Source organism: Stappia sp. 28M-7, assembly GCF_014252955.1.
In the GTDB taxonomy this organism is placed as follows: domain Bacteria; phylum Pseudomonadota; class Alphaproteobacteria; order Rhizobiales; family Stappiaceae; genus Stappia.
Window position 1 is genome coordinate 1,301,233 of sequence record NZ_JACMIA010000001.1, and the last position, 57,671, is coordinate 1,358,903.

Sequence of the window (57,671 nt, forward strand, 5' to 3'; positions counted from 1 at the left end):
CAGCGCATGCTGATCGAGGATCTCGATCCGGCCGAGGTGGTCAAGGTCATGCAGGAGCGGGCCGAGACCATCAAGAACGGCGGCTGACCGCACTTTCGCAGCCGGCCCCCGCCACGGGGGCCGGCTTGTCTTTTCGTTCCTGCGCCGCGGCACCGCGCCCGCGGCAGGAGGTTGCATGTCCCGAGTCCGGCTCTTCGATCTGGCCAGGCCGAGCCGTCAACATCTGCTGGGCTACATTCTGCTTGCCCCCGCGGTGCTGCTGGTCGGCCTGATCATCGTCTATCCCCTGATCATCTCGATCGACCTGTCGCTGCAGGCGGTCAAGCTGCCGCGAATGGGCGCCCCGCGCGCGCCCTTCACCACGGCGAACTACCAGAAGCTCTTTGCCTCGAGCGAATTCTGGATGGCCTGCTGGGTGACGCTGAAACTCGTTGTCGTCGTGACCGCCGGCAGCCTGATCACCGGCGTCTCGACCGCGCTTCTGGTCAACAACCGCTTCCGAGGGCGCACGCTCGCCCGGCTCGCCATGGCGCTGCCCTGGGCGGTGCCGGAAGTGATCGCGGTGGTGATCTTTGCCTGGATCTTCGACAGCTCCTTCGGGCTGATGAGCTGGCTGCTGGTCACGCTCGGCCTGTCCGACGGCATGATCGCCTGGGTCTCGACACCGGGCGCTGCCTTCTGGGCCGTGGCGATCACCATGATCTGGAAGGGCTTTCCCTTCGTCTCGATCATGACGCTGGCTGGCCTGCAGTCGATCCCGACCGATTTCTACAATGCCGCCAAGGTGGACGGGGCCAACGTCTTCCAGCGCTTCCGATGGATCACGCTGCCGCTCCTGATGCCGGTGCTCGGCGTCACCCTGGTGCTGGTCATCCTGTGGGTGTTCCGCGACTTCTCGATCATCAAGGTGCTGACCGAGGGCGGGCCGCTGAAGTCGACCCAGACCCTGTCGATCATGACTTACGACCAGGCCTTCGGCTTCTTCAACTTCGGCTATGCCTCGGCGGTGGGCGTCGTCACGCTGGTCATCTGCGTCGTCGCGAGCCTGTTGATGCTCGGTCGCCAGACCCGCGCCATGTATTGAGAAAGGGGATCCCATGAACCGCACACCCCTGCAAAGCCTGGCGCTCTACGGCACCGTCATCCTGCTCGCCGCGCTGATCCTGTTCCCCGTCTACTGGCTGCTGGTGACGGCAGTCTCCACCTCGGCGGACCTGTCGCAACTGCCGCCCAGCTTCTGGCCGGACGATGCCCAATGGGGCACCTTCGCCAAGGTCTGGGAGGAGCGGCCGATCCCGCTCTGGCTGACGAACTCGATGCTGGCGGCCATAGGCTCGGTCACCCTGTCGATGGTGGTCTCGGTGCTGGCAGGCTATGCCCTGTCGCGCTTCACGATCCGCGGCGGCCATTCGCTCGGCCTGTTCATCCTTACGGCGAAGATGCTGCCGGCGACGCTGCTGGTGATCCCGCTCTTCTCGATCTTCCGCAACTTCGGGATGATCGGCAGCCTGTGGACGCTGGTGCTGGCGCATTCGACGCTGATCATTCCCTTCACCACCTGGATGCTGAAGGGCTATTTCGACACGATCCCGCGCGAGCTGGAACAGGCGGCGATGGTCGACGGCTGCTCGCCGATGGGCGCGATGGTGCGGGTCGTGTTGCCCGTGGCAACGCCCGGACTGGCGGCGACCTCGCTCTATGCCTTCGTGCTGAGCTGGGCCGACTACGCCTATGCGCGGACCTTCCTCGTCAATGCACCGGACAGCTGGACCGCCAATCTCGGCATCACGACGATGCGCGGCGAATACAGCACCGACTGGAACGAGATCTCGGCCGCGGCCGTCTTCGTCGCCGTTCCGATCATCGTCATCTACCTGTTCCTTGAGCGCTACCTGGTCGGCGGACTGACCGCGGGCGCGGAGAAGTAATCCATGGCAAATATCTCCATTCGAAACGTCCACAAGAGCTACGGCGCGCACGAGGTGCTGAAGCCGTTCTCCCTCGAGATCGCGGACGGGGAGTTCATCGTGCTGGTCGGCCCGTCGGGCTGCGGCAAGTCGACGATGCTCAAGATCCTGGCGGGCCTCGAGCCGGCGACCGGCGGCGACATTTACCTCGGCGAGCGGGAGGTCACCGACCTTGCTCCCGGCGACCGCGACATCGCGATGGTGTTCCAGAACTACGCGCTCTATCCGCACCTGACCGTGCGCGAGAATATCGGCTTCGGGCTGAAGATGCGCGGCACGCCAAAGGCGGAGATCGAGCGCCGGGTGCTGGAGGCCGCGAGCACCCTGGAGGTGGAGAAATATCTCGAACGCCGCCCGAAGGACCTGTCCGGTGGCCAGCGCCAGCGCGTTGCGCTGGGCCGGGCCATCGTGCGCCAGCCCCAGGCCTTCCTGATGGACGAGCCGCTCTCCAATCTCGACGCCAAGCTGCGCGTCCACATGCGGGCCGAGATCGGTGCCCTGCACCAGCGCCTCGGCGTCACCACCGTCTATGTCACGCATGACCAGATCGAGGCGATGACCATGGCCGACCGGGTTGTGATCATGCGCGACGGCGAGATCCAGCAGATCGCCGATCCCGACACGCTGTTCCAGCGGCCCGACAATCTGTTCGTCGCCGGCTTCATCGGCTCGCCCGGCATGAACTTCCTTTCCGCCGATGTGGAGCGGTCGGCCGGCGGGGCGACCATCACCCTGTTCGGCAACCGGATCGCCGTCGACGAGGCGCGGCTTGCCGGCGCCTCGACCGTTATCGCCGGTATCCGGCCGGAGCATTTCCACCTCGGCGAGGGCCCCGCGACCTTCACCGTGCGCCCGAGCCTGGTCGAAAGCCTCGGCTCCGAGAAATACGTCTATTTCGACGGCGGGGCGCACATGGTCTCGGCCGGCGAGAGCGAGGACGACAAGTCCAAGGGCCTGATCGCCCGGCTCGCCCATTCCGGCCCGATGGCGGAAGATCAGGATCTCGTCCTGTCCTTCGATCCGGCCGAACTCCATCTCTTCGATGCAATGAGCGAAAAGGCGCTGCGCTGATGCTGATTCTTGTCACGGGAAGCTCCGGCCGCGTCGGCCGGGCGGCGGTTGCGGCGCTGCGCGCCGCCGGCTACCGGGTGCGCGGGTTCGACCTGCGCGCGTCAGGCGCCGATCTCGACGAGGTGGTCGGCAGTTTCGATGATGCCGAGGCCTGTGCCCGCGCGGTCGCCGGCACCGAGGCGGTGCTGCACCTGGGGGCCTTCATGTCCTGGGTGGCGGCCGAGCGCACGGCGATGTTCCGCGCCAATGTGGAGGGAACGCGGGTGCTGCTCGACGCGGCGGCGCAAGCCGGCGTACGCCGCTTCGTCTTCGCCAGCTCCGGCGAAGTCTATCCGGAGAACGCGCCGCTCTTCCTGCCCGTCACCGAGGAGCATCCGCTGCGGGCGAACAGTCCCTACGGCCTGACCAAGCTGCTCGGCGAGGATTTGGTCTCCTTCCACCAGCGCATCGGCAGTTTCGAGACGGTGATCCTGCGCTTTTCCCATACGCAGGATGCCAGCGAGCTGCTCGACCCCGACAGCTTCTTCTCCGGCCCGCGCTTCTTCCTGCAACCGCGCATCCGCCAGCAGGAGCGCATGGGCAACACCGCCGTCGCCGAACTGCTACGTGCCGCAGATCCCGGACGGCCCGCCCATGTGCTGGCCCGCAATGCCGCCGGCAAACCGTTCCGGATGCACATCACCGACACCAGGGATATGGTGAAGGGCTTGCTCTTGGCGCTGGAATCGGACCGGGCGGCCGGCGGGATCTTCAATCTGGGTGCGACGGACCCCGTCGATTTCGCGCAGGCGCTGCCGGCGATGTCCGAAATCACGGGATTGCCCGTCGTGACCGTTGACCTGCCCGGCGCCGGCGTCGATTACCAGACCTCGAACGCAAGGATACGCGAGACGCTGGGGTTCGAGCCGGAATGGACGATCGATCGGATGTTGCAGGAGGCGGCGCGGACATGGCGGACGCGAGCACAGGCCTGAGCCAGTCCCGCAAGGACGTCCCCTCCGGCACGGCGGCACTCGCCAAGGGCCTGACGCTGCTGGACATGGTGGCCGACGCGGAGACGCCGCTGCGCTTCGCCGACCTGCTGCGCCAGTCCGGCCTGCCCAAGCCCACCTTCGCGCGCATCCTGCGCACGCTGATCGCCTTCGGCCTCGTGCGCCAGAACGAGGAGCGCGGCACCTATGTCATCGGGCCGCGCTTCCTGGAACTGTCGCACCGGGTGTGGGACACGTTCGACCTGCCGACCGCAGCCGCGCCCGAACTGGAGCGCCTGTCGGCCGAGCTCGGCGAGACGGTGGCGTTGTGCCGTCTCGATGGCGATCAGGTGCAGTATCTCGACGAGCGCTCGGGCGACGGGCTCGGCGTCAGGGTCGATACCGGACGGCGCGTGCCGCTGCATTGCACCGCCGCCGGCAAGGTGCTGGTCGCCTTCCAGGAGCCGGGTTTCGCCCGCGCTCTGCTGGAGCGCCTTAGCCTCGACCGCTTCACGCCGCGCACCATCACCACGCTGGAGGCCTTGCAGGCCGATCTGACGCTGACCCGCGCGCGCGGCTATTCCGTGTCGTATGAGGAGCACCTCAACGGCGTGAACTCCGTCGCGGTCGCCATTGCCGGCAAGGACGGCACGCCCATCGGCGCGCTGGTCGCGCTGGGCCCGTCGTCGCGGCTGGATGCCTCCCAGATCCACCCGGTCGGACGCGAGCTGATCGCCGCCGCCCGCAGGATCACGGGCGCGGCCGGCGCCATCGCCATCAGTTCCCGTCCGCGCCCGCGCACCAGCCAGTCGCAGACGCCGGACGATCTCGCCTGCGTGTTGCCCTGGGGCGCGCAGCTCGGCGAGGCGCCGGTCTGGGATCCGGCGGCCCGCAGCCTTTACTGGGTCGATATCCTGCACCCGGCGGTCTACCGCTTCGATCCGGCGACCGGCCTCAACGAGACCTGCGAGACCGGCAAGCTGGTCAGCTCGGTCATGCCCTGCGGCGACGGCTCGCTGGCGGTGGCGACGCAGGACGGCATCGAGTTCCTGGACTTCGCCTCCGGCACCCTGCAGCCGCTGGTCGACCCGGAAGCGGGCATTCCCGAGAACCGTCTCAACGACGCCAAGGTCGGCCCCGGTGGGGCGATCTGGGTCGGCTCCATGCGGCTCGATGCCAGCAAGCCGAGCGGCGCGCTCTACCGGGTCGCCGCCGACGGCACGGTGACGCGCAAGGAAAGCGGCATCTCGGTCAGCAACGGCATGGCCTGGAGCCCGGACAACCGGGTCTTCTACTTCGTCGATACGGTGCCGGGCCTGATCTACGCCTACGATTTCGAGCCCGGAAAGGGCGTCCTCGGCAACCGCCGGGTGCTTGCGCGCATCCCGGAAGGCGAGGGGCGCCCGGACGGCATCGCCGTCGACAGGGAAGGCGGCGTGTGGTGCGCGATCTGGGACGGCTGGCGGGTCAACCGCTACCTGCCCGACGGCCGGCACGAGCGCAGCATCGAACTGCCCGTACCCCGGCCGACCAGCGTCGCCTTCGGCGGCGAGGATCTGACGACGCTCTACATCACCAGTGCCCGCACGCGCCTGCCGGCCTCGACCCTGTCCGAGGCGCCGCTGTCCGGGGGCCTCTTCGCCTGCACGCCGGGCCTCAGCGGCGTGCCGATCACCCTGTTCGACCGCAAGGGGCAAGGCGCTGCATGAGCACGCTCGAGACGATTTTCGGACTTCATGGCCGCGTAGCGCTGGTTACCGGCTCGAGCCGGGGCATTGGCGCTGCTATCGCCGTCGGCCTTGCCGGAGCGGGGGCCACGGTGGTCGTGCACGGCCAGAGCCTGGAAGCGACGGCCGCGACCGTTGCCGCCATCGAGGCGAGCGGCGGCACGGCGGTTGCCTTTGCCGCGGACCTTGCCGAGCGCGGCGCGGGCCGCCGACTGGTGGAGGAGGTGGAGGCCCGGCTCGGGCATCTCGACATCCTCGTCGTCAATGCCTCGGCCCAGGTCAATGCCGAACTCGCCGATCTCACCGAGGCGGATTTCGATCTGCAGGTGGCCGTCAATCTGCGCTCCACGGTGGAGATGCTGCAGGCTTGCCTGCCGCGCATGGCCGTGCGCGGCTGGGGCCGGGTCGTCAGCATCGGCTCGATCAACCAGCTGCGGCCCAAGGCCATCGTCACCGCCTATGCCGCCACCAAGGCCGCCCAGCACAACCTGATCCAGAGCCAGGCGCGCGACTATGCCCGCCACGGGGTGCTGCTCAACACGCTGGCGCCCGGCCTCGTCGACACCGACCGCAATGCGGGGCGCAAGGCGGCGGATCCGCAGGGCTGGGACGACTATGTGCGCACGCTCAACTGGATGGGGCGGGCCGGGCAGGCCGATGAGATGGTCGGCGCGGCGATCTTCCTCGCCTCCGATGCCTGCAGCTTCATGACCGGCGAGAGCATCGTCCTGTCTGGCGGCTATTGAGCTCTCACGGCTTGTAGAAGATCAGCCCGGCACCGGCGACGATCAGCGTGAAGCCGGCCAGATGCGTCCAGCGCAGCGGCTCGCCCAGAAACCAGATCGAGAACACGGCGAAGACGCTGAGCGTGATGACCTCCTGGATGGTCTTCAGCTCTGCGGCGCTGAAATAGCCGTGGCCGATGCGGTTGGCCGGGACCTGCAGCACATATTCGAAGAAGGCGATGCCCCAGCTCGCCAGGATGACGATGAGGAGCGGCGAGCTCTTGAACTTCAGGTGCCCGTACCAGGCGAAGGTCATGAAGATGTTGGAGGCGAGCAGCAGGCCGATCGTGGCGAAGGGCACGTAGGAGAGATTGGCAAACGGCATCGGGGGATCCACCGCCAGCGCAAGGACACGCCTGCCGGACGGCGCGGGCGCCCGGTACGGCATCGACCGGGTGTCCGGCGTCTGTCGCGCGCACGGCGTCTGCGACAGGGAGCGGACCGATTCGACGGCAGGAAGATAGCGCCGTTTGCCGGACGCGGAAGAGGCAAGAGGCGCCTTGCCAAGGGAAATCCTGTGAGCGTGCGTGCAGCAGGCGATATTCTCGACCGACGAGAGAATTGCCGCTAAGAGTGTTGCGGTCTGTTGATCCGTTTCTGCAAGGCAGTTGAAGGAGTTGCGCTTGGGCGCCGACGCAACGTCAAAGCCGCGAACGCCTCGCGGCGTCCAGTCCGTCGAAACCGGCGGCGCCATCCTGATGGCGCTGGCGCAGGCCGGTGGGCCGCTGAAGCTGAAGGACCTTGCCGAGACGCTCGGCATGGCCGCTGCGCAGCTGCATCCCTATCTCGTCAGCTTCCGCAACATCAACATGGTCGAGCAGACCGAGACCGGTCAGTATCAGCTCGGGCCGTTCGCGCTGTGGCTCGGCCTTACGCGGCTGCGCAACCAGAACGCCTATCGCGAGACGCTGCGGCGGGTTCCGGCGCTGGCCGAGGAACTGGGTCTGATGGTGGCGATCAGCGTCTGGGGCCTGCACGGCCCGACCATCGTCTATATCGAGGAGACGGCGGCGCGCATCCACTCCAACGTGGCGGTCGGCGGCACGTTCATGCTGACCATGACGGCGACGGGCAAGATCTTCGCCGCCTTCCTGCCGAGGTCGACGACGGAACCGCTCGCCCGCGCCGAGCTGCAGGGCGTCGAGCCTTCGCTCTATGGCATCCCGATGGTCGACGAGGCGACGTTCCGCAAGGAGGTCGCCTCCGCCTGCACCAAGGGCTACTCGATCACCCGCGACGCGCCGATCCCCGGCGTCAGCGCCATTGCGGCACCGGTCTTCGACCATACCGGGACCATCCAGCTTTCGGTCACGGTGATCGGCCCGACCAACTTCATCGACCTGGCCGAGGACGGGCCCTGCCTGAAACGGCTGATCGAATTCACGAAGGACCTGTCCCGCGACCTCGGGCATATCCCGCCCGCCTGAGCAGCGCGCCGGCAATGTCGAGAGACAGGACAAGGCCGCTCGCGGCTATGACGACGCCGGCCAGTTGCAGGGCGGTGGGCCATTGCCCGGCGATCGGAATGGCGAGCAGCACGGCCAGCGGCGGGATCATCGCCGGGAAGAGGCCGGCAAGCCCCGATCCCAGCCGGCCGATGGCGACCGCATAGAGAATGATCGCAAGGCTGCCGCCGAGCACCCCCTGATAAAAGCCCTGTTCCAGCCACTTGGCAGCCGGCAGCGCCGCCGGTTCGAAGAACAGCAGATAGGCGGGCAGCAGCACGACGGTTGTCGTTGCCGAGGCCGCCCCGATGGCCTCGACCGCCGGAAGGCGCCAGCGGCCGATGAGATAGGTGAACAGCCCCCACAGCGTGCCCGAGCCGACGAAGCACAGGTCGCCGATCAGGGTCGAGGTGTCGGCCGTCTTGGACGGTGCATTGTCGGCGGCGATGGCCACCAGCCCGCCGATCAGCACGGCCATGCCGATCTTGCGGTTGGACGTCATCTTCTGGCCGTCGAGAACGACCGGCAGCAGGTTGGCGACGATGATGGTCATGCCCGGCGAGATCACGACCGCATGCGCCAGCGGTGCGATGCCGAAACCGGTGTTGAACAGGAAGGCGAAGGGCGGGCCGATGGCGATGGTGAGCAGCGCCAGCCGGGGCAGGGTGAGGGCGCGCACGCGGGACGGGCGCATGAACATCAATGGCACCAGCAGCAGCGCTGCCACGCCGTAGCGCAGGATGGCGAGGTCGGCGCTGGTGAAGCCGTCCGACCGGCCGATATCGACGCCGATATTGTAGAAGGCCCAGGCGATGGAGGCCGACAGGCCGAACAGGATGCCCGGCAGCAGACGACCCGGTTGTCCCGGGCCGTCCGTGTCCCTTGAGGTGGGAGGCATGGTCAGGTGTTGGCCCCGGCCATGTGACGCGCGGCGATATAGCCGAAGGTGATTGCCGGGCCGAGGGTGATGCCGCCGCCCGGATAGTTGCCGCCCATGATGCTGAGCGCATCGTTGCCGGCGGCATAAAGGCCGGTAATCGGCCGGCCGGCCTCGTCCAGAACGCGGGCATTCTCGTCGGTCTTGAGACCGGCAAAGGTGCCCAGATCCCCGATCACCAGCTTGACCGCGTAGAACGGACCGTTCTCGACCGGCGCGACGCAGGGGTTGGGCTGGTGCTCCGGATCGCCGAGCGAGCGGTTGTAGGAGGTCGAACCCTTGTGGAACTCCGGGTCCTCGCCCTTGCGCGCATGCTCGTTGAAGGTGGCGACGGTCCGCTCGAGCTGCGCCCCGTCCGCGCCGATCTTCTCGGCGAGCTCGCGCAGGCTCTTGCCCTCGAACAGGTAGCCGGAGCGGATCAGGCCGCGATAGGGCACCGGCGCTGGCTTGACGAAGCCGAGGCCGTATTTGCGCAGCGTCTTGTGGTCGGCGATGAAGTAGGCGCAGATCTCGCCGCCCTCGGCCTCGCAGGCCTTGCGCATCGCCTGGCAGAAGTCGTGGTAGGAATCCGCCTCGTTGACGAAGCGCTTGCCCGACCGGGTCACCGCGATGACGCCGGGCTTGGACCGGTCGACGAAATGCGGGAAGACGCCCAGTGTGCCGTCGCGGCGCGGGGGACGCGAGACCGGCACCCAGGCCGCGTTGTTGGGCAGGTCGTCCTTGATGGCGGCACCCACTGCCGAGCCGAGGCGCAGACCGTCGCCGGTGTTGCCGGGAGGCGCCGGCGAGACGTGCTCGTGGCCGGACGGGGAATGCGGAAACAGCTCCTTGCGGCGTACCGCGTCCTGCGGGAAGCCGCCGGCCGCCAGCACCACGCCCTTGCGCGCGGTGACTTCCACCGGACCTTCCGCCGTGTCGACGATGGCACCGGTGACGGTGCCGTTCTCGTTGCGCAGCAGTTCGCGCACGCCGGCACGGGTCCAGATCGGCACGTTCATGTCGAAGCAGGACTTGGCGAGCCGCGCGACCAGCGCATTGCCGTTGACCAGGCGCATCGGCCGGCCGTGGAAGGCCATGTCCTTGAGGAACTTGATGAACAGCTTGGCGACATAGAAGGCCGAGATCGGCGACTTGGTGACGCGGAAGAAGTGCAGAAGCTCCTTGCCCGAGCCGATCATCATGCCGAGGAAGGTGATCTCGGCGAGCGGCGGGCGAAGGCGGCGGATCTCCTTGCCGAGCTCCCGCCCGTCGAAGGGGCGGGCGACGATGGAGCGCCCGCCCGGCATGCCGCCCGGCGCGTCGGGATGATAGTCGGCGAAGGTCGGGCCGAGGTCGAACTGCAGCGAGGTCTTCTCCTCGAAGAACTCGACCGCCTTCGGACCGGCCTCCAGGAAGGCGTCGACACGGGCCGGATCGAAGAAGTCGCCCGCTTCGTGCTCGAGATAGGTGCGGGCCTTCTCGGGCGAATCCTCGACGCCGGCGCGCTTGGCCGGGGCATTGCAGGGTACCCACATCCACCCGCCGGAGCGGGCGGTGGTGCCGCCGAAGACCGGCTCCTTCTCCACCACCAGGACATCGAGCCGGCGGTGGGCGGCCGATACGGCGCTGGCGAGGCCGCCGGCGCCCGATCCGACGACGAGAACGTCGCAGCTGTGCTTTTTCATTGATGCAATTCCTTGAAAGACGGGGCGGGTCAGGCCGCCAGATAGCCGCCGTCGACGGGCAGGATGGTGCCGGTCACGTAGCTGGACATGTCTGAGACGAGGAACAGGACAGGGCCGACGAGCTCGTCCGGCTGGCCGGTCCGCCCGAGCGGGGTGTGGGCCATGAACTTGCCGATGGCGGCATCGTTTCCGCGCGTGTGCTCGGTCATCGGAGTGTCGATGACGCCGGGGGCGATGGCATTCACCCTGACGCCGCGCGGGGCGAACTCGTGGGCCAGTGCCTTGGTGAGCTGGCCGACCGCGCCCTTGCTGGCGATATAGGCGGAGATGCCGAAGCCGGCGGACAGCGACATGATCGAGGCAAGGTTGACGATTCGCCCGCCCGTCGCCTCCAGCTGCGCCGCATAGGCCAGCACCATGTTGCGCGGCCCGTCGACATTGACGCGGAACGTCTGGTCCCACTCGCTTTCGAAGCCGGGATCGCCGAAGCGGTGCCGCTTCAGGATGCCGGCATTGTTCACCAGGATGCGGGCATCGCCCAGCTCCGCGCGGGTCTTCTCGGCAAAGGCGCGGGCGGACTGAAGGTCCGACACGTCGCACTGCGCGCTCAGAGATTTCACGCCCGCCTCGGCGGCAAGAGCGGCCGTTTCCGCGGCGGCGTCGGCGTTGATGTCGCAGACCGCGACATGTGCGCCGGCCCTTGCGAGACCCAGCGCAATCGCCCGGCCGTTGCCCTGTCCCGCGCCCGTCACGATGGCGACGGAGCCCTCAACTCCAATCATGGGCCTCTCCCTAAATTAGTATATTGCTAATCCGTTTGATTATAGATAACACTTGAGTTAGGCAAGCGGGAGGTTGAAAAAAGCCCACCGCTCGGCCGGGAGGCCGCCGGACGGTGCGGCAGAAAAATCAAGAGACGCCCTGGATCGGGGCGCGTTTAGGGAGGTCCTGATGAAAGCACGGCTCGCATCCGCTGCTCTGGCAGCCACCATGCTCACTGCTGCTCCGGCGCTCGCCGACAGCTACGACCTGCAGAGCGTTTTCGGCCTGCAGGTGCCCTCGATCGGTCAGAGCCCGGTCAAGTGGGCCGAGCGTGTCAAGCTGATGACCGACGGTGCCATCGACATTAAGGTGCATGGCGCGGGCGATTTCGTGCCGCCGTTCGAAGTGTTCGAGGCGGTCAGCACCGGCGCGATCCCGATGGGCTTCGACTGGATCGGCTACTGGGCAAGCTCCATTCCCGTCGCCAACCTCGTGGGCTCCATGCCTTTCGGCCCGACCCCGGACGTGGCGCTCGGCTGGATGTTCGAGGGCGGCGGTCTGGAGATCATCCAGAAGGCCTATGACCCGCATGGCGTGAAGATTATCCCGTGCCATCTCGTCGTGCCGGAGGCCGGCGGCTGGTTCAACAAGCAGATCAACACGCCCGAGGACTTCAAGGGCCTCAATATGCGCATCGCCGGCCTCGGCGGTCAGGCGCTGGCTCGTCTGGGCGCCAACACCCAGCTCGTGCCGGCCGGCGAGATCTTCGTGTCGCTCGAGACCGGCCGCATCGACGCGACCGAGTTCTCCGCGCCGCAGCTCGACATCGGCTTCGGCTTCGAGAAGGTCGCCAAGACCTACTACTTCCCGGGCTGGCACCAGCCGTCGAGCTGGGACTCCATCATCGTCAACATGGATGTGTGGAACGGCTTCACCGAAGGCCAGCAGCAGATCATGATCGAGGCCTGCAAGGCCAACATCGCCGCCAATCTCGGTGACCAGATCCACCAGCAGGCCGTGGCGATCGGCAAGATCCGCGACGCCGGCGTCGAGATCAAGCGCTTCCCCGACGAGGTTCTGGTGGCGCTGCGTGCCGCCTCCCAGGAAGTGATGGCCGAGGAAGCCGCCAAGGATCCGATCTTCAAGGAGGCTCTCGACTCGCTCAACGCCTATATCGAGCGCGTCGGCGAGTGGGGCGAGCTGCAGGCTCTGCCGCGCTGATCTCCCTGATTTCTCGGAAAAAGAACGGAGCGGACGGCATCCTCATGAAGGGTGCCGTCCTTTCGCAATGATACGCCGCGCAAGCCTACGGAGGTCGCCGTGTCCGAACTGAGCCGCAAGGCGGGGGAGGTTCTCGCTTTCCCCGGCAAGATCGTCGGATGGCTGGTGCTGCCGCTGATCCTGTCCGTCTGCGCAGGGGTGCTCGCCGCCAAGCTCGGCGTCAATCGCCTCGCCGACTGGGGCGCCAGCATCCCGCTGTTCGACGCCGGCATCACCGTCAACACGCTGCTCGACCTGCAATGGCATGTCTTCGCGCTGGTGGTGCTGTTCGGCGGGGTCTACGCCTATCGCGATCGCAGCCATGTGAGCGTCGACTTCCTCGCCGCGAACTTCTCGCCCCGCACCCGGGCCATCGTCGATCTGGTCTGCGACCTCATCTTCCTGTTGCCCTTCTGCGCCATCGTGGTCTGGTTCGGCACGCGCTTTGCCCACCGCGCCTATGTGACGGGCGAGGGCTCGACCTATGGCGGCATGATCGACCGCTGGATGATCAAGGCCTGCATCCCGATCGCCTTCTCGCTGCTGGGGCTTGCGGCGGTGAACCGCATCATCGGCACCCTGATCGGACTGGTGCGCGGCGACTTTTCTTCTGCCAAGAACAGGACCGGCTCGTGATGGAAGACGCATTCTGGCCGCTGCTGATGCTGCTCGGGCTGATGGGCGGCATCTTCGCGGGCTATCCCGTCGCCTTCGTCCTCGGGGGCATCGGCATTCTCTTCGCCGTCATGGCCGGCGTTCCGCTCGTCTTCCTGTCGACGACGGTGGCGCGCATCTATTCCGGCACGCTGACCAACTGGCTGCTGATCGCCATCCCGCTCTTCGTCTTCATGGGGCTGATGCTGGAGCGCTCGGGCGTTGCCGAACGGTTGCTGAAGTCGCTGGCCTCGGTGTTTCGCGGCATGCCCGGTGGCTACGCCTTCGCCGTTGCCATCATCGGCGTGGTGATGGCCGCCTCGACCGGCATCATCGGCGCGTCGGTCGTGCTGATGGGCATGATGGCGCTGCCGACCATGCTGCAGAACCGCTACGACCCGAAGATCTCCACCGGCCTCATCGCGGCCAGCGGCACGCTCGGCATCCTCATCCCGCCGAGCATCATGCTGATCGTCCTCGGCGACCAGCTGCGCGTCTCCGTCGGCGACCTGTTCATGGCGGCGGTCGGGCCGGGCCTGCTGCTCGGTGCGCTCTACATCCTCTATCTGGTCTGCGTCGCGATCTTCCAGCCGCACCGCATGCCGCCGGCCGAGGTCGCCGACCCGCAGCCCTTCTGGCGGGCGGCCGGAACGCTGGCGCTCGACCTGCTCGCGCCCGTGCTGCTGATCGTCTCGGTGCTCGGCACCATCGTCGCCGGCATCGCCACGCCGACCGAGTCCGCCGCCATCGGCGCGCTGGGCGCCATGGTGCTGGCGCTGGTCTCGCGCCAGCTCGACTGGGCGACGCTCTACGCGGCGCTGCGCGACACGACCAAGACCACCGCGATGATCATCTTCGTGATGCTCGGCGCGACGGTCTTCTCCGTCGTCTTCCGCAAGCTCGGAGGCGATGCGCTGATCGCCGACCTTTTCGCGGTGCACGAGGGCAACCCTTACGTCGTGATCATCATGATCATGGCGCTGGTCTTCGTTCTCGGCTTCTTCCTGGAATGGGTCGAGATCACGCTGGTGGTGGTGCCCATCGTCGCCCCCGTGGTGGCCGGGCTCGACTTCGGCCTGACGCCGGAGCAGACGCTGATCTGGTTCGCCATCGCGCTGGCGGTGAACCTGCAAACCTCGTTCCTGACCCCGCCCTTCGGCTACGCGCTGTTCTACCTGCGCGGCATCGCGCCGAAGGGGGTTTCCATCGGCACGATCTACCGAGGGGTGATTCCTTTCGTGATCCTGCAGATCGTCGCGCTGGCCGCGGTGATCTATTGGCCGCAGGTCGCGCTCTACATTCCGCTCGCCCTGGCGAAATAACCGTCAAGCCGCCGCCCGCAGGGCGGTGGCCGGACCATTCCTCCCAAGCCGCCGGACCGGCGCTTCCGTCCTTGCACGGAAGCCGCTCGTCCGGCGTGGTCCGTTCTGGGGGAGGAACTGCGTCAGTGGTGGGGTGATCCTGCGTATCCGGCATGCCTGGCCGTGTGCCGGGGCTTCCTTCGGCACAATAAGTCCGGCGCGTGCGCCCGGCAGCGAGATCTTGTTCCGAATAGATCCGTATATATTGCGCGGATGGGGCTTATTTATTCTGATTTGGCGCAGGTTCCGCAGTTGGATATCCTTGTAAATTGTTGCAGATATGTGTGTTGCCTCCCGGTTTTCTGAGCTGATACGGGGTAATTTTCATAAAATTTTATATGGTATTATTTAAAAATCCAGCCATGATGAGCCTGCTTGCACCTCATTCATGGATTGTTGATAAGTTGTCGGTCTATATTTTGAAACGTTTACTTATTGCAGGCATACTCGGCGCATGAGCTCGATGATCCTCGACGTGCTGCCCGACAATGAAGAGAGCCGGCTACAGGCGCTGCACCGCCTTGGCATTCTGCATTCCGGGCGCTCGGTGGAGTTTGACGCGTTGGTCGAGACCGCCGCGTCGGTGTTCGGCTGCCCTGTCGCGCTTGTGAGTTTCGTCGACGAGCGCGAGCAGTGGTTCAAGGCCCGGCACGGCCTGGAGCTGGAGCGGACGCCGAGAAGCGCGGCCATGTGCCGTCACACCATTCTGCAGTCCGATCTGCTGGTCGTTCCCGATCTTGCAGACGATCCGCGGTTCCATCGCGATCTGCTGGTAACCGAGGCGCCGCACTTTCGCTTCTACGCCGGTTACCCGCTGTCGATCGACGGCGTCCATCGTCTCGGTTCGCTGTGCGTGTTCGATACCCGGCCGCGCGATCCCACGCCCGAGCAGCTGCAAGTGCTGCGTCACCTCGGCGCTGCCGCAGACGGGCTGATCCGCGCCTATGCGGCACAGGCGGAAGCTGCGAGCCTGCGCGAGACCGCGGAGCGCCAGCAGGCGCTGGTGCAGACCCAGTCGCAACTGATCGCCCAGACCACCAGCATTTCCGGCGTCGGGGGCTGGGAACTCGATCTGGACCAGGACCGCCTGTTGTGGACCGATCAGGTCCGCCGCTTGCTCGAGGTTGATGACGACTACGTTCCGGACATGAAGAAGGCGCTCTGCTTCTTCCTGCCCGAGGCACGGGGCGATCTGCGCCGCGCGGTCGACGATGCACGGCTCAAGGGTTTCCCGTTCAGCCTGGAGTTGCCGGCGCGCACCGCGACGGGGCGGGAGCGCTGGGTGCGCCTTGCCGGCAGGCCGCTTGCGCGCGACGACAGGGTCGTGCGTATCGTCGGGGCCATCCGCGACGTTACCGACCGCAAGATGGCCGAGATCCGGCTGCAGCATTCCGAGGCGCTCTACCGCACGACACTCCTGTCCCTGTCCGAAGGCGTGGTCGTCGTCGATCCGGAAGGGCGGGTCCTGTCGCACAATCCGGCCGCCCTTGCCATGCTCGGTCTGAAAGGGCGCAAGATCACCGGCGTCTCTCTTGCCGCGCTCGATCTCGATTTCATCGACAAGGGGCATGACGGCGCCCGGCTCGGCAACCTGCTTGCCAGGGGCGCGGAAGATCCGGCGAGCCTGTCCAGCACCATCGCGGGCCTCACCTTGGCCGATGGCGGCCTGCGCTGGCTGAACCTCAATGCGGTAGCCTTCACGAGTCCTGTCGAGGGCGCGGGCGGCGGCGTGGTGATCTCCCTCACCGACGTCACCAAGACAGTGCGCCAGGCCATGACCATCGAGGGCGTGTTCCAGAACTATCCCGGCGCGGTCGTCTACTTCGACCAGGATCTCGTCGTTGCCGGCTGGAACAAGACATTCGAGAAACTGCTGGATGTGTCGGCCGACTATCTCGCGGGCCGCCCGTCTCTCGCCGATTATGTGCTGATGAATGCGGAGCGCGGCGAATATGGCGAAGGCGATCCGCAGGAGCTTGCCCGTGACCGGCTGAAGGCCATCCTCGGCGGCCGCGAGCACGGCTACGAGCGCAGCCGCCCCAATGGCGACATGCTGGAGATCCGCGGCACCTTCCTGCCCGGCGGCGGACTGCTGTCCACCTTCACCGACATTTCCGACCGCAAGCGGATCGAGCGGCAGCTGATCGAGAAGGAGCGGCTGGCCCGCGAGCGCTCGGACGAACTGGGCGCCGTGCTTGCCAACATGAACCAGGGCGTCAGCGTCTTCGACCGGAAGGGGCGCCTCACCCTGTGGAACGAGCAATATGCCGTCCTGTTCGGGCTGGAAGACGGCGGCCATAGCCATGCCGGCCGGAAGCTGCCCGAGCTGATATCGGCGACCAATGTCGACATCCCCTCGCAGGATGCCGTGGATGCCCGCGTGGCGCAGATCATGCGGCAGCTGTCTGCCGGCGAGACGGTACGCTCGATGTTCCGCGTGCGCTCCGGTCGGATCATCTCGACCGTCCACGCCCCGCTGCCCGATGGCGGCTGGGTCGGCACCCATGAGGATGTCACGGAGCGGGAGCGGGCGGCGAACAAGGTGCTACACGCGGCCCGCCACGACACGCTGACCGGCCTTGCCAACCGCACCTATCTCAACGAGCAGCTGCAGAAGCTGGTCGCCAGCGGGACGTCGGACCAGCCCTGTCTCGGCATCCTGATGCTGATCGATCTCGACCGGTTCAAGCCGGTCAACGATGCGCTCGGCCACAATGCCGGTGATCAGCTGCTGTGCGAGGTGGCCAGCCGGCTGCGGCGCTGCGCGCGGGAAAACGACTTCGTCGCCCGTGTCGGCGGCGACGAGTTCGCGATCCTTCTGTCCTGCGAGCCGGACCGCACCAGTCCGTCCGACCTTGCCGAGGCGGTGGCCGAGCGGATCCTGACCGCGATTTCCGGACGGTTTTCCATCGATGGCAGCAGCGTCCAGATCGGCGCCAGCATCGGCATTGCGCCGGTCCTGCCGGGCGCCGACCTGTCGGAGCTGATGCGCCAGGCGGACGCCGCGCTCTACGAGGTGAAGAACCAGGGGCGGAACGGCTTCCGCGCCTATCTGCCTGCGGGCAGCGCGCCGAAGGCGGTCGCGGATCAGGACAATGCCACCGTGGTCTGGCCGGCCTTTGCCTCGGCGGGCGTGGAAGCGCGCGCCAATGCGATGCACGGGGGCGCCCGCGTCCAGTATCAGCCCATCTTCTGCCTGCGCAGCCGCAGGCTTTGCGGCTATCAGGTTCTGCAGCCCGGGTCCGGCCAGGGCGGGACGCCCGGCGATGGCCCGCAGGAAACGGCTGCACTGGAAAGCGCAACCGCCGCCTTGCTGCGCGAGGTCTTCAAGGCTGCCGCACGCAGCCCCGACGATCAGAAGATCGCGCTGTCCTTGAGCGTGCGCCAGTTCGGTCTCGAGACGCTCGCCTCTATCGTCGAGAACGAGATCGACATTGCCGGTATCGCGCCGGAGCGCATCCACCTGCAGGTGGCCGACAGCTATTTCCTGGTCAATTCCTTCGCGGCAATGCGTCAGTTCGAGGCGCTGCGCGCCGTCGGCGTTCGGATGGTTCTCGACCGTTTCGGCTCCGACTCGGCCTCGCTCCAGCTCCTCGGCCGCTTCCGCTTCGATTCCCTGCGCATCGATCGCAGCGCCCTGCACGACATCCTGGCGGGCGAGCGCGGCGAGACGGTGATCCGCGCGCTTGTCGCCGTTGCCGAGACGTTCGATGTCGCTGTCGATGTCGACGGCGTCGACAGCGAGGAGGTGGCGCAACTGCTGCTGGCCTCCGGCTGCATCCAGGGGCAGGGCGGGCTTTTCGGGTCGCCCGGTCCCATCGAGGCCTTCCTCTCCGTCGCCTGACCTCTTCGCCGAACCAACTGCCGTTCTCCCCTTGTCGGGGACTGCCTGCGCGCCGCGCGCCAACTCGGCGGTTGCTTTGGCGCGTGAATTCATTAGGTAAGGGCCGAAGGCCGGTCGCCTGTTGTCGCGCCGGCCGCGGGCACAACCCAAGAGGTGGCTGATCCATGCAGCAATTGAAGCTGGCGGCACTGGACGCGGAAGACCTGGCGGTGATCTCCGCGCAGGTCCAGGACGCGGTCCTGAAGGTCGGCGACATCCGCTACTATCCATCGGATCGTCATCTGGTGCTGGTCATGAACCGCTTCGCCTGGGACGGTGAGGGCGCAGGTGCCCGCGCCTCCAACGAGCGCCGCCGCGCCGCCCTGTCCTTCGCCCGGGCCGAGCGCCCGCGCGCGCAGAACATCCGCCAGGACGCCAAGGATACGGTCCTGTCGCTGCTCGCGGTCAATTTCGTGGCCGCCGAGGAGCCGGCCGGGCGCATCGACCTGGTGTTCGCAGGCGGGGCCACGCTCTCCTTCGACGTGGAGTGCATCGAGGCGCAGCTTGCCGATCTCGGTGCCGCCTGGGCGACCGAGCACCGTCCCAGCCACCAGATCGACTGATCCTTATTCCGGACCTTCCGGGCGCCGCCCGGCAAACTGTGGAGCTTCCGCCCGTGGCGATCCGCCTGTCCACCAGCGCAACCGGCTTCAAGGCCGACTTCGACGCCCTCCTGTCCAGCAAGCGCGAGGCATCCGCCGATGTCGACGCGGCGGTGCGCGACATCATTGAGGCCGTGAAGCAGCACGGCGATGCGGCGCTTCTCGACTACACGCGCCGCTTCGACCGGCTGGAGGCGGAAAGCCTGGCGGACCTGACCGTCACCGCCGAGGAGATCGAGGAGGCGGTGAAGAAGGTCGACCCGCGCACGCTCGACGCGCTGAAGCTGGCCCGCGACCGGATCGCCTCCCATCACGCCCGCCAGATGCCGGCGGACGACCGCTACACCGATCCGCTCGGCGTCGAGCTCGGCTCGCGCTGGACGGCCATCGAGGCGGTCGGCCTTTACGTGCCCGGCGGCACGGCCAGCTATCCGTCCTCGGTGCTGATGAACGCGGTCCCCGCCGGCGTTGCCGGCGTGTCGCGCATGGTCATGTGCGTGCCGAGCCCGGACGGCGCGCTCAACCCGCTCGTGCTCGCCGCCGCCCACCTTGCCGGGGTCACCGAGATCTACCGCATCGGCGGGGCGCAGGCCGTCGCGGCCCTGGCCTTCGGGACTGAGACCATCCGTCCGGTCTCCAAGATCGTCGGTCCGGGCAATGCCTATGTCGCCGCCGCCAAGCGCCGGGTGTTCGGCACGGTCGGCATCGACATGATCGCCGGTCCCTCCGAGATCCTGGTCGTTGCGGACGGGGCCAACGATCCGGACTGGATCGCTGCCGATCTCCTGTCCCAGGCCGAGCATGACACCAGCGCCCAGTCGATCCTGATCACCGACGACGCGGGCTTTGCCGAGGCCGTCGAGAAGGCGGTCGAGCGCCAGTTGAAGACCCTGCCGCGCGCCGATGTCGCCGGCTCCAGCTGGGCCGATTTCGGCGCGGTCATCACCGTCTCGTCGATGGACGAGGCGCCCGCGCTCGTCGATGCCATCGCCCCGGAGCATCTGGAGCTGGCGGTGGAGGATCCCGAGGCCCTGTTCGCGCGCATCCGCAATGTCGGTGCCGTCTTCCTCGGCCGCCACACGCCCGAGGCCATCGGCGATTATGTCGGCGGTTCCAACCACGTACTGCCGACGGCACGTTCGGCCCGCTTTTCCTCCGGCCTGTCGGTGCTCGACTTCGTCAAGCGCACCTCGATCCTGCGCTGCAATGCGGAGAACCTGCGCGCCCTCGGCCCGGCGGCGATTGCGCTTGCCGAGGCGGAGGGCCTTGCCGCCCACGGCCGCTCGGTCGCCATCCGCCTCAATCTTTGAGCCGGGCCAGGCGCCGCGCCGCGGCGCGGACCGCTTGTCGGACCGGCCATGGACGCGCTAGGTGTTGGAGCAGTCGCTGACGGGCGCGCCGGAACCACGGTGCAGGCAATGGAGGGCGCAAGCGCAGGTCATGGGACAGAACAACAGCGCCCGGCTGGTTGCGGTGGAGCTCGATGAAGCCTCCATCCTTCGCTCCACGCCCGACGTGGAGCATGAGCGCGCGGTCGCGATCTACGACCTCATCGAGGAAAACGAGTTTGAGCCGCTCGGCGATGACGGCGGTCCCTACCGGCTGAAACTGTCGCTCGTCGAAAAGCGTCTGGTCTTTCTGGTCGAGCGCGAGGAGGGCGAGCCGGTCGTCACCCACATCCTCTCCCTGACCCCGCTGCGCAAGGTGGTGAAGGACTACTTCCTGATCTGCGAGAGCTATTTCGAGGCGATCAAGACGGCGACCCCCAGCCAGATCGAGGCCATCGACATGGGTCGCCGCGGTGTCCACAACGAGGGTTCGCGCATCCTGATGGAGCGTCTGGAGGGCAAGATCCGAGTGGACATGCAGACAGCCCGCCGTCTCTTCACTCTCGTCTGCGCCCTGCACTGGAAGGGTTAGAGCCCTTCCGACCAATTCGAAGCCATTCTGACGGAGCGATTTTGTGACAAGGTCAAGCAAAGGCACGCAGGTCGTATCTGGATACGGACAAGGGGCTTTGCGCTGGAATTGGCGCAAAATCGCCCGTCCCGCAGGGCTTCCGATTGGCGGGCGCCCGACGTCGACCCGATCTTGCCCGATGCTACGGCATCGCGCGGCGACCGTTTCGACGCCGGATCGCCGCCCCAATCGAGAAGCAGAATTGACTTCGAATTGGTCGAAAGGGCTCTAGGCATGTCAGGGCCGGGGGACGTACCCGGTAAGATCCCCGACATGGTACCCGGCACCGTCTCCTCGGCGGCGCCGGGAGCGGTGCTTTTCGCCTGCGGCATGAATGCGGTGCGCTCGCCGATGGCGGCGGCGATCCTCGCCAAGCTGTTTCCCGGCCGCGTCTACGTGAAGTCCTGCGGCGTGCGCGCCGGCGAGCCCGATCCCTTCGTCGAGGCGGTGATGAGCGAGATCGGCTGCGATCTTGCCGCGCACCGGCCGAAAACCTTCGAGGATCTCGACGAGTCTGGCTTCGACCTGGTTGTGACGCTGGCGCCGGAGGCTCATCACAAGGCGCTGGAAATGACGCGCACGGACGCGGTCGAGGTCGAGTACTGGCCGACGCCCGATCCCACGCTCGCCACCGGATCGCGCGACCAGATCCTCGACAGCTACCGCGCCGTCCGCGACCTGCTCATGACCCGCATCAAGAAGCGTTTCGGCTGGACCGCGACCCCGGGCGGATAGGGCCCGCGCCCGGCCTCTGCACAGCCGCGGATTTTCGCGAATCCTTCTGTTCCCTTTCTCGGCCCGATCCGTTAGGTTCCCGCCACATCTGGCTCGATAATCAGGAATCCATATGGCCAAGGAAGAAGTACTTGAATTTCCGGGGGTGGTCACCGAACTGCTTCCGAACGCGACGTTCCGCGTGAAGCTCGAAAACGACCACGAAATCATTGCCCACACGGCAGGGCGCATGCGCAAGAACCGTATTCGCGTTCTGGCCGGCGACCGCGTGCTTGTCGAAATGACGCCCTACGACCTGACCAAGGGGCGCATCACCTACCGTTTCAAGTGATGCAGCAGGGCCAAACGGCCCGGTCCGTCACCCGCGACAGAGAGACAGCGGTCCGATGATCGCCGCAGCTTCCGACGAGAGCAATACCGACGGGATCCGTGCCAAGGGCGCGCGCCCGACGCTTGTGCTTGCCTCCGGCTCGCCGCGTCGTCTGGCACTGCTCCAGCAGATCGGCATCGATCCCGACACGCTCCTGCCTGCCGATATCGACGAGACGCCGCGCCGGGGCGAGACCCCGCGTGCGCTGGCGCAGCGCCTGGCGCGCACCAAGGCCGAGGTGGCGCGGCGCGCCGCCGACCGCAATGCCGCCAATGTCGACGGGCTGGTGCTTGCCGCGGATACCGTTGTCGCGGTCGGTCGCCGCATCCTGCCCAAGGCGGAAACCCACGAGCAGGCTCGCGCCTGCCTGGAGCTGCTGTCGGGGCGCGGTCACCGGGTCTATACCGCGCTGTGCATCAGCGCGCCGAAGGACGTGGTGCGTCAGCGCCTTGTCGAAACGCGCGTGCGCTTCAAGCGCCTCTCGCGCGCAGAGATCAATGCCTATCTCGACAGCGGCGAGTGGCGCGGCAAGGCCGGCGGCTACGCGATCCAGGGGCTTGCGGGCGCCTTCGTCGCCAAGCTGGTCGGCTCCTATTCCAACGTGGTCGGCCTGCCGCTGCACGAGACGGCCAACATGCTGGCCGGCCTCAAGTATCCGGTTCTCGCCGGCTGGGCCGACCCGGCCGCGATCCGGCCCTGATCCCGCTTCCCGTCTCCCGGCGCGCCCTATGCTGCGGCAGGGGCAATTCCCGCTTGGCCTTGCCGGCGGTTCCTTGCCATAACGGGGCGGGTCACGGCGGATGGGGTGCGCCCTGCGCCCTTTGCCGCAGGATGATCATGCGAAGCGGGGAATATCGATGAATCTCGCAGCCTGGCTGGCGCGGGCCGGAAGGTCGCGCGCGGATGCGGTCGCCCTGGCGCGCGGCGGCTCGCCGGTCGCCAGCTACCGCGACTTTGCCGGCCGCTCGGCCCGGCTTGCCGGCAGCCTCCTCTCCCATTACGGCCTGTCGCGCGGGGACCGGGTCGCCATCGTGGCGAAGAACGGTCCGCATTATCTCGAGGCGCTCTACGCCGTGTGGTGGGCGGGCCTAGTCGCGGTTCCGGTCAACGTCAAGCTGCACAGCGCCGAGATCGGCTGGATCCTGGAGAATTGCGGCGCGCGTCTTGCCCTCGTCAGCTCGGGCATGGAGGCGGATGTCGCCGCCTATGCGCCGGAGGATCTGCGCGATGTGGTGACGCTCGGCGGGCCGCAGTTCTGGTCGCTGGTCGCCGGCGAACCGGCTCCGCTCGCCGAGGCCGCACCCGACGATCTCGCCTGGCTGTTCTACACCTCCGGCACCACCGGCCGGCCCAAGGGGGCGATGCTCAGCCACCGCAACCTGGCGGCCATGAGCCTTGCCTATCTCACCGATGTCGATCCGGTGGCGGAGGGCGACACGTTGCTCCATGCCGCGCCGATGAGCCACGGCTCGGGCCTTTATGCCATGGCCCATGTCATGCGCTTCGGCATCAATGCGGTCGCCGAGTCGGGCGGCTTCGAGGCGGACGAGGTGCTGGAGATCGTCTCGCGCAGCCGCGGCGTGTCGATGTTTGCAGCCCCCACCATGATCCGCCGGCTGACCGAGTGCCCGATGGAGGCGATGACGGAGAACATCCGCACCATCGTCTGGGGCGGCGCGCCGATGCATGTTGCGGACACCCGCCGGGCGATCGACCGCTTCGGCCCGCGCTTTGCCCAGATCTACGGCCAGGGCGAGACGCCGATGACCGGCACCGTCCTGTCGAAGGCGGATATCGCCAACCGCGACCATCCGCGCTGGGAGGCGCGCCTTGCCAGCGCCGGCCTCGTCAGCTCCGTTGTCGAGATGCGGATCGACGGGGCGAGCGCCGATCACGGCGAGACCGGCGAGATCCTGGTGCGCGGCGACACGGTGATGCTCGGCTACTGGGACAATCCGGAAGCGAGTGCCGAGGCGCTGCGCGGCGGCTGGCTCCATACCGGCGATGTCGGCAGTTTCGATGCGGACGGCTATCTGACGCTGCTCGACCGCTCGAAGGACGTGATCATCTCCGGCGGCACCAACATCTACCCGCGCGAGGTGGAGGAGGTGCTGCTGACCCATCCGGGCGTGCGCGAGGTCTCCGTCATCGGCCGGCCGGATGCCGAATGGGGAGAAAGCGTCGTTGCCTGCTATGCGGGCGATGCGGAGCCGGGCGAGCTCGATGCGCTGTGCCTGGAGCACATTGCCCGCTTCAAGCGGCCCAAGGACTATCTGCACCTGCCCGAGCTGCCGAAGAACAACTACGGCAAGATCCTCAAGACCGAGCTGAGAGCAATGGACCAGCGCCGGGTGCGGCGCGGCGGCTGAGCATCGTCCGTAGCACCGCGCGCCTGCCCGCTGACGTTGCGGTCGACGTCGGCGGAGCGCTCCAGTATAGCTGGGGCAGGATGAACCGGCCCTGCTTCGGGCCGAGGGAGAAAATATGACGAGCGCACAGGACGAAGGCAAACAGCAGAGGCGGGCGCGGCCCTGTCCTGGCTGCGGCAAGCTGTCGGTGGAGCGCTACCATCCCTTCTGTTCGGCGCGCTGCGCCGATGTCGATCTCAATCGCTGGCTGTCCGGCAGCTACAGCGTGCCGGTGGTGGAGCTTGAGCCGGAAGACCTTGCCGCGCTGGAGGCAGCGCAGGAGAAGCTCGAGAACCGGGAGTGACGCAGGGGATTGCGCTGGTTTGTGACCCGCATCACCCCGCCATCGCGTCAAGACGATAGGGTAGCAACGAGACGAGCGGCAGATCCGCTTGCGATCCGCCGACAGGAGACTGGATATGGCCATGACCTTCCGCCCCCTTGCCGTTGCCGTTGCGACCCTCATCGCCGTGGCGGGCCAGCCGGCTTTCGCCAGCGAGCCCGTCGGCGTTGCCAGCGCCGTCAACCAGAGCGCCCAGAGCCAGCGAGGCGGCGCGCGCATGCGCACCATCCGTATCGGCACCGACTTCGTGAATCGTGAAAAGATCGAGACCGGCGCCTCGGGCCTCGTGCAGGTCCTGCTGGCCGACGGGTCCAACTTCGTGGTGGGTCCCAATTCCAGTCTCGTCATCGACGAGTTCGTCTATTCGCCGTCCGCCGGCACGGGGCGCATCGTCGCCACCTTCGGCCGGGGCGTCGCCCGCTATGTCGGCGGGCGCATCTCCAAGCAGCGCGGCGGCGTCACCATCAACACCCGCCAGGGCACCATCGGCGTGCGCGGCGGTATGGCCAATCTCGTCGACCGCGGCGGCCAGACGGTGTTCTCCTTCCTCTATGGCAAGGACCTGACCTTCACCGGCCGCAACGGTAAGACGACCCGTGTCTACCGGCCGGGCTTCTCGATCTTCGCCAATGGCGGGCAGGGCGCCACCCAGCGCACGCCCGGCTCGGTGGTCGCCGATGTCAACCGCATCCTGCAGGGCAACCGTCCCTCTGGCAGCCGCCCGACCGCCAGCCAGCTTGCCCGCTTCTCCGCGGTCAACTCGGCGCTGCCGCCTGCGTCCGAGGCGCAGTATCCCGCGCCGGTGCTGAGAAGCGTGCCGACCGGGACGGATCCGCGCGATGTCAATCACGCCAACTCCGTCTACATCAAGTCGAATACCCCCACCTATTGCGTCGGCTACTCCTGCTAGCGGATTGCGCGCATCTTGCGGGGATGAGCGGGATACTTGTGCCCTGACGCGGCTGGAATGGTTGATCTGCCCCCGGCAAGCTGGCAGTCTCGCGATTGCGAATGCGGGGATCCGGGGCGCGGTGCCTTCCCCTTGTCGGTAGCCTGGGCAGTCGCCGCATCGACGGTGCGCGGCCTCATCTTGCGGGAGTGGACGGTATGCGGGTTGCTTCTTTCGGCGCGGCCGTGCTGGCTGCTGCGGGCGGCGTGGTGCTGTCGGCGTCCCTTGCTGTCGCGCCGGCACAGGCCGATTACGCCCTGACGATCCTTCACATCAACGACCTGCACTCGCGCCTGGAGCCGATCAACAAGTACGATTCCACCTGCGGCGCCGAGGATGACGCGGCGGGCAAGTGCTTCGGCGGCATCGCCCGCGTCAAGAGCAAGATCGACGAGCGCCGCTCGGCCCTTTCCGCTGCCGGCCGCAACGTGCTGACGCTCGATGCCGGCGACCAGTTCCAGGGCTCGCTGTTCTACACGACCTACAAGGGCGCCGCGGCGGCCGAGTTCATGAACATGATCGGCTTCGACGCGATGGCCGTCGGCAATCACGAGTTCGACGACGGCCCGGCCGGTCTCGCCGCCTTCCTGGACAAGGTCGATACCAAGGTCCTGTCCGGCAATATCGAGGTGGAGAACGAGCCGACGCTGAAGGGCAGGGTGCCCGGAACGCTGGTGCTCGAGATCGGCGGCCAGAAGGTCGGCATCGTCTCGGTGCTGGCCGAGGATACGGTCGAAACCTCCTCGCCCGGCCCCAACGTCTTCTTCCAGCGCGCCGAGACCTATCTGAAGGGCGCGGTCGAGGGTCTGCAGGCTGCCGGTGTCGACAAGATTGTCGCGCTGACCCATATGGGCCTGCCGCGCGACATGGAGATCGCCGCCCGCGTGCCGGGCATCGACGTCATCGTCGGCGGCCACTCGCACACGCTGCTGTCCAACACCCATGAGGGCGCCGCCGGTCCCTATCCGGTGCTGGTGCAGAACCCGGCGGGCCGCCAGGTGCCCATCGTCCAGGCCTACGCCTATGGCAAGTTCCTGGGCGAGATCGAGATCGTCTTCGACGATGCCGGCAACGTCACCTCGGCGACCGGCAATCCGATCCTGCTCGACGCCTCGGTGCCGGCCGACAAGGCGGTCGGCGCGCGTCTTGGCGAACTCGCCGCTCCGCTCGAGGAGCTGCGCGCCAAGGTGATCGGCAGCACCGCCGAGACCATCGACGGCTCGCGCGACACCTGCCGCGCCGGCGAGTGCACCATGGGTACCCTCATCGCCGATGCCATGCTGGAGCGCTCGCGCGGGCAGGGCGTGCAGATCGCCATCCAGAACGGCGGCGGCATCCGCGCCTCCATCGATGCCGGCGAGGTCACCATGGGCGAGGTGCTGACGGTGCTGCCCTTCCAGAACACGCTCGCCACCTTCCAGCTCAAGGGCCGCGATATCGTCGCCGCGCTGGAAAACGGCGTTTCGCAGGTGGAGGAGGGCGCCGGTCGCTTCCCGCAGGTCGCCGGCATCCGCTTTACCTGGACGCGCGCGCGCAAGCCGGGCGACGGCCGCATCATCCAGGTCGAGGTCGCGGAAGAGGGCGGCTGGCAGCCGCTCGACATGGACAAGACCTATGTGGTGGCCACCAACAACTACATGCGCGGCGGCGGCGACGGCTACAAGATCTTCGCCGAGGCCGGCACCAATGCCTACGACTACGGGCCGGGGCTGGAGACGGTGGTGGCGGACTACATCAGCGCGCTGCCCGAAGGCTACAAGCCCTATACCGACGGCCGGGTCCGCGAGGTCCAGTAAGCCATGCCCGCAGCCGGCGCCTGCATTGGTGCCGGCTGCGCCGGTGCCGTCCGCCTGATCGAACCAGCCCGGGCCGCCTCGCGACAAGCGCGGGAGCGGGCCTGAAAGGCTGGATGTGCCCGGAATGCAACATGACCCTCATTATTTGACAGGGCCTATCCTTTGGGCGGGACTCTCGCCGGGCACGTAACGTAATCTCCCCCCGTTCAAGACATGACTTTTGGAGGGGGCTCGTGGACGTGGCGGTGGTTGCCCGGCGTGGAGTACTGCGTATTGCTGGTGTTGCTGCAGCCGGTCTGATTGCGGTCGCCGGCGCGGCAAAGGCGCAGGACGTCGCCGCTCAGGGTCAGGCCCAGGAGCCGGCCTTGGTCGCCGGGGCTCCCATGACGCAGGAGCAGCTGCGCGCCCGCCAGACCGAGCTTCTGGCGGCGATGATGCGCGATCCCGCCAATCTCGACCTTGCCTTCGAATATGCCACCCTGTCGGCCCGCATGGGCGACTACGAGGCTGCCATCGGCACCTTCGAGCGCATGCTGATCTACGCGCCGGGCCTGCCGCGCATCCAGCTGGAGCTCGGCGTCCTCTACTTCCGCCTCGGTTCCTTCGATGCCGCACGCTCCTATTTCGAGCAGGCCCTGCAGGCGCCGAACGTGCCGCCGGAAGTGACGGAGCGCGTCCAGACCTTCATGACCGCCATCGACACTGCCGAGGATCCGACCAAGTTCTCGGCAACGATCATGACGGGCCTGCGCTGGCAGTCCAACGCCAATGCCGGCCCCGGCGGCCGGCAGGTCACGCTGAACGGCGTCACCTTCCTGCTCGACGACACCGCCATCGGCCGGGCCGACTGGAACGCCTTCGTCGCCGGCAACGTGCATGCGGCCTATGACCTGGGCACCCAGGGCGATCTGCTGGAGGCGGACCTGCTGTTCTACGGCGGGCGCTATTTCGACAGCACGCGCCTCAACACCGAGCTTGCGGAGCTGACCTTCGGCCCCTCGTTCAACCTGGCCCGCTTCGACATCGACAACGCACGCCTCGGCCTTTACGGCATCCTGACCGGCGTGCGGCTCGACAATTCCAACTATTCCGGCGCGACCGGTTTCGGCGCCCGCTTCGGCATGCAGCCGAGCCCGCTGTCGAGCGTCAACGCCAAGGTCGAATACCGCTATCGCTGGTACCGTGACAGCCGCACCTATCCGACCGTCAGCGATCGCAACGGCTACCAGATCCTGGCGCAGCTGACCAACAGCTACCAGTTTTCCGCCGCATGGTCGGGCCGCGTCGCCCTGCTTGGCGACTACGAGCATGCGTCCGTGCGCTACGAGCAGAGCTGGGAGGCGGGCGCGTCCGCCGGCGTCACCTATCGGTTCGCCTCGCCGGTGGAGATGCTGCGCACCGTCTGGTCGGTCGATGCCGATGCCGGCTACACCCGCCGCGAGTTCGCCTCGCCGGATCCGGCCATCAGCGCGACGAAGAGCCAGACCGACAACGAATTGTGGGTGCGCGGCGCGCTGAACGTGCCGTTCCGCCAGGATATCGCCATGTCGCTGGCGGCCGAGTTCCGCCGGATGCAATCGAATTACCAGACGCGCGACTATTCCAACACGTCGCTGACGCTGAGCCTGATCAAGACGTTCTGACATCGACATCGCCTGACACGTGGCATGACACGCGCCGTTCTGAAGGGGGCTGAAATGCGCAGGCAATATATGATGGCGGCCCTGGGAGCCGCCCTTGTCGTGGTGCCCGGGGCCGCTGCAGCCCGCAACGACGTCGGCGTTGCCGCCGCCGTCAACCAGGACGCCCTGCGCACGCCGCCGGGCGCCGGCACCCGCACCATCGTCCTCGGCGACAATCTGATCTACCGCGAGCGGATCGAGACAGCCGGCGAGGGGCTGGTGCAGATCCTGCTGGTCGACGGTTCCACCTTCACCGTGGGCGCCAATTCCGACCTCGTCATCGACGAGTTCGTCTACGACCCCAATGCCGGCACTGGCAAGCTCGTCGCCACGTTCGGCAAGGGCGTGGCCCGCTTTGTCGGCGGCCGCCTCAGCAAGAATGCCGGCGGTGTCACCGTCAAGACGCCGGTCGGCACCATCGGCATCCGCGGCGGCATCGCCAATCTCAATCTTCTGGGCGGGGGCGCACGCTTCTCGTTGCTGTTCGGCGACGAACTGAGCTTCACCGGTCTCAACGGCGAGAGCCGGCGCATCTACGAGCGCGGCTATACGCTGGCCATCGCCTCGGCGGCGTCTGGCAATTACAGGCCGGAGATCCGCCGCACCAACCAGGCCGACATTGCCGGCGTGCAGCAGGGCCTCGCCGGCCGCGGCGGGCAGACCGGCGGCATCTCAAGCCCGCCGACCGACAGCCAGGTCCGCAATTCCGGTGTCGGGCAGGCCAATTCCGGTCGGCCGGTCGTTGCCGTCCTGCCGCGGCCGCGTCCGCAAGTGGTGGAATCGACCCAGATCAACGAAGGCGGCCAGGTCGTCAACGAGATCAACCATGGCGCCACCAACGAAATCATCCGCGACGTGGTGGTCGGCGGCACGCCGCCGCCGGTGGAAGGCGCCGAGGTCGTGATGCGCGTGCTCACGGCGGCCTCGTCCTACAGCCCGGCCTCGGAGACCTTCACGGTGACCGATCCCGGCCGCCAGGGGCTGATCGGCGGCACGCCGGGCAGCGACATCACCGCCACGTTCACAGTGACCGCCGAGGGCACCCAGCTGACCGGCACCATCGGCGGCGAGACCCTCACCATTCCCCTGCCGACGGGCGGGCAGGCGGCGTTCCGCGTCGTCACCTCGGGCGGGCGCACGGTTGCAGGCACCGTCCATCGCAACGGCGACCATTTCCTCGCCTTCACCTATTTCGAGGAGATCTCCGCGCCGCTCCTCGTTCCTTCCGAGGTGCCGGGAACCGTCGGCGGGCCGCTTGTCGTCAATGCTCCGGTCTTCGGCTTTTGGGGTGTGCGCACCGATCCCGCGACGCTCCGCGAGACCGGCACCAACCAGATCCGCCGCTATCACCTGTCGGCCGATCCGGTGCAGGTGGCGCGCACCGGCGTTGCCCACGATCTCTATTTCCTCAACCCGCTGGCGGGCGAGCTGCTAGGCCCCTCGTTCCTGCAGAACGTGCGCACCAGCGATTTTCTGGTCGTGTCGGGCTCGGACCTCACCGACGACGATCCGCGCTTCCTCGTCTCCTCCATGCTGATCCAGGGGCAGGGCGCCTCGCAGTCCTCGGCGATCTCCGTCTCGGCTGGCCAGATCTACGAGGACGAAGTGGACGGCTTCGTCATCGGTGGCCCCCGGCGCGGCGGCTTCCGCGTGTCGGGCTACGATCCGTCCGTGCTCTATGCCGGGCCCGTCTCCTCTCTTCCCGGCAGCGATGGTGGCCATGTCTTCGGCCCGAACGGCGATAATTTCGTCCTCGGTTTCGGCCCCGGCGATCTCGATGCCGGAAACGACAGCTCCGCGCGTCTTCCGCTCCCTTACGAGACGGTCACCGACACGGTTTCCGGCTACACGCATGTGGGGCAGGTCGCCTCGATCTCGCCGTCGGGCGAGTTCGTCCGCACCACACGGCTGCTCAACGGCTATGCCTCCGGCATGGTCGAGGTCGGGACGAATGGCGGCGCTGCGGTGCCGTTCTGGTCGATGTCGCCGAACATGTTGACCATGGGCTTCGACGCGGTGAGCAATTCCGTCGGCGCGAGCATGACCGTGCTCGACGCTTTCGATGGCGACGAGCACCTTGCAGGGCTTGTGCTGGGTTTCGGCGACAGCCTGTTCACCACCGGACCGAACGGCCAGTCGGCGCTGATCGACGATAACCGCTATGCGCTCACCTACAATTTCGGCGAGACCTTCGCGATCACCGACGATGAGGAGGTGATCGCCCCCGACAGCAACCCGCGCAGCTACATGGTGCCCTCGACCTTGGTCGCCGGGGCGGACAATGCGCTGTTCACCGATGTGGCGCGCTGCACCTGCTCCTTCCTCGAGTGGGGCTATTGGGGCACGCGCTTCCGCGGCGAGGACGTGTCCGAAACCGCCCCGTCCGATCCGCGCCGGCGCGATTTCGTGCATCTGGGCACCTGGGCGGCCGGCGATGTCTCGACCTATGGCGAACTGCCGACCGTCGGCACCGCTTCCTATGCCGGCCATGCGGTGGGCAACGTGGCGCGGACCACGTCCGACGGGCCGGTGCAGTATCTGGCCGCCGGCAACTTCAACATGACCTACGATTTCGGTTCGCGCAGCGGCAGCGCCAGCATTACCAATTTCGACGGATACAATTTCGGCGGATCGTTGACCTCGCCCACCGGGAGTGCCGAAGGACTGAACAGCTTTGTCGGCGGGCTGTCCAATCCCGGCGAGACCCTGTCGGGCGTTCTGACCGGCTCCTTCGTGCGCGGCCCGACCGGGCCGGCGCAGGGCGTCGTCGGCAGCTTCGGCGTGTCCGATCCCTCCGGCGCCTACACCGCGACCGGCGTCGTCGTCGGTCAGCAGTAGGCAAGTTTCGTCAAGGGTTTGCCGGGCGCTGGCCCGGCGCCCGCTCCCTCTCGCGGCACTGTTTGCAAGGCCGCTTTCGCGCTTGTGCAAAACTTTGGCGAGGGAACTGGACAGGCTCTGTTCGAGCCTCTATAAGACCGGCACTTCGATGCGACGCGGGCTTGCCGCGACACGCTTCGCGGGCCCAGGTAGCTCAGTTGGTAGAGCAGCGGATTGAAAATCCGCGTGTCGCTGGTTCGATTCCGGCCCTGGGCACCACTTTCCCTTAGATAAATCCCTACAGATCAAGCCCTTAACGGCTTTATGGTGAGTCTTGGCGAGTCCGTCGTCAAGCCCTTCGTCACACTTCCGGTCCCGCCGGTGTGACGCCAGTGTGACCACCCTCATTTCTTGGATGGAAGCCGAGGGGGGTACCGGGGGATCTGCTGCCACTTCTTCCCTACGTAGGCGCTTCAGATTTTTCCGCCGTTTCTGGGTCCCCACTCTCGGTTTTGCGCCCCTGTCTGCGTTTGTCAGGCTTCGTCAGCAAAACAGGCGCTCAACCGGTCCCCACTTCTATAGCTCGACCTTGGAGCACCACCTTGCCGCCGACACTGACAGAAGTGCATTCAGCCGCGCCTGGAGATACTCCGCGTAGCGCGAGGACGGCTTGTTCCGGTGAGTGTCGGTGATCAGAAGACGAACGACTGAAGTCCAGAAGTGGTGCCGGTCCCGGTGCAGGAAGACGTCATTCAGTTCGACAAACTGGACCGCCAGGAACGCCCACCAGAACCGCTCTGCCAATTGCCCGTTGCTCTCCCCAGGGTGACACTGCCGGATCCTCTCGACCTGCCCCACGGCGGCTTCATAGGCCGCCCTACGGATGCGCCCCCTTGTGTCCTGGAAGTGGATGGGGCGGGGTCCGAAGGCCATCTCGGCGATCTTGCCGATCAGTCCCTGTGCCTCGTCATCAGCCGCTACGTGTGGCCCCAGAACCTTCCTCAGGTAGCGCTCATGGACGGCTAGGAGCTGCTTGCCTGGACCTGCGACGGGTGCGCCATAGTGGCGGACCAAGGAGCGATGATAGGCACAATAGCGGCCCTTGCCGATCCGGACGCAGTGCGGAGCGTTGCAGGGCTGTTCCTTGATGAAAGACAATCGGTTAGAAGGCATGGGAAACGATGATTAATGCGGGCAGACCTCTATAAGACCCTTATAGAGACTTGCCTGCGTTTCGGTGGAACCAAATCGCAAATCACGACACTCAATGACAGTATTGCCATCCGATTTCGCCGCTGCAATGGAGCGGCTGTGGACTGTGAAGTTAGGCAACGTCGCCGGTCCTGCCTTCCGTGAGCTTTGGACCAGGATGGGAGAGACGTTCCACCTGGCAATCCGACAGAATATGAAGGCAAGCGCCCTATCAATTGCCCCAGCGTGGCAGGTTCTAGCGCCCGAGATGGGCGTCGGGAAGACACAGGGCGCTCTGCTGTATCTGGCCATGATGGCAAAGGCTTCGAGAAAATTTTCACCGCCTCTAAGAATCGGCGGTCTCTTTGTCGCTCGAACGATTCAGCAATGCGAGGACGCTGCACGCACGATCAATGAGCTTGCCGGCTTCGAGGCGGCCATTACGCGACACTCGTCCAACGCGGTCACCCTGCGAGAATGCGGACGTTTCCCAGTGGTAGTGATTACACATGCTGCTGTCACGCAGTCCTGGGCACAATCATATTCTGGAATAGTCGACATCTACGAGAGTTGGGAAGGCGGGCGTCGGTGCCTCGTCATCATTGATGAGGCCTTGGCCAATGCAGTTGAATTCCATTCAGTTGACGAAGGTTCATTGCACCGAGTGTTGGGGCTTCGCGTCTCTGCGGAGTTTAAGGCAAAGCATCGGCAGGCTTTCGCCGCAGTCTCGTCAATGCTGGATTTCTTCAAGGCTGTCTCAAGCCGCGTTGAAGAGATTTCACCCATATGGAGCGAGCAAGATCCGCTTTCCAGCGGTTAGCGTCCGAGGAGCTGGTGTAATTTCATCGCCGTCGGCGGTGTGATCCCAGGTGGCCATCGAGGTGTATGTTCGAGGTGGAGTTTGGCGACTTCAACCACGGCCCCTACGGAGACCCCGATGACCAAGACGAACATGGACCTGTCCGAGCTTCTGGCCAAGCACGATCAGGGCGACTTCTTGCGCGGCATTGCCGAAGCCGTGCTGCAACTGATCATGGAGACCGATGTGGAAGGCATCATCGGCGCCGGCCGGCATGAACGCAGCGGTGAACGCACGACCTGGCGCAACGGGTATCGAGAGCGCGCTCTCGATACCCGTTTGGGCACGCTGAACCTGCGGGTGCCGAAGCTGCGGCAGGGCAGCTATTTCCCGGGCTTCCTCGAGGCCCGCAAGACCTCCGAGCAGGCGCTGGTGGCGGTGATCCAGGAGGCTTGGATCGGCGGCGTCTCCACCCGCCGCGTCGACGAGCTGGTGCAGGCCATGGGGCTCAGCGGGATATCGAAGAGCACGGTCTCGAAGCTCTGCAAGGATATCGATGACAGGGTCGGGGAGTTCCTGAACCGGCCGCTCACCGGCGACTGGCCCTATGTCTGGCTCGACGCCACCTATCTCAAGGTCCGCCAAGGCGGGCGCATCGTGCCGGTCGCGGCCATAATTGCGGTGGCGGCCAACACCGAGGGCCGAAGGGAAATCATCGGCTTGGGCATTGGGCCCTCAGAGGCCGAGACCTTCTGGACCGAGTTTCTGCGTTCCCTCCGCGCCCGGGGGCTGAGTGGGGTCAAGCTGGTGATCAGCGATGCCCACACCGGCCTCAAGGCAGCCATTGCCCGGGTGTTCGAAGCGACCTGGCAGCGATGCCGCGTTCACTGGATCAGGAATGCTCTCGCCCACGTCTCGCGCGGCCAACACACCGTTGTCGCCGCCGCGATCCGCCAGGCTTTCGACCAGCCCGACCGCGCCCATGCGGGCGAAACCTGGCGCAAGGTTGCCGAACAACTGCGCCCGCGCTGGCCCAAGCTGGCCGATCTCATGGACGCCAGCGAGCATGACGTGCTGGCCTACATGTCCTTCCCGCGCCAGCACAGGACCAAGCTGCACAGCACCAACCCGATCGAGCGCCTGAACAAGGAGGTAAAGCGGCGCTCCGATGTCGTCGGGATCTTCCCCAACGAGGCCTCAATCATGCGCCTGATCGGCGCCGTGCTCTTCGAAGCCAACGACGAATGGCAGACCTCGAGCCGCTACATGATGGTCGAGGCCTTCGCCGAGATCGACAAGGAGGAGATCGACCCCATTCTCAGCATAACCACGAAAGCCGCCTGATCATGCCCTCAGGCCATCCAGGAATTTACACCAGCTTGACGGACGTGACCTTCCAGCGGGCAGATAGACGAGCTGGAGACACTCTTTCGCCAACTGGTGTCGGACTTGAAATCCGTATCGTCATACGACCCTATTTGGAATGATCCCGATAGCAAGAATGCGGAACTGCAGCATGTATGGGAGACCCTCTCTGCGATCATCCAGCTATATCGGCATTGGGCACTCTTCTCGATTCAAGGTTCGCGTAAGGCTCTAACCACCGGAAAAGAGAAGGTGCCGCATTTCTTTGCACCCGTAGTGCTGAATGCAACCGCGAACCAAGATCCCGTGTTGGACTATCGGCGCGCTAAACTCGTTCCGCTTCCCAAGGTGCGAAGCTATCGGAATTTGACGATTCACATCCTCCGCTCCAACGGGATTGGCAAGACGGCAATGCGCGAAGCTGGTGAAGCGCGGCTTCGACACTTGGCGCAATTTGTCTCCGAGCACACCAAGCCAGGAGACAAGTGGATGGTGGTAACGCATCTGGCGACCGAGGCACTGGCAAGAAAGCATCTCCCGGAGGAGATTGCCTTGACTGGACATTGGGGCAGCCTCGACGGTCTCAACGACTTTCGCGACTGCAACAAGGCAGTGCTGTTTGGCCTGAGTTTCCGGGACCGAGCATGGCCCGTGAGCATGTATTTTGCGCTGAGAGGTGCTCAAACAAAAGAGTGGCTTCGATCCAAGGAAGCAAAGGCCATTCGTCACAGACTTGAGGTGATGTCGATTGCGGCACAGGTGATCCAGGCCTTTGAACTGGCCCCCCTTTCGACCGGACACTCAGGCATAACCATGGAGGCTTAGGGATATCCCTAAGCACGTGCTTATGTCTGAGATTGAGATTATCACCGATGGCGGACGTCGACGCCGCTGGTCAGCCGCCGAGAAGCTGCGGATTGTCGAGGAGACACTGGAGGAAGGCGCCAGCATTTCGGTCGTTGCCCGCCGGAATGGTGTTGCCCCGAACCTGTTGTATCGTTGGCGGCGTCTGATGCTGGAAGGGGGAGCCGTGGCCGTGTCCGAAGATGACGACGTGACCAGCAATCGAGCTGTCCGTCAGATGGAGGAGCGCATCCGCGAGTTGGAACGGCAACTCGGCCGCAAGACGCTCGAGGTCGAGATCCTCAAGGAGGCGCTGGACAAGACGCGCCCAAAAAAACGGATGTGGCTCGCGCAGTCGCAGCCGAAGGGCGGTTCCCGATGAAGGTCGTAGCCGAGACGCTGGGTGTCTCCCGCTCCAACCTTCATGCGCGGCTGGTCGGGAGCGCGAAGCCGCGTCGGCGCTACCATAAAGCGCAAGACGCGGCGGTCCTGCCGCTGATCACTGCGCTGGTGGCGGCGCGCCCGACTTATGGCTATCGACGGATCACCGCGATCCTGAACCGCCAGCTTCGGGCCGAGGGCGCTGCGCCTATCAACCACAAGCGCGTTTACCGCATCATGCAGGCGCATAACCTCCTGCTGGCCCGCAGGTACAGCGAGCGGCCGGAACTGACCCACGAGGGCAAGGTGGTCACAATGCGTTCGAACCTGCGCTGGTGCTCGGACAGCTTCGAGTTCACCTGCTGGAACGGCGACATCGTCAGGGGCGCCTTCATCATCGACGCCCATGATCGAGAGATCATCGCCTGGCGGGCCGTCGCGAACGCAGGCATCACTGGATCGGACATCCGCGACATGATGTTGGAGGCGGTCGAGGGCCGGTTCGGGGGCTATAGAGCACCTCATCCGGTCGAGATGTTGAGCGACAACGGCTCGCCTTACATCGCCAGAGAGACGCGCATCTTCGCGCGCCAGGTCGGCCTGAAGTCCTGCTACACGCCGGTGAAGAGCCCGCAAAGCAATGGTATATCGGAAGCCTTCGTAAAGACGCTGAAGCGCGACTACGTCCATGTGACGCCATTGCCGGATGCCACTACGGTCCTCGGATTGATCGCCGGGTGGATTGAAGACTACAACGACAACCACCCTCACTCAGGGCTGAAGATGCGCTCGCCCCGCGAGTTCATCGCAGCCCGAACCGCAACCGCCTGAGTGTCCGGCGAAACGGGGGCAAGACCAGCCTTGGGCCGCCCGCGCAGTCGCAAAGTGATCGATGAAGAGGGTAACTGTTTGCCGACCGACGTGTTTGTGACGCTGCCGAATACCTCTGTTGGAAGAGATGTCGAGAGCGCAATTCGCGAGGCCTTTACCGGCGCGGTCATACGCGACTGGGTGTATGATCTGGATGGTCCCGGATGCCAAACCAAGCAAAGAACCTCGCCGAGAGCCGCTGTAGTGACCGCGATGAGAAACAAATCACCAGGTCGGTATCTAATCTCTGCCATCGCAAAGGAGATAGGCCTTACATCGACCGAAACCACCAATCTAAAGGACGCTCTGCGAAAGAAGCGAGCGATTGTCGATGATTTGAAAAGGCTTGGAGTTAGCTATTCCGTGGAAGGAAGCGGGCGTGACGCCAAAAGCTACCTCGTTAAACGCTAGCCGTCGTATCTGGCGCTACCTTAGAAGCGATAGAAAACAGTGATTATCCGGTACGCCGGCTCGTAGCAGGCCAAAACCTGCTCGTCGGGGTCTGCTGATGTGAGGGATATTCACGATCAGGACCGAGGGTCGGACGCGCGGAATGGCAACCATGCCGGTTAGCTTTTCATTTCTGAAAAACCGACTTCGATATCCGCGTTACTCGATGGTCAGCGGTATGCGCTTGTAGCCGAGTAGATGTTCATTCCGCGCTAACCAGTCATGCTCACGTTCATAGTCGCCGAACGCGGCTCTGACGGTCTTCCAGAAGGCGTCGCCATGGTTGCGCTCAATGCGATGCGCCAGTTCATGGGCAACGACATATTCGACAACCCGCTTTGGCGCAAAGACGAGGTGCCAGTCCAGCGAGACGATGCCGTTCGCGCCGCAACTTCCCCACCGAGTGCTCAACGGCACGATCCGAAGTCCCGAGCAGTCGGTCGAAAGGCGTTTCGCATATTGCTGGCAGAACCGACGCGCTTCCTGACCCAACCGGTCGCGCATCCAGTGCTGTAGCGCAGCCTCCACAATATCATCATGTTCGGAAGGCGATGGCTGATCTGGCAGCGTCACCACGAACCCGGAGCGATACGCAACAGAAACCGCATCGCCGGTCTTTGTCGTCAGCCTGACCAGCCGACCCCAGAACGGTATCTTCGCGCCAGTGCGAAACCGGGCGATCTTGTGCGTCTGGGCGAGTTTGTCGTCCAGATCGGCTCTGTTCTCGATGATCCAGCGCCGTTTCTTGTAGAGCGCCGCGTTGATGGCATCGTCATTCGCATCGGCTGGGACTGTGACGCGCATCTCATCCATCGTCATTTCAATGCGCATCCGGGTCGCGGCAGTGCTGCGATGTAGCGTGTATGGAACCCGAACCTTGCCGAGCTGGAACTCGTTCATGTTCTCGGTCTCCACGACAGACAAACGATCATTCGGTTTCGAAGTTGCTGCGGGCATAATACTTGATCGCCACGTCTTCTATCTCGACCGGCAGCGTTTTGAGCTCCTTGAACCCGAGCGCATGGGCGGCTTTGCGAACCCGCTGACGCAGGTCTTTCCGCAGCCCGTCCTTCGTGTGCCAGAGTTTCGGGGCAAGCGTATCGTCGGTGTAAAGCGCCTCAACCTCCTGAGCGAGCGACTTACATGTGGCTTCGCCTTGGTCACCACCTGACACCGATTGGATGACGCGCAACACCGCATGGGCGGCAGGCGATAGACCAGTGCCCTTGTATGCGTCGTCTTCTGCGTCGAGGTCGCGGGCAAAGTCCTCGGCAGCGCGCAGCTTGTCACCCCAACTCAGTTGGGTGTCGTCCATCTTTTCGATCAACTCGCGAAGGCGTTCGCTGAACTTGCCATATTGGTGCTGGTTCTCTGCGATCTTCGCTTCCGTGATCCGGCGCAGTTCCGTGGTCTTACGCAACGCGGCGGTTTTCAGATCTTCTTCGGTCTTATCCTCAGTCTCGAAGTCTTTCCAGAACTCGGCGTCGACCACGCTGCGCAACTTGATGACTGTGCTCAGCCCCGTAACCCGCAGGTGCTCTTCCAGCATCTCGCGGATCTTCGCGCTGTAATCGCCCTGATCCAGCGCCTCTTTCTTCTCAAAGACCTGCTTTCCGTACCGCAGGAAGTTCGCGAACCATTTCAGATCGTCAGACACAGCCAAGACGCTCGGATCGGGTGCCAGGGCTTCGTAGAGGGTCACGAAGTCGCGCACCTTCCGCTGGAACAAGATCCACTCGTCTTCGGTGCCTATGGCTGCGACCAGCGCATCATATTTCACTTTCAGGTCTTTGCCGGTGCGCTTGATGCCCTTCACGTACTCCAGAAGCGCCCGATGCGCCGACGCCAGTTCCGCGCGCAGACCATCCAGATCGCGCATCGCGTTCTTCACATCTTCCGCGCGATAGCTTTCCAGTGCCTCGTCGAGTTTCTGGCTGACGCCGATGTAATCAACGATCAACCCGTTCTTCTTCTTGGCATCCGCGACCCGGTTCGTCCGCGCGATGGCTTGAAGCAGCGTGTGTTCCTTCAGCGGTTTGTCCAGATACATGACCGCCTCGGCAGGCGCGTCAAAGCCGGTCAGCAGCTTGTCGCAGACGATCAGGATTTGCGGGTTCTCGCCGCGCTTGTTGAAGTTACGCTTCAGATCGCGCTCCGCGTCACGATCCACGTACCACCGCATCAAATCGGATCGCACCGCGTTCTTGTATGGGTCTTCGCTGGGCTTGTCGTCTTCCTGCGACTTGGAATAGACGCAGGCGCTCACCGCCATCGCTGCCTCTGCCGCCTCGTCGGGCGACATGCCCTGCTTCACGAAATCCTCGGTGATCAGCTTGTCCAGCGCGCGTTTGTAGAGAACCACCGCCTCGCGGTCATACGCGACAAGCTGCGCCTTGAACCCGTCCGGCTTCGCATATGCCTTGAAGTGGTTCCAGATATCGAAGGCGATCAACTCGATCCGCTTGGGGTGCTTCACCAGATCGGCGAAGTTCACGCCGCGCGACTTCAACTCCGCGATCCGGTCTTCGCTCAGATCGGCGAACCATGTGTCGAACAAGCTGTCGATCTTGGCTTCGTCGATCTGCCAGTCCGCCTTGCGGCTGGTGTAGTAGATCGGCACCGTCGCGTTGTCGCGCACAGCGTCGTCGATCCCGTACTTGTCCAGATACCCCTCTCCGACGACGCCGAAGTTCTGATAGGTGTCCTTGTCGTTCTTCTTGATCGGTGTGCCGGTGAAGCCAAAGAACGTCGCATCGGGCAATGTCGCCCGCAATGCCGCGCCAAGATCCTTTTCTTGCGTCCGGTGGCATTCGTCCACCATGACGGTCCAGCGGTCGCTGTTCGGCACGGCGGTCGTCGATCCTTCAAACTTGAAGATCGTGCTCAACAGCGTCTGACCGTCCACACCGCTGCCGACCCTTTCGCGCAACTCGGCAATCTTGCCCACGCTGACCGGGTTCGGCAGCCCTGTCGCGACGAAGGTGCTGGAAATCTGATCGTCAAGATCGATCCGATCAGTCAGCACCAATAGGTTGAGATAGTCCAACGCATCGGAGGCGACGGTGTGGTGGTGCTTCAGCTTCAGCGCAGCAAAGACCATCGTCAGGGATTTGCCGCTGCCCTGCGTGTGCCAGACCAGTCCCCGCTTGTGTTTGCCCTCGACCACCCGGTCGACCATCTTGTTCACGGCGCGGAACTGTTGGTAGCGGCAGATTTTCTTGATGACCTCGCCCGTGTCCGGGTTGCGTTCGAACACGATGAAATGCGCCAGCAGGTCGAGCAGGCGCGACGGTTCCAACAGGCTCCACAGACCCTTTTCCAACTCGTTCGCGAAATCACCCGTGTCACGCGGATAAGGATCGCGCCAGTAGCCATAGAACTTTGACGGTGCACTCGTCGCGCCATAGAGCACCGTCGTGCCATCGGTCACGATGTTGAAGGCGTTGGTATAGAACAGGCGCGGAATGTCGCGTTCGTATTGCTTGATCTGGTCGAAGGCTTCGCCGTTCTTGTCCTTACCGCTCAGCGGTGACTTGGCTTCGATCACCACCAGCGGCAGACCGTTCACATAGACGACAATATCGGGAATGCGGCTCTTCTCTGCCTGAACATACAGCTGATGCGTGACGGCAAAGGTGTTGTTTTCCGGGTTGCGGAAATCGATCACGCGCAGAGTTTTCTGCGTCGATTGCCCCTCGACGACGCGGGCGAAATCGCCGCGCTGGATCTTCAGCCAGTCTTCGTTGTTTTCTTTGCGCAAAAGCTCCGCCGCCGCCGCCTCGGCGTCAGTTGTCGAGATGCCGTTCAGCCGTTGAAGCGCGTCCACCAGATGCGGGCGAAAGATCACCTGATTGTCGCTGCCGCGCAGGCGGGCGTGCTCGCTTGGGTCGACGAAGGCGTAGCCGAGCGTTTCGAGATACTGAAGCGTCGGCTTTTCCGCCAAGCGCCATTCGCCGCCGCGCTCCTTCATGCGACGGTCCTCACGCGACCGGTCAGAAGATCGTCCATCAAGCCGCGCTTGAGGCGTTGGAGTTGATCGACGGTTTCGCGGTTCTTTGAAATCTGAAGCTCAGACGTGTTCAGCAACGACACAATACGGCGCTGTTCATCCATGCTTGGCAACGGGACATTCAGTTTCCGAAGGTCGCCAAGATTGATGACTTTCTGCGCTCCTCCGCGACCGGTTTGCGCCACCCAAGACAAAACGAAGTCGCTCGTGAGAAAATGATACACGAAGTCTGTGAGCACCCTGTCGTTCGGTCCAATGACAGCGAAAGCCCGCGAAACGTTTGAACCCGCAAGTTCGTCATCGATCTTCTTACACTCGCCAAGGGTGCCAACGACTGAGAACACAAGATCATCGACGTTCACGCGTGTTCGTCGGTATTCTTCGTCGAGTTCAGGTGAAATACGCCAGAGGTCTTCGTATTTCCAACCATTCTTGGCGTCTTGAATGCGAAGCATCGGTACACCATCAGCCGTATAATCTCCGGGCTTCAGCACGCCGTAGGAGATGGGGCGGTATGTCAGTTCGTCCAAGGTTGCGCCTTCCCACCCCTCCGGAACCTCGCTGCGGGCGATGGCTTCGCTGCCCAAACCGCCGGTCAGCAGGTCTTCCATCAAGCCACGCTTCACGCGCTCCGCCTGCGCGATCACCGCTTCCGTCGCGCGGATGCTGTCGTCAACGCTGGTGAGAACCTCCGCGATGCGCTGTTGTTCAGGGAGTGGAGGCACCGATATCGGGAACTTTTTGAGCAACCCAAGATTCAAACCGTTCCTGGCATTGTCCCCCGTGAGGGCGCGAAGCTCTTTGTATTGGCTTTCAATGAAATAAAGCATGAACAATGGCTCATGCGCGGGGCTTGGCAAAATGGCAGCTAGAGATTGATTACAGGTCATCTCTTCTGTCAATATCGCAGCAGAACCGCGGGTCTTTCCTTGTCCATTGAGAGCGACCATGACGCTTCCACGGGGCAATATTTTCGCAGCCGAAGCCCCCATGCCAGCTTCTGTGATCCTTTCCGCGGTATCACTCACGTATCTTTGCCATACCTCACCGGAAGCCATCCATTTAATCGAACCACCCCAGTAGTCGTCCCGCTTACGGCTTGGCGTCCCGCCCGTCTTTATTTCAGCCAAATCCCCAATCGTAAGGCGTTGCCATCCGTCTGGAAGACTATCCAACATAGCCCAACTCCCGCAGAAACGCGTTCATCTTCGCTTCCGCAGCGTTCCGCTCCTCGATCAGATCAAAGAGTTTCTGCGTCTCTTCCGCAACCTCGATGGCTTCGGCTTCTTCGCCCAGATTGACGTAGCGGGTGATGTTCAGGTTGAAATCGTGTTCTGCAATCTCGTCACTCGTCACCAGTTTCGCCAGCCGCGCCACGTCTTCGCCACCCAGAAAGGCGGCGCTCAGCGCGTCGATATGGGCATCGCGCAGGTAGTTCTGCGCCCGCCCTTCCTCATACTGTTCCGCGCCGTTCACGATCATCACCCGCCCTTTCATGTGGTCGGGCTTCTTCTTGCGCAGGAACAGGATCGCGGCGGGAATGCCCGCGCCGTAGAACAGGTTCGGCGCCAGACCGATCACGCCCTCGACCAGATCGTGTTCGATGAACGCCTTGCGGATTGCGCCCTCTGCGCCTGCGCGGAACAGCACCCCATGCGGCACGACGACCGCGAGTTTCCCGGTCTCGTTCAGACTTGCCAGCATGTGCTGGACGAATGCCAGATCGCCGTATGCCTTTGGCGGTGTGCCGTAGGTATCGCGACCATAGGGGTCGCCATTGCTCCAGACGCTGTGCCCCCATTCCTTGAGCGAGAAGGGCGGATTGGCGATCACCCGGTCAAAGCTGCGGATCGCGCCGCGTCCTTCGCCCACGGTATGTTTCGGTTCGCGCAGCGTGTCGCCCCGTCGCACATCCGCGTCGTCGATATCGTGAAGGAACAGGTTCATCTGGCAGATCGCCCAGGTGTTCAGGTTCCGCTCTTGCCCATAAAGGCTGAGCGAGCGGGCGTTCTTGCCCGACTGTTCCACCGCGCGATACGCCTCAAGCAACATGCCGCCGCTGCCGCAGGTTGGGTCATAGACGCTCATGCCCTCGTCAATCTCAAGGCAGCGCACCATGAGCCGGACGACCTCCTTGGGCGTGTAGAACTCGCCGCCCTTCTTGCCGCCATCGTCCGCGAACTGCTTGATCAGGTATTCGTAGGCGTTACCCAGCATGTCCGCATCAACGTTGCTGTTGCGCAGATCATAGCGTTCGAAGTGCTGAAGCAGCCGTTCCAGCATGGCGTCGCTGAACCGGTCCTTGTTATTGAAATCGACGCTCTGGAAGATGCCGCGCAGCTTCATGTTGGCGTCTTCAATCGCTTGGAAGGCGGCGTTCAGGTATTCGCCGATGTTGGTGGCGTGCTTGCGCACCGCCGACCAGCTGTGTTCCTGCGGCACGTCGAACCGGTGTTCTTCGGCGTCGGCTGCCAGTTCTTCGTCGTCGTATTCCGCCAGCTTCTGCTCGTACTCTTCCTGCCACACGTCGCTGAGGCGTTTGAAGAAGAGCAGACCGAAGATGTAGCTCTTGTACTCGCCGCTATCGATGCTGCCGCGCAGGATGTTCGCCGCGCCCCACAGATGCTGTTCGAGTTCTGATAGAGTGACCGGCAAGCTGCTTACCCCGTTCGTTTTTTTACGTTTTTCTCGCCCAACTTGGCACAGTGGCGATTTGAATGCCATCCTTAGAAGGATTGCGTCAGACACTCCGCAGGCGCCGCTGCGTCAACGCGGTCAGCCAGCCGAACCGGGTTGCGGGCTATGCCGAGTGGCGGCATATTTCGCGAGATCATCGTGCCGTTTGCTTGGCGCAAGGAAGGTGACGTTGCCCCCAAGTTTTATCCAGCGTGAAGCAGACTCCGGGTGGGGTATTCGTCCTGTTGAGCATGGAGGAAGGCAGGAGCTGGCGTGGAGATGGCCATCGAGCGCAGCGCCAGGTACCATCGTGGGGGTGAAGGTTGTGGCGTACTCGGCTGGAGTGACGCTCGGTGAAACGGCGAGTCGCAAGCGATGGCACGATTTACCCCCACAAGGCAATCCACCGAAACGCAGGCAAGTCTCTATAAGGGTCTTATAGAGGTATGCCCGCATTAATCATCGTTCCCCATGTCTTCTAACCGATTGTCTTTCATCAAGGAACAGCCCTGCAGCGCGCCTCATTGCGTCCGGATCGGCAAGGGCCGCTATTGTGCCTATCACCGCTCCCTGGTCCGCCATTATGGAGCACCTGTTGCGGGACCAGGCAAGCAGCTCCTAGCCGTCCATGAGCGCTACCTGAGGAAGGTTCTGGGGCCACACGTAGCGGCTGATGACGAGGCACAGGGACTGATCGGCAAGATCGCCGAGATGGCCTTCGGACCCCGCCCCATCCACTTCCAGGACACAAGGGGGCGCATCCGTAGGGCGGCCTATGAAGCCGCCGTGGGGCAGGTCGAGAGGATCCGGCAGTGTCACCCTGGGGAGAGCAACGGGCAATTGGCAGAGCGGTTCTGGTGGGCGTTCCTGGCGGTCCAGTTTGTCGAACTGAATGACGTCTTCCTGCACCGGGACCGGCACCACTTCTGGACTTCAGTCGTTCGTCTTCTGATCACCGACACTCACCGGAACAAGCCGTCCTCGCGCTACGCGGAGTATCTCCAGGCGCGGCTGAATGCACTTCTGTCAGTGTCGGCGGCAAGGTGGTGCTCCAAGGTCGAGCTATAGAAGTGGGGACCGGTTGAGCGCCTGTTTTGCTGACGAAGCCTGACAAACGCAGACAGGGGCGCAAAACCGAGAGTGGGGACCCAGAAACGGCGGAAAAATCTGAAGCGCCTACGTAGGGAAGAAGTGGCAGCAGATCCCCCGGTACCCCCCTCGGCTTCCATCCAAGAAATGAGGGTGGTCACACTGGCGTCACACCGGCGGGACCGGAAGTGTGACGAAGGGCTTGACGACGGACTCGCCAAGACTCACCATAAAGCCGTTAAGGGCTTGATCTGTAGGGATTTATCTAAGGGAAAGTGGTGCCCAGGGCCGGAATCGAACCAGCGACACGCGGATTTTCAATCCGCCCCTGAGAACACCGATAGTGCAACAGCGACAACACCTTAGGTAACCCAGCGATCAACCCTGTCACACTGGTGTCACAGGAGATGATCGAATGGCGACCATTCGGAAGCGCGGGGATAAGGGTCATCACGGTCGCGGATAGCTTCTCTTTATAGATCGAATGATGGCTTATTTGTTTCGCTTCCCTCGGTTGCGAAGGACCATTACGATAGCCGCCTCATATGCAGTTTTCTTAATTATTTCAGTGGCTCGTAATACGGTTAGCTTCTGTTGACTTGCTGAAATTTTTGCGAACTTCTTCAGATAATCTGAGCATGTAGTAACCGCTGCCGTGGCGATGTCACTTGCGGGAGATAGGCCGTCATCTAGCTCGCGAACAGCGGCTAACATGCAGTTTCTAGAGGGTTGCAGAGTTGCAGACGTGTTCTGATTTTTGTTTGAGGGATATTCATACTGTTCCTGACTATCATTTCCAAAATCAGCGTTAGTTTCTATCGTTTTAAGGTGTGCAAAATTCCCAGATCTAAAGTCGTAAAAATGCGCTCCCATTGGGCCTTGCTCGTTCCGCAGGCCAGCGAAAACGACCAGTGTGCTATTCTTCCTAAACTCAATGGGGTGAAATCCATCGTCTACATTGCCCCAGCAGCAAACAAAAAACGGGAAAAAGAAAACGTCACCATTCCGGGCGTCGATGACTGCACCAGTTGCACACGATGTCCCGCATCCCCAAGACGCAAGGATGTAGTGCCCCGCGAAATTGACCCCGCCTTTGGCTGCGTCGCGAAGTCGTGTTCGATAGGTTTTAGCTTGGCTGTTTGACGAAAGGTTGGGGGCTGCAACCGGACCTTTGTAGATATCTACGGTGAAGTCACGGAATTTCGGAATATCAGCTGCCGCAGATGTTGGGGTGATTGATGCCAGAAGCCAGAGAATAGCGCAGGCGACACTCGGTTTTTTTGTTTTTAGAAGCATAGGAATCACGGCGTTTATCTCCTGATCCAAATATTTTAGGCGGCTGCGTGTAGTGCGGACAATTTCGCGGCCACATCTTGAGACTTCAGATGGGTGTATCGAAACAGCATTCTTGGATCTCTGTGTCCGCTGATCAAGGCCACTTCGGCAATGTTGAGTCCTCTCTCGAAGAAGCGGCTGACGGCTTCATGCCGAAGGTCGTGGAATCGCAAGTTGGTGATTTCGGCTCTGTCTACCAGCCTATCCCATGCCTGCCTGAGTGCCGTGTCGGTTATCGGCAAAACCCGTTCACTGCAGCGTGGGAGGCGTGACAGTGTGGCCTGAGCAGCCGGCGTCAGGGGGACTTGCCTTGGATGGCCATTCTTGGTGTCGGGCAGGAGCGCCAGCCCTTTGTCCAGGTCGACATCAATCCAACGGAGCTTGAGCAACTCCCCTCGGCGCATCGCCGTTTCAATCGCCAGCTCGATTGCAGGCCAGAGAAAAGGAGAGCGGCCCCGTCTCGCAGCCTCGCGGAGTGCCTCATATTCTCCGTGCTCAAGGCGACGGTTTCTCGACTTGATCCCCATCGGGATCCGGATTTGATCAACGGGATTTGCGGGGAGGACCAAGCCCCATTCCTTCCTCGCGATTTCGATAGCGTGCCTGATTAAGACCAGATCGTATTGCGCTGCTCTAAGCCCATCCTTAACGCGGCGATCTCGAAACTTGCACAGGGTAGGGGCGTGTTAGCGTCCGAGGAGCTGGTGTAATTTCATCGCCGTCGGCGGTGTGATCCCAGGTGGCCATCGAGGTGTATGTTCGAGGTGGAGTTTGGCGACTTCAACCACGGCCCCTACGGAGACCCCGATGACCAAGACGAACATGGACCTGTCCGAGCTTCTGGCCAAGCACGATCAGGGCGACTTCTTGCGCGGCATTGCCGAAGCCGTGCTGCAACTGATCATGGAGACCGATGTGGAAGGCATCATCGGCGCCGGCCGGCATGAACGCAGCGGTGAACGCACGACCTGGCGCAACGGGTATCGAGAGCGCGCTCTCGATACCCGTTTGGGCACGCTGAACCTGCGGGTGCCGAAGCTGCGGCAGGGCAGCTATTTCCCGGGCTTCCTCGAGGCCCGCAAGACCTCCGAGCAGGCGCTGGTGGCGGTGATCCAGGAGGCTTGGATCGGCGGCGTCTCCACCCGCCGCGTCGACGAGCTGGTGCAGGCCATGGGGCTCAGCGGGATATCGAAGAGCACGGTCTCGAAGCTCTGCAAGGATATCGATGACAGGGTCGGGGAGTTCCTGAACCGGCCGCTCACCGGCGACTGGCCCTATGTCTGGCTCGACGCCACCTATCTCAAGGTCCGCCAAGGCGGGCGCATCGTGCCGGTCGCGGCCATAATTGCGGTGGCGGCCAACACCGAGGGCCGAAGGGAAATCATCGGCTTGGGCATTGGGCCCTCAGAGGCCGAGACCTTCTGGACCGAGTTTCTGCGTTCCCTCCGCGCCCGGGGGCTGAGTGGGGTCAAGCTGGTGATCAGCGATGCCCACACCGGCCTCAAGGCAGCCATTGCCCGGGTGTTCGAAGCGACCTGGCAGCGATGCCGCGTTCACTGGATCAGGAATGCTCTCGCCCACGTCTCGCGCGGCCAACACACCGTTGTCGCCGCCGCGATCCGCCAGGCTTTCGACCAGCCCGACCGCGCCCATGCGGGCGAAACCTGGCGCAAGGTTGCCGAACAACTGCGCCCGCGCTGGCCCAAGCTGGCCGATCTCATGGACGCCAGCGAGCATGACGTGCTGGCCTACATGTCCTTCCCGCGCCAGCACAGGACCAAGCTGCACAGCACCAACCCGATCGAGCGCCTGAACAAGGAGGTAAAGCGGCGCTCCGATGTCGTCGGGATCTTCCCCAACGAGGCCTCAATCATGCGCCTGATCGGCGCCGTGCTCTTCGAAGCCAACGACGAATGGCAGACCTCGAGCCGCTACATGATGGTCGAGGCCTTCGCCGAGATCGACAAGGAGGAGATCGACCCCATTCTCAGCATAACCACGAAAGCCGCCTGATCATGCCCTCAGGCCATCCAGGAATTTACACCAGCTTGACGGACGTGACCAGGGGCGTCGAGACATGCGATAGGCGTGGGCGCAACTCGGTCCTTTCGCAGGCGTGATAGCCGACGTTCTTCCGTCGCGCGTCCTTTCTTCGAGGCGGTGATTTCGCGCTCATACCTCTCAAGGAGGGCACCGAGGGTAAGGTCTGTGGGGGGCGTCGGCTCTACAGGCTTGCCTAGGTCGATGTTGCTTTCGATCTGTCGTGCCCAGATCTCCGCGTCTTTGCGGGTGGCAAAGCTCTTGTTTTGCGGGCGGGCACCTTTGCGGCGAACCTGCACCTGCCATTTGTTCCCGCGCTTCCGAATGGTCGCCATTCGATCATCTCCTGTGACACCAGTGTGACAGGGTTGATCGCTGGGTTACCTAAGGTGTTGTCGCTGTTGCACTATCGGTGTTCTCAGGGGCGGATTGAAAATCCGCGTGTCGCTGGTTCGATTCCGGCCCTGGGCACCACCACCTCCCCACGACATTGAAACCAAATCACTTTTTGCCCGGTTTGGAATAACCGTGGCTTGGGTTTGGAATAATCAATCCGTCCCGTCGCTTCTCGCGCCGATACCAGCTGACACGCTGCGCGCGACATGCCGCGTGCCGACAGGCGGCGCGACTGCAAAATCTCAGGTGCACTCCGCCAAAGCTTGCGGGAAGTGCCGGAGAAAGGCGTCATCGACATCGCTTTGCACATGTCGCGAGGACGTGATCAGCGCGATCTCCAGATCGATCTGGGGGACGAAGGGGCGGATGATCGTCCTGTGCTGGTCCGCGGAGCGGGCCGAGACGGAATCCAGCAGCGCGACGCCCAGCCCCTGCGACACGAAGGCGGCGCAGGACGGCGCATGCTGCATCTCGCCGACGATCCGCGGGGCAATCTGCCTTTGCGCGAAAACCTCGTTGATCTGCGGGCGGATGGCGCCGCTGCGCCCGAGCACGTAAAGGCTTACCCCGTCGAGATCCTCGGGCGTGATCTCAGGCAGCTCGGCCAGCGGGTGATCGACCGGCAGCAGGCAGACCGTTCCCACCTCGTAGCGGGACAGCACGTTCAACTCCCGCTCCCGCCTGCTGGGCATGCAGATGCCCAGGTCGTGTTCGCCGCGGGACACCTGCTCGGCGATGGCGCGCGAGGTATCGGAATGCAGGCTGATGGCAAGGTCCGGAATGTCGATGGAAACGCGCGCCACCAGTTTCGCGGCAAAGCTGTAGGACAGGAACGGCGGCATCGCCAGCCGATAGGGCTCCAGCGAAAACCGCCGGATCCGCCGCGCCGCTTCCTCTACGAAGTCGAGGCCCAGAAAGACGCGGTCAACCTCTCCGATGAGCCGTCGCGCGGCCGATGTCGGCAACAGCCGCGGCCCGACCCGGTTGAACAGCTTGAGATCCAGCGTTTCTTCCAGGTCGGAGATCAGCCTGCTGACGGCAGGTTGGGAAATCGACATCTGCTCCGCAGCGATGGTCATCGTGCGGTTGGTCATGATCAGGCGGAACGCCTGGACCTGTCTCAGGGTGATGCGGGCCGCCATGACTGTCCTGGCTAGGATAATACCAGGTTATGATAGCATCGAATATTGAGATTAGAAATTATTATTGAACCTCGTCAAATTGGGCAGATCAGAGCCCGGCGGGATGAGCCGGCGCAGTTTCTGGCAGGGAGATTGAGATGAAACGTTACGCCATGTCCGCGCTTGCGGGCGCCATGCTCGCCGTCCTCTCGGGAGGGGCCGACGCCCAGACATTTCGCCTTTCCACCCAGGGAAATGCTCCGCATCCGTGGCTCGATGCCGCCGAGGTCCTGAAGGCCGAGGTCGAGCAGGCGACGGAAGGACGCGTCAAGATCGACATCCATCCCGGCGGCGTGCTCGGCAATGACGCGACCGCGCTGGACGAGATGCGGATGGGCACCATCGACCTTCTGATCGGCGGCACCCAGGAGGCGACCCCCTTCTTCCCGCAGTTCCAGCTGTTCAGCATCAGCTACCTGTTCCCGGACGAGGCGACCTTCCGCACCGCGCTGGATCCGCAAGGTCCGGTCACGGACTACTACCGCCAGGTCTATCGCGATGCCGACAACGGCCTGACCCTGCTGGCGCTGACGGGCGGCGGCATCCGCAATCTCAGCAATAACGTCAAGCCTGTCGCCACCCTGGAAGACCTCAGCGGCATGAAGCTGCGCGTGCCGGGCTCGCGCATGGATGCGGAGATGTGGGAAACCTCTGGCGCGCAGCCCATCTCGCTGCCCTTCACCGAGCTCTACACCGCCCTGCAGACCGGCGTGGCGAACGCGTTCGAGAGCTCGATCAGTGCCTATGTCGGCGCCAAGCTCTTCGAGGTCGCGCCCTATCACTCCAAGACCCAGCACCAGTTCATGGTCAGCCACATCACCATGAGCCGGTTCGCCTTCGATCGCCTGTCCGCCGAGGACCAGGAGATCTTTCTCAAGGCCGCGGCGAAAGCCTCGGTGACCGGCATCGACCGGGGCGTGGAATACGATGCCTCGCTGCTGGAGCCGCTGGTCGCCTCGGGCAAGGTGACGGTGACCGAGGTCGACAAGACGCCGTTCATCGAGATCATCCGCCCCCTGCACGACAAGGTCGCGGCCGAAATCGGCGCGTCCGAGGTCCTGCAGATGATCCGCGACATCAAGTGACTTTCCGTGGCCGGCCCCGGTGATCCCGGGGCCGGCCCGCAAGGGGGGCACCTCATGCTGACAAGATTCAATGCCGGGCTGGAGCGATTTTTCTACCTGGTCGGCGGCGCCTTCTTCCTGGCGTTCATCCTGTGCGTTCTGTTCCAGATCGTTGCGCGCAACTCGTCGCTCGGAACCTTCGTGTGGACCGACGAGGTGGCGATGTTCTGCTTCGTCTGGACCGTCTTCCTGGGCTCGGCGGTCGGCTACCGGCGCGGCGTCCACTACGTGGTCGAGGTGCTGCCCGCCAGCTTCGCCCGCACCAACACGGCGCTGACCCTGCTGGCGCTGTTCCTGTGCCTTCCCGTGATCTGGGTGCTCGCCGTCAACGGCTGGACCTATGCGGAGATGAGCTGGCGCCGCTTCTCGTTCTCGCTCGGCTTTCCGATGTTCTACCAGAACGCGGCCGTCGCCGTGTCGGGAGCGGCCATGGCGATCTTCTCGCTCGAACTGATCGTCACCACCGCAGGCCGCCTTTTCACCAACCGGCAAGTCGAGGACCGGGAATGACGCCTATCGTCACGCTGATCGCAGGATTTCTGTTTCTGATCCTCCTGCGCGTTCCGATCGCTTTCGCCATCGCGCTGGCATCGCTGGTCACGGTCGTCCAGCTGGGTCTTCCCGCGACGTCGGTGGTCAATCAGATGGTCTCCAACATCAACTCCTTCGCGCTGCTTGCGGTGCCGTTCTTCCTGCTGCTCGGCCGGCTGATGAACGACAGCGGCATCACCGACCGGCTGATGACCTTCGCGCAGTCGATGGTGGGCCACATCAAGGGCGGGCTCGGCCATATCAACGTGCTGGTCAGCATGATGTTCGCCAGCATGTCCGGATCCGCGGCGGCGGATACCGCGAGCGTCGGCGCGATCATGATCCCGGCGATGAAGAAGGCCGGCTATCCCGCGCCCTTCGCCGTGGCCCTGACGGCGACCTCCTCGACGCTGGGCGTGATCATCCCGCCCTCGATCCTGTTCGTGATCTACGGCGCCTTCGGCAATGTCTCCATCGCCGGGCTGTTTCTGGCCGGCGTGCTGCCTGGCCTGCTGATCGGCTTCGGGCAGATGGCCTACACCTATTACGTCGCCCGGCGTTACGGCGTCGCCAACACGCCCTACATGCCCTGGACCGCGCGCAAGGAAAGCGCCAGGCGCGCCGCGCCCGCGCTGCTCATTCCCCTGATCATCCTGGGCGGCATCATCTCGGGCTTCTTCACCGCGACCGAAGCCTCCGCCATCGCCGCGCTGGTCGGCCTGGTGCTGGCGGTCGTCGTCTATCGCACGGTGCGGCCCGCGGCCCTGTTCGACATCCTGGCATCGACCGTCGTCGCCTATGCCCTGCCGATGTTCGCGGTCGCCGCCGCAGGCATCATGGGCTGGCTGATCGCCTATCTCGGCGTGGCACGCGAGGTCGCGACCTTCATCATCTCGATCTCGGACACGCAGACGGGCGTCATGCTGCTGCTGATGGCGTTCTGCCTGATCGTCGGCACCGTGCTCAGCCCGATGACGGCGGTCATCATCTTCCTGCCGATCATCAAGGAACTGGGCGTCCTCGCACACATCCCGGACATCCATCTGGCGCTGGTCGTCTGCCTGTCGCTGGCGATCGGACTGACGACGCCGCCCTACGGGATCTGCCTGCTGATCGCCGCGCAGATCGGCGAGGTCGACATGCCGCGCGCCTTCCTGGCGGTGCTGCCGATCATCGCGATTACGGTCGGGATCATCCTGATGGTCATCCTGCTGCCGGGGGTCTTCCTCTATCTGCCCGCGACCTTCTTCCCCGAGGCTTTTCCGGCCTCCTGACGGGCGCGCTTGCTCAACTCAAGGAAAAACAATGAAGATAACCGTGATCGGCGGCGGTCCCGTCGGATTGACCTATTGCGCGCTTCTGCAGCAAGGGGGGCACTCGGTCAGGCTGTGGTCGCAAACCCATCCCGACGGGCTGAACCAGCGGTTCGACGGCACCTTTTCCGGGGACCACGTGATCCCCGGCGCCGGCAGCCTCGAGGACGCGGTCAAGGATGCGGACGTCGTGCTGCTGGCGCGCTGCGCGCAGGGCATGCAGGACGTGCTGGACCGTCTTGCCCCGATCCTCGATGGCCAGACCGTCATCTTCAGCGCCGAGCTCTCCTTCGGGTCGATCTATCTGGCGCACGCCTTGATGCGGTCGCAGGCCCGCGCCGGGATCGTGTCATGGTCGACCACCGTGGCGACCGCACAGCGCCGGGACGGGGTCGTCCGCGTCGGCACGGTGCGCGATGTGATCGACATGGCCGTGTCCGGAGGGATGGACGCGCAGGACGGTCTGCGCCTGTGTCAGGCGTTGTTCGGCGAGCGTTTCCGCCTCAAGTCGAGCCCCGCGCTCATCGGCATGAGCAATCTCAACCCGCCGATCCACCTTGCCAACTCGCTCGCCAACCTGACCCGGATCGAGCGGGCCGAGGACTGGGAAAACTACCAGTGCATCACGCCTGTCGTCGGTCGCATGATCGAGGCGCTGGACACCGAACGCCTGGCGCTGGCCGGCCGCTTCGGGTTCGAGGTGAGGGATGTCTTCGACCACTACATGATGACCTTCCCGGGCATCCGCCGCGGCAGCGTCTCCGAGATGGCCCAGCAGGTCTACGAGCGCGCGCCCGGCACGATGGGCCCCCGCAGCCTCGAGACGCGCTACATCACCGAAGACGTGCCGTTCGGCCTGATCCCGCTCTGCGAGCTGGGCCGGCGCTGCGGCGTGCCGATGCCCCTGCACGAGGCGGCGATCGGCACGCTCTCCACCTATCTGGGGCGCGATTTCCGTGCGCAGAACGGGATGCTGGAGACGGTCGTCGCCGAACTGCAGGGCCGGCTCGGCGCGGCTACTTCGTGAAGAGCCGGTTGATGTTCTCGACCTGATCGCGAACGACGTCGTGGAACACCTTTGAGAAGAACTCGCCCCCGCGGCTGCGTCCGATCGCCGGAAAGATCGCCGAGAAGCGGAACTCGATCGCGGGGGTGAACGGCCTGATCGCAATCCTGTCCAGGTCGACGCCGATGACGGAAAAGATGTCGGCGATGGAGATGCCGAGCCCGGCCGACACATAGCTGGGCACCGTGTTGGAATACAGCGTCTGCGCGGTCCTGCCCGGCTGGACGCCCGCCGCCGTCATCTCCGCCTCGATCTGCATCCGCAACAGGCTGCTGACCCCCAGCGAGATGAACGGCTGCCCGTCCAGGTCGTGGACCGAGATCACATCCTGCTTCGCCAGCGGATGCGCCTTGGGCAGCAGGCAGATCGCGGTGGAAACGGGCATCTCGACATGGTCGATATCGGTGCGCTCCGGCGGCACGCGGCCAAGGCCGATGGAGAACTCGCTGCGCTGCAAGGCGTCGAGGATGTGCACCGAATTGTCGGAATGGATGAAGAAATCCATGTCCGGCTCTTTCTGGCGATAGCGGCGGATCGTTTCGGGCAGGGCGCCCGACGACAGGGTCGACATGGCGGCGATGCGCAGCCGCCCCTCGGACTTCTCGCGCATCTCGCGGGCATTCTCGCGCACCCGCTCCATCGCCTCGAAATACTTCTCGACCTCCCGGAACAGGGCGACGGCCTCGGCCGTCGGGCGCACGCTGGACCACTTGCGGATGAACAGGGTCAGCCCGAGATCCGCCTCCAGGTCGCGCACCAGGCGCGTCACGGCCGGCTGGGTGATGTTCAGGATGCGGCCGGCGGCCGTCATGCTGCCGCTGATCATCACGGCGCGAAACGCCAGCATCTGTCGATGGTTGAGCGAGCGCAACGTCTCTTCCCTCCGCCGCGAATCCTCTGGGGTTAGCCAAACATGACAGGTCCAGAGCCCGGAGGGGCATAACATTATCTGATGACGTATTCCGTAATTCGATTCGCCAATGCGAGCCGCGGCTTCCTACGATCACGGTCATTCCGATACCTGAGAAGGAGCCAAGCGTGCCGGACATCATTGGTGAATATGTCGACCGTCTGATCACAGTCGAGATGCGCAACCGCGGCATGAACCACAATATCATCGCTCCGATCTACAACGAGGCGCGGCGCGAGGGCGGCGGCCGTCCGATCACCGCCCGCGCGGCCGAAGCGCTGGTGGATCGGGTCGGCGAGGGCGACGTGGTCCTCATCGTCACGGGCGCGGGCTACTGGCCCGAAGTGCCGCACGGCGAGAGCGACGGACCTCCGGGCGCCGTGTCGCTTGCGCGGGCGCTCTATTGGGGGCTGAAGGCCGTTCCGGTCTACGTCTCCGAAGTCTGCCATGCCCCGCCGATCAAGGCGTCGTCCGAGGCCGCCGGCATCATGATCCGCGACTACGAACTGGCGACCGGCCGCCGCATGGGCGCGGCCCAGGTGACCGCTCCCGAGGAGCAGGGCGACATCGACCAGTGGGCGAAGGACCTGCTCGAGCGGACGCAGCCCAAGGCGATCATCGCCATCGAGCGGCTCGGCCCGAACGAGAACGGCATCGTCCACTATTCGACCGGCGTTGCGCCGAAGAACTGTGTGAACCTTGGTCCCCTGTTCGACCAGGCGGCCGAGCGCGGCGTGCTCAGCATCGGCATCGGCGACAATGGAAACGAGATCGGCTTCGGCCGCATCCATTCCTTCATGCAGGACTTCCACCCCTATGGCCGCGAGACGCAGACCGACAAGCCCGGCGGCGCCATCACGGTGACGGCCACGGACATCTTCCTGCCGGCCTCCATCTCCAACTGGGGCGCCTACGGCATCTCCGCGATGCTTGGCTTCCTGCTGAAGGACAAGGAGCTGGTCCAGGATCCGGAGACGGAAAAGCGCATCATCCGCGCCTGTCTGGATGCCGGCGGCTGGGAGATGCGCTACTGCACCTCGCGCTTCATCGTCGATGGGGCGGAAGGGGAGAGCTCCATGGCCATCGTGCAGCTGCTGCGCGACATGGTCCGACTGAACATTGCGCCGCCCGACCGCGGGCTGTCGCACGGCAAGATGAAAGAGGCGGCACAGTAAAGCCGCCCGACCACGGGCCTTGCCGGCCCGCACGGCCCTGCCGGACCATCGGCAGGGCCAGCCCCACCCGACAGAGAGGATTTCCCATGAACACTCTTGCAAGACTGCTCGGCGCCACGGCTCTGGCCTGCATTCTCCCCCTGGTCGCAGCGGCTCAGGACCTGCCGCAGACCAAGCTCTCGGTGATCGGCTCGCCGGTGAACTCGCCGAACTGGACCAACGTGCTGCAGCCGTTCTGGAACGAGACGGTCCCGGCCGACAGCAACGGCCGCGTCACGGCAAACGCGGTCAGCATGACCGACCTCGGGGCGAAGGGCCCCGAGCTGATGCGCCTTGCCGCCTCGGGCGTTGCGGACATCGTTGCGGGCAGCACGACCCTGATTTCCGGCGAGCTGCCGGAGAACGACTCCATCGATCTTGCCGGCCTCGCGCAGGACATCGACACGCTGCAGAAGATCATCGACGCCTATCGCCCGACGCTGGAAGAGCGCTACCGCGAGCGCCTCGGCGTCGTCCCGCTCGGCTTCTGGCCGACCGGCGCGCAGGTCCTGTGGTGCGCGACCCCGGTCGAAGGCCTCGACGATCTGGCGGGCAAGAAGGTGCGCGTGTTCTCCACCACCACCTCCTCGCTGACGGCGGCGCTGGGCGCCACGCCCGTCACCATGGCCTTCAACGAGGTGGTTCCGGCCATGCAGCGCGGCGTCATCGACTGCGCGTTCACCGGATCGAACTCGGGCAACAACGCGAAATGGACGGATGTCGCAACGCATCTGGTCGAC

51 protein-coding genes and 1 tRNA gene (2 of these 52 only partly in view) are annotated in these 57,671 nt (G+C 64.4%); 38 read left to right on the forward strand and 14 right to left on the reverse strand.

Annotated elements, in window-relative coordinates; genetic code table 11:
- The 7 genes from H7H34_RS05870 to H7H34_RS05900 all read left to right on the forward strand — a co-directional run.
- A protein-coding gene (locus tag H7H34_RS05870; RefSeq protein ID WP_185924554.1) for an ABC transporter substrate-binding protein crosses the window boundary here: on the forward strand, window positions 1–87 show its 3' portion. The gene continues 1,191 nt to the left of window position 1, outside the view; the window shows 87 of its 1,278 coding nt (coding positions 1,192–1,278); its start codon lies beyond the left edge, outside the window; its stop codon occupies window positions 85–87.
- An 88-nt stretch (window positions 88–175) separates the two neighbouring features.
- A complete protein-coding gene (locus H7H34_RS05875; protein ID WP_097175477.1) occupies window positions 176–1,084 on the forward strand; it encodes a carbohydrate ABC transporter permease in 909 nt (302 codons plus the stop codon).
- 13 nt (window positions 1,085–1,097) lie between these two features.
- Window positions 1,098–1,928: a carbohydrate ABC transporter permease gene (locus tag H7H34_RS05880; RefSeq protein WP_185924555.1), complete on the forward strand. Its 831-nt coding sequence runs from the start codon at window positions 1,098–1,100 to the stop codon at window positions 1,926–1,928.
- Window positions 1,929–1,931: 3 nt separating this feature from the next.
- Entirely contained in the window at window positions 1,932–3,038 is a 1,107-nt protein-coding gene (locus tag H7H34_RS05885; RefSeq protein ID WP_185924556.1) for an ABC transporter ATP-binding protein, read from the forward strand.
- A complete protein-coding gene (locus tag H7H34_RS05890; RefSeq protein WP_185924557.1) occupies window positions 3,038–4,012 on the forward strand; it encodes an NAD-dependent epimerase/dehydratase family protein in 975 nt (324 codons plus the stop codon). The genes H7H34_RS05885 and H7H34_RS05890 overlap by 1 nt, the downstream gene beginning before the upstream one ends.
- Window positions 3,988–5,718, forward strand: coding sequence for an SMP-30/gluconolactonase/LRE family protein (locus H7H34_RS05895; RefSeq protein WP_185924558.1), 1,731 nt, complete (start codon window positions 3,988–3,990; stop codon window positions 5,716–5,718). Before H7H34_RS05890 ends, H7H34_RS05895 begins: the two co-directional genes overlap by 25 nt.
- Window positions 5,715–6,482: an SDR family NAD(P)-dependent oxidoreductase gene (locus H7H34_RS05900; protein WP_185924559.1), complete on the forward strand. Its 768-nt coding sequence runs from the start codon at window positions 5,715–5,717 to the stop codon at window positions 6,480–6,482. The genes H7H34_RS05895 and H7H34_RS05900 overlap by 4 nt, the downstream gene beginning before the upstream one ends.
- 4 nt (window positions 6,483–6,486) lie before the next feature.
- Here H7H34_RS05900 and H7H34_RS05905 read toward each other — a convergent pair whose 3' ends face one another.
- On the reverse strand, window positions 6,487–6,846 hold the full coding sequence (locus H7H34_RS05905) for a DMT family protein (RefSeq protein WP_067221649.1): 360 nt from the start codon (window positions 6,844–6,846) through the stop codon (window positions 6,487–6,489).
- A gap of 298 nt (window positions 6,847–7,144) precedes the next feature.
- Between H7H34_RS05905 and H7H34_RS05910 the strand changes: the two genes are divergently transcribed.
- Window positions 7,145–7,948 carry an IclR family transcriptional regulator gene (locus H7H34_RS05910; RefSeq protein ID WP_120268952.1) on the forward strand — a complete coding sequence of 268 codons (804 nt, stop codon included), beginning with the start codon at window positions 7,145–7,147 and terminating at the stop codon, window positions 7,946–7,948.
- On the opposite strand, the gene H7H34_RS05915 is transcribed toward H7H34_RS05910, so the two are convergent.
- From H7H34_RS05915 to H7H34_RS05925, 3 genes are read right to left on the reverse strand one after another with little or no spacing between them, the layout of a single operon-like run.
- Window positions 7,902–8,864, reverse strand: coding sequence for a DMT family transporter (locus H7H34_RS05915; RefSeq protein WP_185924560.1), 963 nt, complete (start codon window positions 8,862–8,864; stop codon window positions 7,902–7,904). The genes H7H34_RS05910 and H7H34_RS05915 overlap by 47 nt on opposite strands.
- Window positions 8,865–8,866: 2 nt before the next feature.
- Window positions 8,867–10,567 (reverse strand): FAD-dependent oxidoreductase, encoded by a 1,701-nt coding sequence (locus tag H7H34_RS05920; protein ID WP_185924561.1) that lies wholly within the window; start codon window positions 10,565–10,567, stop codon window positions 8,867–8,869.
- Window positions 10,568–10,596: 29 nt separating this feature from the next.
- Window positions 10,597–11,349 (reverse strand): SDR family NAD(P)-dependent oxidoreductase, encoded by a 753-nt coding sequence (locus tag H7H34_RS05925; RefSeq protein WP_120268955.1) that lies wholly within the window; start codon window positions 11,347–11,349, stop codon window positions 10,597–10,599.
- Between the two features lie 169 nt (window positions 11,350–11,518).
- Here H7H34_RS05925 and H7H34_RS05930 point away from each other — a divergent pair, with 169 nt between their 5' ends.
- The 17 genes from H7H34_RS05930 to H7H34_RS06010 all read left to right on the forward strand — a co-directional run bounded on the left by H7H34_RS05930 (window position 11,519) and on the right by H7H34_RS06010 (window position 32,427).
- Window positions 11,519–12,550: a TRAP transporter substrate-binding protein gene (locus tag H7H34_RS05930; RefSeq protein ID WP_120268956.1), complete on the forward strand. Its 1,032-nt coding sequence runs from the start codon at window positions 11,519–11,521 to the stop codon at window positions 12,548–12,550.
- A gap of 99 nt (window positions 12,551–12,649) precedes the next feature.
- Window positions 12,650–13,225, forward strand: coding sequence for a TRAP transporter small permease subunit (locus tag H7H34_RS05935; RefSeq protein WP_158592685.1), 576 nt, complete (start codon window positions 12,650–12,652; stop codon window positions 13,223–13,225).
- A complete protein-coding gene (locus H7H34_RS05940) occupies window positions 13,225–14,565 on the forward strand; it encodes a TRAP transporter large permease (RefSeq protein WP_185924562.1) in 1,341 nt (446 codons plus the stop codon). Before H7H34_RS05935 ends, H7H34_RS05940 begins: the two co-directional genes overlap by 1 nt.
- Window positions 14,566–15,058: 493 nt before the next feature.
- Entirely contained in the window at window positions 15,059–18,448 is a 3,390-nt protein-coding gene (locus tag H7H34_RS05945; RefSeq protein WP_185924563.1) for a bifunctional diguanylate cyclase/phosphodiesterase, read from the forward strand.
- A 164-nt stretch (window positions 18,449–18,612) separates the two neighbouring features.
- The gene (locus H7H34_RS05950; RefSeq protein WP_120268960.1) at window positions 18,613–19,050 is read left to right on the forward strand and encodes a DUF2948 family protein; all 438 of its coding nucleotides are present in this window, start codon (window positions 18,613–18,615) and stop codon (window positions 19,048–19,050) included.
- A 53-nt stretch (window positions 19,051–19,103) separates the two neighbouring features.
- Window positions 19,104–20,399 (forward strand): histidinol dehydrogenase, encoded by a 1,296-nt coding sequence (hisD, locus tag H7H34_RS05955; protein ID WP_185924564.1) that lies wholly within the window; start codon window positions 19,104–19,106, stop codon window positions 20,397–20,399.
- 130 nt (window positions 20,400–20,529) lie between these two features.
- Window positions 20,530–21,009: a UPF0262 family protein gene (locus H7H34_RS05960; RefSeq protein WP_067339191.1), complete on the forward strand. Its 480-nt coding sequence runs from the start codon at window positions 20,530–20,532 to the stop codon at window positions 21,007–21,009.
- A gap of 312 nt (window positions 21,010–21,321) precedes the next feature.
- Complete coding sequence (locus H7H34_RS05965) at window positions 21,322–21,783, forward strand: arsenate-mycothiol transferase ArsC (protein WP_120268961.1); 462 nt, start codon at window positions 21,322–21,324, stop codon at window positions 21,781–21,783.
- Between the two features lie 112 nt (window positions 21,784–21,895).
- Window positions 21,896–22,114: a translation initiation factor IF-1 gene (gene infA, locus H7H34_RS05970; protein WP_013653834.1), complete on the forward strand. Its 219-nt coding sequence runs from the start codon at window positions 21,896–21,898 to the stop codon at window positions 22,112–22,114.
- 55 nt (window positions 22,115–22,169) lie between these two features.
- Complete coding sequence (locus H7H34_RS05975) at window positions 22,170–22,853, forward strand: Maf-like protein (protein WP_185924565.1); 684 nt, start codon at window positions 22,170–22,172, stop codon at window positions 22,851–22,853.
- Between the two features lie 157 nt (window positions 22,854–23,010).
- On the forward strand, window positions 23,011–24,522 hold the full coding sequence (locus tag H7H34_RS05980) for an AMP-binding protein (RefSeq protein ID WP_185924566.1): 1,512 nt from the start codon (window positions 23,011–23,013) through the stop codon (window positions 24,520–24,522).
- A gap of 115 nt (window positions 24,523–24,637) precedes the next feature.
- Entirely contained in the window at window positions 24,638–24,865 is a 228-nt protein-coding gene (yacG, locus tag H7H34_RS05985) for a DNA gyrase inhibitor YacG (protein WP_120268963.1), read from the forward strand.
- A gap of 115 nt (window positions 24,866–24,980) precedes the next feature.
- Entirely contained in the window at window positions 24,981–25,814 is an 834-nt protein-coding gene (locus H7H34_RS05990) for a FecR family protein (protein ID WP_120268964.1), read from the forward strand.
- Window positions 25,815–26,011: 197 nt separating this feature from the next.
- A complete protein-coding gene (locus H7H34_RS05995; protein WP_185924567.1) occupies window positions 26,012–27,649 on the forward strand; it encodes a bifunctional metallophosphatase/5'-nucleotidase in 1,638 nt (545 codons plus the stop codon).
- A gap of 383 nt (window positions 27,650–28,032) precedes the next feature.
- On the forward strand, window positions 28,033–29,292 hold the full coding sequence (locus H7H34_RS06000) for a tetratricopeptide repeat protein (protein WP_185924568.1): 1,260 nt from the start codon (window positions 28,033–28,035) through the stop codon (window positions 29,290–29,292).
- 54 nt (window positions 29,293–29,346) lie between these two features.
- Window positions 29,347–32,169 (forward strand): FecR family protein, encoded by a 2,823-nt coding sequence (locus H7H34_RS06005; protein ID WP_185924569.1) that lies wholly within the window; start codon window positions 29,347–29,349, stop codon window positions 32,167–32,169.
- A gap of 182 nt (window positions 32,170–32,351) precedes the next feature.
- Window positions 32,352–32,427, forward strand: a tRNA-Phe gene (locus H7H34_RS06010).
- Window positions 32,428–32,724: 297 nt separating this feature from the next.
- Here the strand turns inward: H7H34_RS06010 and H7H34_RS06015 are convergent.
- Complete coding sequence (locus H7H34_RS06015) at window positions 32,725–33,306, reverse strand: hypothetical protein (RefSeq protein WP_185924570.1); 582 nt, start codon at window positions 33,304–33,306, stop codon at window positions 32,725–32,727.
- A gap of 109 nt (window positions 33,307–33,415) precedes the next feature.
- Here H7H34_RS06015 and H7H34_RS06020 point away from each other — a divergent pair, with 109 nt between their 5' ends.
- From H7H34_RS06020 to H7H34_RS06040, 5 genes are all read left to right on the forward strand, one after another.
- Window positions 33,416–34,159: a hypothetical protein gene (locus tag H7H34_RS06020; protein WP_185924571.1), complete on the forward strand. Its 744-nt coding sequence runs from the start codon at window positions 33,416–33,418 to the stop codon at window positions 34,157–34,159.
- Window positions 34,160–34,276: 117 nt separating this feature from the next.
- A complete protein-coding gene (locus H7H34_RS06025) occupies window positions 34,277–35,482 on the forward strand; it encodes an IS256 family transposase (RefSeq protein ID WP_013654810.1) in 1,206 nt (401 codons plus the stop codon).
- Between the two features lie 105 nt (window positions 35,483–35,587).
- Window positions 35,588–36,328, forward strand: a complete 741-nt coding sequence (locus tag H7H34_RS06030; RefSeq protein WP_185924572.1) for a hypothetical protein — start codon at window positions 35,588–35,590, stop codon at window positions 36,326–36,328.
- A gap of 4 nt (window positions 36,329–36,332) precedes the next feature.
- Window positions 36,333–37,558 (forward strand): IS3 family transposase gene (locus H7H34_RS06035; RefSeq protein WP_185926458.1). Its coding sequence is split into 2 segments (ribosomal slippage): window positions 36,333–36,675 and window positions 36,675–37,558, totalling 1,227 coding nucleotides; the frame shifts between segments, so codons are not numbered across the junction.
- Window positions 37,559–37,612: 54 nt separating this feature from the next.
- Window positions 37,613–38,008: a hypothetical protein gene (locus tag H7H34_RS06040; RefSeq protein WP_185924573.1), complete on the forward strand. Its 396-nt coding sequence runs from the start codon at window positions 37,613–37,615 to the stop codon at window positions 38,006–38,008.
- Between the two features lie 198 nt (window positions 38,009–38,206).
- Here the strand turns inward: H7H34_RS06040 and H7H34_RS06045 are convergent, their stop codons facing one another.
- Genes H7H34_RS06045 through H7H34_RS06060 form a run of 4 tightly spaced genes read right to left on the reverse strand, consistent with a single transcriptional unit; the run spans window position 38,207 to window position 44,780 of the window.
- Window positions 38,207–38,947: a M48 family metallopeptidase gene (locus tag H7H34_RS06045; RefSeq protein WP_185924574.1), complete on the reverse strand. Its 741-nt coding sequence runs from the start codon at window positions 38,945–38,947 to the stop codon at window positions 38,207–38,209.
- A 28-nt stretch (window positions 38,948–38,975) separates the two neighbouring features.
- Window positions 38,976–42,017 (reverse strand): type I restriction endonuclease subunit R, encoded by a 3,042-nt coding sequence (locus H7H34_RS06050; protein ID WP_185924575.1) that lies wholly within the window; start codon window positions 42,015–42,017, stop codon window positions 38,976–38,978.
- Window positions 42,014–43,234 carry a restriction endonuclease subunit S gene (locus H7H34_RS06055; RefSeq protein ID WP_185924576.1) on the reverse strand — a complete coding sequence of 407 codons (1,221 nt, stop codon included), beginning with the start codon at window positions 43,232–43,234 and terminating at the stop codon, window positions 42,014–42,016. Before H7H34_RS06055 ends, H7H34_RS06050 begins: the two co-directional genes overlap by 4 nt.
- Window positions 43,224–44,780 (reverse strand): type I restriction-modification system subunit M, encoded by a 1,557-nt coding sequence (locus tag H7H34_RS06060; RefSeq protein ID WP_185924577.1) that lies wholly within the window; start codon window positions 44,778–44,780, stop codon window positions 43,224–43,226. Before H7H34_RS06060 ends, H7H34_RS06055 begins: the two co-directional genes overlap by 11 nt.
- A gap of 438 nt (window positions 44,781–45,218) precedes the next feature.
- Between H7H34_RS06060 and H7H34_RS06065 the strand changes: the two genes are divergently transcribed.
- Entirely contained in the window at window positions 45,219–45,800 is a 582-nt protein-coding gene (locus H7H34_RS06065) for a hypothetical protein (RefSeq protein ID WP_185924578.1), read from the forward strand.
- A 513-nt stretch (window positions 45,801–46,313) separates the two neighbouring features.
- On the opposite strand, the gene H7H34_RS06070 is transcribed toward H7H34_RS06065, so the two are convergent.
- Window positions 46,314–47,126 (reverse strand): hypothetical protein, encoded by an 813-nt coding sequence (locus tag H7H34_RS06070; RefSeq protein WP_185924579.1) that lies wholly within the window; start codon window positions 47,124–47,126, stop codon window positions 46,314–46,316.
- 26 nt (window positions 47,127–47,152) lie between these two features.
- Window positions 47,153–47,725 carry a site-specific integrase gene (locus H7H34_RS06075; RefSeq protein ID WP_185924580.1) on the reverse strand — a complete coding sequence of 191 codons (573 nt, stop codon included), beginning with the start codon at window positions 47,723–47,725 and terminating at the stop codon, window positions 47,153–47,155.
- Between the two features lie 238 nt (window positions 47,726–47,963).
- Here H7H34_RS06075 and H7H34_RS06080 point away from each other — a divergent pair, with 238 nt between their 5' ends.
- On the forward strand, window positions 47,964–49,169 hold the full coding sequence (locus H7H34_RS06080) for an IS256 family transposase (RefSeq protein ID WP_013654810.1): 1,206 nt from the start codon (window positions 47,964–47,966) through the stop codon (window positions 49,167–49,169).
- Window positions 49,170–49,177: 8 nt separating this feature from the next.
- Here the strand turns inward: H7H34_RS06080 and H7H34_RS06085 are convergent, their stop codons facing one another.
- Together H7H34_RS06085 and H7H34_RS06090 are read right to left on the reverse strand one after the other, a co-directional pair.
- Complete coding sequence (locus H7H34_RS06085; protein WP_185924581.1) at window positions 49,178–49,531, reverse strand: hypothetical protein; 354 nt, start codon at window positions 49,529–49,531, stop codon at window positions 49,178–49,180.
- A gap of 303 nt (window positions 49,532–49,834) precedes the next feature.
- Entirely contained in the window at window positions 49,835–50,734 is a 900-nt protein-coding gene (locus H7H34_RS06090; RefSeq protein WP_185924582.1) for a LysR substrate-binding domain-containing protein, read from the reverse strand.
- A gap of 137 nt (window positions 50,735–50,871) precedes the next feature.
- On the opposite strand from H7H34_RS06090, the gene H7H34_RS06095 reads away from it, so the two are divergent.
- From H7H34_RS06095 to H7H34_RS06110, 4 genes are read left to right on the forward strand one after another with little or no spacing between them, the layout of a single operon-like run.
- On the forward strand, window positions 50,872–51,858 hold the full coding sequence (locus H7H34_RS06095; protein WP_185924583.1) for a TRAP transporter substrate-binding protein: 987 nt from the start codon (window positions 50,872–50,874) through the stop codon (window positions 51,856–51,858).
- A 54-nt stretch (window positions 51,859–51,912) separates the two neighbouring features.
- A complete protein-coding gene (locus H7H34_RS06100; protein ID WP_185924584.1) occupies window positions 51,913–52,407 on the forward strand; it encodes a TRAP transporter small permease in 495 nt (164 codons plus the stop codon).
- A complete protein-coding gene (locus tag H7H34_RS06105) occupies window positions 52,404–53,702 on the forward strand; it encodes a TRAP transporter large permease (RefSeq protein ID WP_097175515.1) in 1,299 nt (432 codons plus the stop codon). The genes H7H34_RS06100 and H7H34_RS06105 overlap by 4 nt, the downstream gene beginning before the upstream one ends.
- Window positions 53,703–53,733: 31 nt before the next feature.
- Window positions 53,734–54,768, forward strand: coding sequence for an NAD/NADP-dependent octopine/nopaline dehydrogenase family protein (locus tag H7H34_RS06110; protein ID WP_185924585.1), 1,035 nt, complete (start codon window positions 53,734–53,736; stop codon window positions 54,766–54,768).
- Here the strand turns inward: H7H34_RS06110 and H7H34_RS06115 are convergent.
- Entirely contained in the window at window positions 54,758–55,678 is a 921-nt protein-coding gene (locus H7H34_RS06115; protein ID WP_083202414.1) for a LysR family transcriptional regulator, read from the reverse strand. The two genes, H7H34_RS06110 and H7H34_RS06115, sit on opposite strands and share 11 nt — an antisense overlap.
- A 167-nt stretch (window positions 55,679–55,845) precedes the next feature.
- Here H7H34_RS06115 and H7H34_RS06120 point away from each other — a divergent pair, with 167 nt between their 5' ends.
- Together H7H34_RS06120 and H7H34_RS06125 are read left to right on the forward strand one after the other, a co-directional pair.
- A complete protein-coding gene (locus H7H34_RS06120; RefSeq protein ID WP_067221673.1) occupies window positions 55,846–56,892 on the forward strand; it encodes a glutamate cyclase domain-containing protein in 1,047 nt (348 codons plus the stop codon).
- 86 nt (window positions 56,893–56,978) lie between these two features.
- On the forward strand, window positions 56,979–57,671 hold the 5' portion of the coding sequence (locus tag H7H34_RS06125; RefSeq protein ID WP_185924586.1) for a TRAP transporter substrate-binding protein. Its footprint extends 390 nt past the window's final position; the window shows 693 of its 1,083 coding nt (coding positions 1–693); its start codon is at window positions 56,979–56,981; its stop codon lies off the right edge, out of view.

Bases quoted from the DNA above. Each gene is read 5' to 3' on its own strand.
- H7H34_RS05875 (WP_097175477.1), top strand. From the start codon at position 176: ATGTCCCGAGTCCGGCTCTTCGATCTGGCCAGGCCGAGCCGTCAACAT.
- H7H34_RS05880 (WP_185924555.1), top strand. From the start codon at position 1,098: ATGAACCGCACACCCCTGCAAAGCCTGGCGCTCTACGGCACCGTCATC.
- H7H34_RS05885 (WP_185924556.1), top strand. From the start codon at position 1,932: ATGGCAAATATCTCCATTCGAAACGTCCACAAGAGCTACGGCGCGCAC.
- H7H34_RS05890 (WP_185924557.1), top strand. From the start codon at position 3,038: ATGCTGATTCTTGTCACGGGAAGCTCCGGCCGCGTCGGCCGGGCGGCG.
- H7H34_RS05895 (WP_185924558.1), top strand. From the start codon at position 3,988: ATGGCGGACGCGAGCACAGGCCTGAGCCAGTCCCGCAAGGACGTCCCC.
- H7H34_RS05900 (WP_185924559.1), top strand. From the start codon at position 5,715: ATGAGCACGCTCGAGACGATTTTCGGACTTCATGGCCGCGTAGCGCTG.
- H7H34_RS05905 (WP_067221649.1), bottom strand. From the start codon at position 6,846: ATGCCGTTTGCCAATCTCTCCTACGTGCCCTTCGCCACGATCGGCCTG.
- H7H34_RS05915 (WP_185924560.1), bottom strand. From the start codon at position 8,864: ATGCCTCCCACCTCAAGGGACACGGACGGCCCGGGACAACCGGGTCGT.
- H7H34_RS05920 (WP_185924561.1), bottom strand. From the start codon at position 10,567: ATGAAAAAGCACAGCTGCGACGTTCTCGTCGTCGGATCGGGCGCCGGC.
- H7H34_RS05925 (WP_120268955.1), bottom strand. From the start codon at position 11,349: ATGATTGGAGTTGAGGGCTCCGTCGCCATCGTGACGGGCGCGGGACAG.
- H7H34_RS05930 (WP_120268956.1), top strand. From the start codon at position 11,519: ATGAAAGCACGGCTCGCATCCGCTGCTCTGGCAGCCACCATGCTCACT.
- H7H34_RS05940 (WP_185924562.1), top strand. From the start codon at position 13,225: ATGGAAGACGCATTCTGGCCGCTGCTGATGCTGCTCGGGCTGATGGGC.
- H7H34_RS05945 (WP_185924563.1), top strand. From the start codon at position 15,059: ATGAGCTCGATGATCCTCGACGTGCTGCCCGACAATGAAGAGAGCCGG.
- H7H34_RS05950 (WP_120268960.1), top strand. From the start codon at position 18,613: ATGCAGCAATTGAAGCTGGCGGCACTGGACGCGGAAGACCTGGCGGTG.
- H7H34_RS05960 (WP_067339191.1), top strand. From the start codon at position 20,530: ATGGGACAGAACAACAGCGCCCGGCTGGTTGCGGTGGAGCTCGATGAA.
- H7H34_RS05965 (WP_120268961.1), top strand. From the start codon at position 21,322: ATGGTACCCGGCACCGTCTCCTCGGCGGCGCCGGGAGCGGTGCTTTTC.
- infA (WP_013653834.1), top strand. From the start codon at position 21,896: ATGGCCAAGGAAGAAGTACTTGAATTTCCGGGGGTGGTCACCGAACTG.
- H7H34_RS05975 (WP_185924565.1), top strand. From the start codon at position 22,170: ATGATCGCCGCAGCTTCCGACGAGAGCAATACCGACGGGATCCGTGCC.
- H7H34_RS05980 (WP_185924566.1), top strand. From the start codon at position 23,011: ATGAATCTCGCAGCCTGGCTGGCGCGGGCCGGAAGGTCGCGCGCGGAT.
- yacG (WP_120268963.1), top strand. From the start codon at position 24,638: ATGACGAGCGCACAGGACGAAGGCAAACAGCAGAGGCGGGCGCGGCCC.
- H7H34_RS05990 (WP_120268964.1), top strand. From the start codon at position 24,981: ATGGCCATGACCTTCCGCCCCCTTGCCGTTGCCGTTGCGACCCTCATC.
- H7H34_RS05995 (WP_185924567.1), top strand. From the start codon at position 26,012: ATGCGGGTTGCTTCTTTCGGCGCGGCCGTGCTGGCTGCTGCGGGCGGC.
- H7H34_RS06000 (WP_185924568.1), top strand. From the start codon at position 28,033: ATGACGCAGGAGCAGCTGCGCGCCCGCCAGACCGAGCTTCTGGCGGCG.
- H7H34_RS06005 (WP_185924569.1), top strand. From the start codon at position 29,347: ATGCGCAGGCAATATATGATGGCGGCCCTGGGAGCCGCCCTTGTCGTG.
- H7H34_RS06020 (WP_185924571.1), top strand. From the start codon at position 33,416: ATGACAGTATTGCCATCCGATTTCGCCGCTGCAATGGAGCGGCTGTGG.
- H7H34_RS06025 (WP_013654810.1), top strand. From the start codon at position 34,277: ATGACCAAGACGAACATGGACCTGTCCGAGCTTCTGGCCAAGCACGAT.
- H7H34_RS06045 (WP_185924574.1), bottom strand. From the start codon at position 38,947: ATGAACGAGTTCCAGCTCGGCAAGGTTCGGGTTCCATACACGCTACAT.
- H7H34_RS06050 (WP_185924575.1), bottom strand. From the start codon at position 42,017: ATGAAGGAGCGCGGCGGCGAATGGCGCTTGGCGGAAAAGCCGACGCTT.
- H7H34_RS06055 (WP_185924576.1), bottom strand. From the start codon at position 43,234: ATGTTGGATAGTCTTCCAGACGGATGGCAACGCCTTACGATTGGGGAT.
- H7H34_RS06060 (WP_185924577.1), bottom strand. From the start codon at position 44,780: ATGGCATTCAAATCGCCACTGTGCCAAGTTGGGCGAGAAAAACGTAAA.
- H7H34_RS06080 (WP_013654810.1), top strand. From the start codon at position 47,964: ATGACCAAGACGAACATGGACCTGTCCGAGCTTCTGGCCAAGCACGAT.
- H7H34_RS06085 (WP_185924581.1), bottom strand. From the start codon at position 49,531: ATGGCGACCATTCGGAAGCGCGGGAACAAATGGCAGGTGCAGGTTCGC.
- H7H34_RS06090 (WP_185924582.1), bottom strand. From the start codon at position 50,734: ATGGCGGCCCGCATCACCCTGAGACAGGTCCAGGCGTTCCGCCTGATC.
- H7H34_RS06095 (WP_185924583.1), top strand. From the start codon at position 50,872: ATGAAACGTTACGCCATGTCCGCGCTTGCGGGCGCCATGCTCGCCGTC.
- H7H34_RS06100 (WP_185924584.1), top strand. From the start codon at position 51,913: ATGCTGACAAGATTCAATGCCGGGCTGGAGCGATTTTTCTACCTGGTC.
- H7H34_RS06105 (WP_097175515.1), top strand. From the start codon at position 52,404: ATGACGCCTATCGTCACGCTGATCGCAGGATTTCTGTTTCTGATCCTC.
- H7H34_RS06110 (WP_185924585.1), top strand. From the start codon at position 53,734: ATGAAGATAACCGTGATCGGCGGCGGTCCCGTCGGATTGACCTATTGC.